Annotated in this window: 55 protein-coding genes and 1 riboswitch (2 of these 56 running past the window's edge); of the genes, 28 read left to right on the forward strand and 27 right to left on the reverse strand. The window is 55.5% G+C overall.

Features of this window, described 5'->3' with window-relative positions:
• Nucleotides 1-979 carry the 3' end of a TIM-barrel domain-containing protein gene (locus tag F8561_RS13380; protein WP_151887577.1) on the forward strand. Its footprint begins 1,385 nt before the window's first position, so the window shows 979 of its 2,364 coding nt (coding positions 1,386-2,364); the start codon falls outside the window, past its left edge; the stop codon is at nt 977-979.
• Between the two features lie 76 nt (nt 980-1,055).
• Here the strand turns inward: F8561_RS13380 and F8561_RS13385 are convergent, their stop codons facing one another.
• Complete coding sequence (locus F8561_RS13385) at nt 1,056-2,651, reverse strand: ABC-F family ATPase (protein WP_020884901.1); 1,596 nt, start codon at nt 2,649-2,651, stop codon at nt 1,056-1,058.
• 221 nt (nt 2,652-2,872) lie between these two features.
• On the opposite strand from F8561_RS13385, the gene ldtB reads away from it, so the two are divergent.
• A complete protein-coding gene (ldtB, locus tag F8561_RS13390; RefSeq protein WP_032677740.1) occupies nt 2,873-3,793 on the forward strand; it encodes a L,D-transpeptidase in 921 nt (306 codons plus the stop codon).
• A gap of 69 nt (nt 3,794-3,862) precedes the next feature.
• Here ldtB and F8561_RS13395 read toward each other — a convergent pair whose 3' ends face one another.
• The 9 genes from F8561_RS13395 to mntR all read right to left on the reverse strand — a co-directional run bounded on the left by F8561_RS13395 (nt 3,863) and on the right by mntR (nt 14,502).
• The gene (locus tag F8561_RS13395) at nt 3,863-4,579 is read right to left on the reverse strand and encodes a GntR family transcriptional regulator (protein ID WP_032677739.1); all 717 of its coding nucleotides are present in this window, start codon (nt 4,577-4,579) and stop codon (nt 3,863-3,865) included.
• Nucleotides 4,580-4,594: 15 nt separating this feature from the next.
• Nucleotides 4,595-5,917: a PTS sugar transporter subunit IIC gene (locus F8561_RS13400; RefSeq protein ID WP_032677738.1), complete on the reverse strand. Its 1,323-nt coding sequence runs from the start codon at nt 5,915-5,917 to the stop codon at nt 4,595-4,597.
• A gap of 51 nt (nt 5,918-5,968) precedes the next feature.
• The gene (locus F8561_RS13405; protein WP_032681380.1) at nt 5,969-7,345 is read right to left on the reverse strand and encodes a glycoside hydrolase family 1 protein; all 1,377 of its coding nucleotides are present in this window, start codon (nt 7,343-7,345) and stop codon (nt 5,969-5,971) included.
• A 146-nt stretch (nt 7,346-7,491) separates the two neighbouring features.
• Nucleotides 7,492-8,532, reverse strand: a complete 1,041-nt coding sequence (locus F8561_RS13410) for an aldo/keto reductase (protein ID WP_151887578.1) — start codon at nt 8,530-8,532, stop codon at nt 7,492-7,494.
• 106 nt (nt 8,533-8,638) lie between these two features.
• Nucleotides 8,639-10,159: an efflux transporter outer membrane subunit gene (locus F8561_RS13415; protein ID WP_151887579.1), complete on the reverse strand. Its 1,521-nt coding sequence runs from the start codon at nt 10,157-10,159 to the stop codon at nt 8,639-8,641.
• The gene (locus tag F8561_RS13420; RefSeq protein WP_032677735.1) at nt 10,159-11,730 is read right to left on the reverse strand and encodes a DHA2 family efflux MFS transporter permease subunit; all 1,572 of its coding nucleotides are present in this window, start codon (nt 11,728-11,730) and stop codon (nt 10,159-10,161) included. Before F8561_RS13420 ends, F8561_RS13415 begins: the two co-directional genes overlap by 1 nt.
• On the reverse strand, nt 11,727-12,821 hold the full coding sequence (locus F8561_RS13425; protein ID WP_020884906.1) for an HlyD family secretion protein: 1,095 nt from the start codon (nt 12,819-12,821) through the stop codon (nt 11,727-11,729). The genes F8561_RS13420 and F8561_RS13425 overlap by 4 nt, the downstream gene beginning before the upstream one ends.
• Nucleotides 12,822-12,922: 101 nt before the next feature.
• A complete protein-coding gene (locus F8561_RS13430; protein ID WP_073395797.1) occupies nt 12,923-14,032 on the reverse strand; it encodes an anion transporter in 1,110 nt (369 codons plus the stop codon).
• Nucleotides 14,029-14,502, reverse strand: a complete 474-nt coding sequence (mntR, locus tag F8561_RS13435) for a manganese-binding transcriptional regulator MntR (RefSeq protein ID WP_014169260.1) — start codon at nt 14,500-14,502, stop codon at nt 14,029-14,031. Before mntR ends, F8561_RS13430 begins: the two co-directional genes overlap by 4 nt.
• A gap of 183 nt (nt 14,503-14,685) precedes the next feature.
• Here mntR and mntS point away from each other — a divergent pair, with 183 nt between their 5' ends.
• Both mntS and F8561_RS13445 read left to right on the forward strand, forming a co-directional pair.
• Complete coding sequence (gene mntS / locus F8561_RS13440; RefSeq protein ID WP_044858958.1) at nt 14,686-14,817, forward strand: manganase accumulation protein MntS; 132 nt, start codon at nt 14,686-14,688, stop codon at nt 14,815-14,817.
• A 283-nt stretch (nt 14,818-15,100) separates the two neighbouring features.
• The gene (locus F8561_RS13445) at nt 15,101-16,684 is read left to right on the forward strand and encodes a phosphoethanolamine transferase (RefSeq protein ID WP_025204621.1); all 1,584 of its coding nucleotides are present in this window, start codon (nt 15,101-15,103) and stop codon (nt 16,682-16,684) included.
• A 96-nt stretch (nt 16,685-16,780) separates the two neighbouring features.
• On the opposite strand, the gene ompX is transcribed toward F8561_RS13445, so the two are convergent.
• Nucleotides 16,781-17,299: an outer membrane protein OmpX gene (gene ompX, locus F8561_RS13450; protein WP_020884910.1), complete on the reverse strand. Its 519-nt coding sequence runs from the start codon at nt 17,297-17,299 to the stop codon at nt 16,781-16,783.
• 354 nt (nt 17,300-17,653) lie between these two features.
• Between ompX and rhtA the strand changes: the two genes are divergently transcribed.
• From rhtA to ybiO, 6 genes are all read left to right on the forward strand, one after another.
• Complete coding sequence (gene rhtA / locus F8561_RS13455; protein WP_086463042.1) at nt 17,654-18,541, forward strand: threonine/homoserine exporter RhtA; 888 nt, start codon at nt 17,654-17,656, stop codon at nt 18,539-18,541.
• Between the two features lie 299 nt (nt 18,542-18,840).
• Nucleotides 18,841-19,344 carry a DNA starvation/stationary phase protection protein Dps gene (gene dps, locus F8561_RS13460; RefSeq protein ID WP_010428924.1) on the forward strand — a complete coding sequence of 168 codons (504 nt, stop codon included), beginning with the start codon at nt 18,841-18,843 and terminating at the stop codon, nt 19,342-19,344.
• 362 nt (nt 19,345-19,706) lie between these two features.
• Nucleotides 19,707-20,450, forward strand: coding sequence for a glutamine ABC transporter substrate-binding protein GlnH (gene glnH, locus F8561_RS13470; RefSeq protein ID WP_014883108.1), 744 nt, complete (start codon nt 19,707-19,709; stop codon nt 20,448-20,450).
• An 84-nt stretch (nt 20,451-20,534) separates the two neighbouring features.
• Nucleotides 20,535-21,194, forward strand: a complete 660-nt coding sequence (glnP, locus tag F8561_RS13475) for a glutamine ABC transporter permease GlnP (protein WP_014169254.1) — start codon at nt 20,535-20,537, stop codon at nt 21,192-21,194.
• A complete protein-coding gene (glnQ, locus tag F8561_RS13480) occupies nt 21,191-21,913 on the forward strand; it encodes a glutamine ABC transporter ATP-binding protein GlnQ (RefSeq protein WP_014169252.1) in 723 nt (240 codons plus the stop codon). The genes glnP and glnQ overlap by 4 nt, the downstream gene beginning before the upstream one ends.
• A gap of 131 nt (nt 21,914-22,044) precedes the next feature.
• On the forward strand, nt 22,045-24,255 hold the full coding sequence (gene ybiO / locus F8561_RS13485) for a mechanosensitive channel protein (protein ID WP_151887580.1): 2,211 nt from the start codon (nt 22,045-22,047) through the stop codon (nt 24,253-24,255).
• A gap of 46 nt (nt 24,256-24,301) precedes the next feature.
• On the opposite strand, the gene rlmF is transcribed toward ybiO, so the two are convergent.
• On the reverse strand, nt 24,302-25,213 hold the full coding sequence (gene rlmF / locus F8561_RS13490) for a 23S rRNA (adenine(1618)-N(6))-methyltransferase RlmF (protein WP_192938265.1): 912 nt from the start codon (nt 25,211-25,213) through the stop codon (nt 24,302-24,304).
• Nucleotides 25,214-25,455: 242 nt separating this feature from the next.
• Between rlmF and mcbA the strand changes: the two genes are divergently transcribed.
• From mcbA to ybiJ, 3 genes are all read left to right on the forward strand, one after another.
• Nucleotides 25,456-25,722: a DUF1471 family periplasmic protein McbA gene (gene mcbA, locus F8561_RS13495; RefSeq protein ID WP_032677729.1), complete on the forward strand. Its 267-nt coding sequence runs from the start codon at nt 25,456-25,458 to the stop codon at nt 25,720-25,722.
• A 117-nt stretch (nt 25,723-25,839) separates the two neighbouring features.
• Nucleotides 25,840-26,106 carry a DksA/TraR family C4-type zinc finger protein gene (locus tag F8561_RS13500; RefSeq protein WP_014169247.1) on the forward strand — a complete coding sequence of 89 codons (267 nt, stop codon included), beginning with the start codon at nt 25,840-25,842 and terminating at the stop codon, nt 26,104-26,106.
• A 285-nt stretch (nt 26,107-26,391) separates the two neighbouring features.
• The gene (ybiJ, locus tag F8561_RS13505; RefSeq protein ID WP_020884917.1) at nt 26,392-26,652 is read left to right on the forward strand and encodes a DUF1471 family protein YbiJ; all 261 of its coding nucleotides are present in this window, start codon (nt 26,392-26,394) and stop codon (nt 26,650-26,652) included.
• Between the two features lie 115 nt (nt 26,653-26,767).
• Here ybiJ and ybiB read toward each other — a convergent pair whose 3' ends face one another.
• The gene (gene ybiB / locus F8561_RS13510; protein ID WP_014169245.1) at nt 26,768-27,730 is read right to left on the reverse strand and encodes a DNA-binding protein YbiB; all 963 of its coding nucleotides are present in this window, start codon (nt 27,728-27,730) and stop codon (nt 26,768-26,770) included.
• A gap of 256 nt (nt 27,731-27,986) precedes the next feature.
• Here ybiB and F8561_RS13515 point away from each other — a divergent pair, with 256 nt between their 5' ends.
• From F8561_RS13515 to F8561_RS13535, 5 genes are all read left to right on the forward strand, one after another.
• Entirely contained in the window at nt 27,987-28,523 is a 537-nt protein-coding gene (locus tag F8561_RS13515; protein WP_014169244.1) for a fimbrial protein, read from the forward strand.
• A gap of 68 nt (nt 28,524-28,591) precedes the next feature.
• Nucleotides 28,592-29,266: a molecular chaperone gene (locus F8561_RS13520; protein WP_068795083.1), complete on the forward strand. Its 675-nt coding sequence runs from the start codon at nt 28,592-28,594 to the stop codon at nt 29,264-29,266.
• Between the two features lie 26 nt (nt 29,267-29,292).
• Complete coding sequence (locus tag F8561_RS13525; protein WP_151887582.1) at nt 29,293-31,836, forward strand: fimbria/pilus outer membrane usher protein; 2,544 nt, start codon at nt 29,293-29,295, stop codon at nt 31,834-31,836.
• A gap of 22 nt (nt 31,837-31,858) precedes the next feature.
• Entirely contained in the window at nt 31,859-32,848 is a 990-nt protein-coding gene (locus F8561_RS13530) for a fimbrial protein (protein WP_020884921.1), read from the forward strand.
• Nucleotides 32,849-32,853: 5 nt separating this feature from the next.
• Nucleotides 32,854-33,357, forward strand: coding sequence for a fimbrial protein (locus F8561_RS13535; protein WP_047366379.1), 504 nt, complete (start codon nt 32,854-32,856; stop codon nt 33,355-33,357).
• Here the strand turns inward: F8561_RS13535 and dinG are convergent.
• The gene (gene dinG / locus F8561_RS13540) at nt 33,344-35,521 is read right to left on the reverse strand and encodes an ATP-dependent DNA helicase DinG (RefSeq protein ID WP_151887583.1); all 2,178 of its coding nucleotides are present in this window, start codon (nt 35,519-35,521) and stop codon (nt 33,344-33,346) included. The two genes, F8561_RS13535 and dinG, sit on opposite strands and share 14 nt — an antisense overlap.
• A gap of 96 nt (nt 35,522-35,617) precedes the next feature.
• A complete protein-coding gene (gene rhlE, locus F8561_RS13545) occupies nt 35,618-37,006 on the reverse strand; it encodes an ATP-dependent RNA helicase RhlE (protein ID WP_020884924.1) in 1,389 nt (462 codons plus the stop codon).
• Between the two features lie 237 nt (nt 37,007-37,243).
• On the opposite strand from rhlE, the gene cecR reads away from it, so the two are divergent.
• From cecR to F8561_RS13570, 5 genes are read left to right on the forward strand one after another with little or no spacing between them, the layout of a single operon-like run.
• Entirely contained in the window at nt 37,244-37,921 is a 678-nt protein-coding gene (gene cecR, locus F8561_RS13550; RefSeq protein WP_014169235.1) for a transcriptional regulator CecR, read from the forward strand.
• Entirely contained in the window at nt 37,918-38,913 is a 996-nt protein-coding gene (gene hlyD, locus F8561_RS13555; protein ID WP_151887584.1) for a secretion protein HlyD, read from the forward strand. Before cecR ends, hlyD begins: the two co-directional genes overlap by 4 nt.
• On the forward strand, nt 38,906-40,645 hold the full coding sequence (locus F8561_RS13560) for an ATP-binding cassette domain-containing protein (RefSeq protein ID WP_151887585.1): 1,740 nt from the start codon (nt 38,906-38,908) through the stop codon (nt 40,643-40,645). The genes hlyD and F8561_RS13560 overlap by 8 nt, the downstream gene beginning before the upstream one ends.
• The gene (locus F8561_RS13565) at nt 40,635-41,768 is read left to right on the forward strand and encodes an ABC transporter permease (protein WP_148576498.1); all 1,134 of its coding nucleotides are present in this window, start codon (nt 40,635-40,637) and stop codon (nt 41,766-41,768) included. The genes F8561_RS13560 and F8561_RS13565 overlap by 11 nt, the downstream gene beginning before the upstream one ends.
• A gap of 9 nt (nt 41,769-41,777) precedes the next feature.
• Complete coding sequence (locus F8561_RS13570; RefSeq protein ID WP_014169231.1) at nt 41,778-42,884, forward strand: ABC transporter permease; 1,107 nt, start codon at nt 41,778-41,780, stop codon at nt 42,882-42,884.
• On the opposite strand, the gene F8561_RS13575 is transcribed toward F8561_RS13570, so the two are convergent.
• Nucleotides 42,846-43,256, reverse strand: a complete 411-nt coding sequence (locus F8561_RS13575; RefSeq protein ID WP_014169230.1) for a YbhQ family protein — start codon at nt 43,254-43,256, stop codon at nt 42,846-42,848. The two genes, F8561_RS13570 and F8561_RS13575, sit on opposite strands and share 39 nt — an antisense overlap.
• Before the next feature lie 133 nt (nt 43,257-43,389).
• On the opposite strand from F8561_RS13575, the gene F8561_RS13580 reads away from it, so the two are divergent.
• Genes F8561_RS13580 through F8561_RS13590 form a run of 3 tightly spaced genes read left to right on the forward strand, consistent with a single transcriptional unit; the run spans nt 43,390 to nt 46,351 of the window.
• Nucleotides 43,390-44,151 carry an endonuclease/exonuclease/phosphatase family protein gene (locus F8561_RS13580; RefSeq protein ID WP_151887586.1) on the forward strand — a complete coding sequence of 254 codons (762 nt, stop codon included), beginning with the start codon at nt 43,390-43,392 and terminating at the stop codon, nt 44,149-44,151.
• Complete coding sequence (gene clsB / locus F8561_RS13585) at nt 44,148-45,389, forward strand: cardiolipin synthase ClsB (RefSeq protein ID WP_014169228.1); 1,242 nt, start codon at nt 44,148-44,150, stop codon at nt 45,387-45,389. Before F8561_RS13580 ends, clsB begins: the two co-directional genes overlap by 4 nt.
• A complete protein-coding gene (locus tag F8561_RS13590) occupies nt 45,389-46,351 on the forward strand; it encodes a lysylphosphatidylglycerol synthase transmembrane domain-containing protein (RefSeq protein WP_151887587.1) in 963 nt (320 codons plus the stop codon). Before clsB ends, F8561_RS13590 begins: the two co-directional genes overlap by 1 nt.
• 58 nt (nt 46,352-46,409) lie before the next feature.
• Here F8561_RS13590 and F8561_RS13595 read toward each other — a convergent pair whose 3' ends face one another.
• The 6 genes from F8561_RS13595 to moaA all read right to left on the reverse strand — a co-directional run bounded on the left by F8561_RS13595 (nt 46,410) and on the right by moaA (nt 49,883).
• On the reverse strand, nt 46,410-47,117 hold the full coding sequence (locus tag F8561_RS13595) for a Bax inhibitor-1 family protein (protein ID WP_014169226.1): 708 nt from the start codon (nt 47,115-47,117) through the stop codon (nt 46,410-46,412).
• 58 nt (nt 47,118-47,175) lie between these two features.
• A complete protein-coding gene (gene moaE, locus F8561_RS13600) occupies nt 47,176-47,628 on the reverse strand; it encodes a molybdopterin synthase catalytic subunit MoaE (RefSeq protein WP_014169225.1) in 453 nt (150 codons plus the stop codon).
• Nucleotide 47,629: 1 nt separating this feature from the next.
• Nucleotides 47,630-47,875, reverse strand: a complete 246-nt coding sequence (gene moaD / locus F8561_RS13605; RefSeq protein WP_020884929.1) for a molybdopterin synthase sulfur carrier subunit — start codon at nt 47,873-47,875, stop codon at nt 47,630-47,632.
• Nucleotides 47,868-48,353 (reverse strand): cyclic pyranopterin monophosphate synthase MoaC, encoded by a 486-nt coding sequence (gene moaC, locus F8561_RS13610; RefSeq protein ID WP_151887588.1) that lies wholly within the window; start codon nt 48,351-48,353, stop codon nt 47,868-47,870. Before moaC ends, moaD begins: the two co-directional genes overlap by 8 nt.
• 3 nt (nt 48,354-48,356) lie before the next feature.
• Entirely contained in the window at nt 48,357-48,869 is a 513-nt protein-coding gene (gene moaB, locus F8561_RS13615; RefSeq protein WP_020884931.1) for a molybdenum cofactor biosynthesis protein B, read from the reverse strand.
• Nucleotides 48,870-48,893: 24 nt separating this feature from the next.
• On the reverse strand, nt 48,894-49,883 hold the full coding sequence (gene moaA / locus F8561_RS13620) for a GTP 3',8-cyclase MoaA (RefSeq protein WP_032677720.1): 990 nt from the start codon (nt 49,881-49,883) through the stop codon (nt 48,894-48,896).
• A riboswitch (molybdenum cofactor riboswitch) is annotated at nt 49,871-50,005 on the reverse strand. It overlaps the preceding gene by 13 nt.
• A 226-nt stretch (nt 50,006-50,231) precedes the next feature.
• On the opposite strand from moaA, the gene yvcK reads away from it, so the two are divergent.
• Complete coding sequence (yvcK, locus tag F8561_RS13630; protein WP_020884933.1) at nt 50,232-51,140, forward strand: uridine diphosphate-N-acetylglucosamine-binding protein YvcK; 909 nt, start codon at nt 50,232-50,234, stop codon at nt 51,138-51,140.
• Between the two features lie 86 nt (nt 51,141-51,226).
• On the opposite strand, the gene uvrB is transcribed toward yvcK, so the two are convergent.
• Nucleotides 51,227-53,242: an excinuclease ABC subunit UvrB gene (uvrB, locus tag F8561_RS13635; RefSeq protein ID WP_020884934.1), complete on the reverse strand. Its 2,016-nt coding sequence runs from the start codon at nt 53,240-53,242 to the stop codon at nt 51,227-51,229.
• Between the two features lie 751 nt (nt 53,243-53,993).
• Here uvrB and F8561_RS13640 point away from each other — a divergent pair.
• The gene (locus F8561_RS13640) at nt 53,994-54,716 is read left to right on the forward strand and encodes an ABC transporter ATP-binding protein (protein ID WP_014169219.1); all 723 of its coding nucleotides are present in this window, start codon (nt 53,994-53,996) and stop codon (nt 54,714-54,716) included.
• Here the strand turns inward: F8561_RS13640 and bioD are convergent.
• The 4 genes in view from bioD to bioB are tightly spaced (each overlapping or abutting the next) and all read right to left on the reverse strand, a layout consistent with a single transcriptional unit that may run on beyond the window.
• A complete protein-coding gene (gene bioD / locus F8561_RS13645) occupies nt 54,679-55,380 on the reverse strand; it encodes a dethiobiotin synthase (RefSeq protein ID WP_040016971.1) in 702 nt (233 codons plus the stop codon). The two genes, F8561_RS13640 and bioD, sit on opposite strands and share 38 nt — an antisense overlap.
• On the reverse strand, nt 55,373-56,128 hold the full coding sequence (bioC, locus tag F8561_RS13650; protein ID WP_121340078.1) for a malonyl-ACP O-methyltransferase BioC: 756 nt from the start codon (nt 56,126-56,128) through the stop codon (nt 55,373-55,375). The genes bioD and bioC overlap by 8 nt, the downstream gene beginning before the upstream one ends.
• Nucleotides 56,112-57,269, reverse strand: coding sequence for an 8-amino-7-oxononanoate synthase (gene bioF, locus F8561_RS13655; RefSeq protein WP_047743866.1), 1,158 nt, complete (start codon nt 57,267-57,269; stop codon nt 56,112-56,114). Before bioF ends, bioC begins: the two co-directional genes overlap by 17 nt.
• A protein-coding gene (bioB, locus tag F8561_RS13660; protein ID WP_014169215.1) for a biotin synthase BioB crosses the window boundary here: on the reverse strand, nt 57,266-57,671 show its end. Its footprint extends 635 nt past the window's final position; the window shows 406 of its 1,041 coding nt (coding positions 636-1,041); the start codon falls outside the window, past its right edge; its stop codon occupies nt 57,266-57,268. Before bioB ends, bioF begins: the two co-directional genes overlap by 4 nt.

A 57,671-nucleotide genomic window follows, 5' to 3' on the forward strand; every position in this document is an offset into this window, starting at 1 on the left:
TTTTGCCCCGGAAAAACGTCCGTATCTCATTTCCCGCTCCGGCTGCGCGGGCATGCAGCGTTACGTCCAGACCTGGAGCGGCGATAACCGTACCAGCTGGGACACCCTGCGCTATAACACCCGCATGGGTCTGGGAATGAGCCTGTCCGGGCTGTTTAATGTGGGGCATGATGTCGGTGGTTTCTCCGGCGACAAACCCGACGCGGAACTGTTCGTACGCTGGGTGCAAAACGGCGTGATGCATCCGCGCTTTACCATTCACTCATGGAATGATGACCACACCGTTAACGAGCCGTGGATGTATCCGGGCGTGACGCCGGCTATTCGTGGTGCCATTGAATTACGCTATCGTCTGCTGCCGTACCTTTATACCCTGCTCTGGCAGGCGCATGCCGACGACGAACCGATGCTACGCCCGACCTTCCTTGACCACGAACATGATGCGCAGACGTTTGAGGAGAACGATGATTTCCTGCTGGGTCGCGACCTGCTGGTGGCCAGCGTGGTGGAGGCCGGGCAGCGCGAGCGCCGCGTCTGGCTGCCGGATAACGAAACGGGCTGGTACGATTTTTACACCCACGAGTGGTTCGCTGGCGGGCAGTGGATCGTACGTGATGCGCCGCTGGAGAAATTGCCGCTGCTGGTACGTGCCGGTGCGGGTCTGCCGCTCAGCGAACGCATTACGCATGTCAGCGCGGAAAAAGACACTACCCGTGAGCTGAAACTGTTCCCGGTGAAAGGCGTCGGTTCAACCGCGGGCCTGCTGTTTGAAGACGATGGTGAAAGCTGGGGCTATCAGAACGGCAATGCGCTGTGGGTGGAATGGGACATGGCATGCGACGGTGCCACCATCAACCTGAAGGTCAGTGCGCGGGGAGATTATCGTCCGGCGTGGAAAGCGCTGAAGATATCGTTACCGGCCGGGGAAAAACGCACGCTGCTGGTGAATGGTATTGAAGGGAATGAATGGGTGGTCTAGTACGGCCTGATGCCCGCTCCCACAGGGAGAGGGCATCAAACACAGGCCCGGTAGGCGTAGCGCCACCGGACTTTTTTTAACCCTCGATACCTTTACTGCGCAGGTAATCTTCGTAGTTACCGGTGAAGTCCACCACGCGCTCAGGCGTAATTTCGATCACGCGGGTCGCCAGCGAGCTGACGAATTCACGGTCGTGAGAGACGAAGATCAGGGTCCCCTGATACATCTCCAGCGCCATGTTCAGCGATTCGATAGATTCCATATCCAGGTGGTTAGTCGGTTCATCCATCACCAGGATATTGGGTTTTTCCATCATCAGCTTACCGAACAGCATGCGCCCTTTTTCACCACCGGAAAGCACTTTAGCGGGCTTCTTGATGTCGTCCTGGCTGAACAGCAGACGACCCAGAATGCTGCGCACTGCCTGCTCGTCGTCGCCTTCCTGCTTCCACTGGCTCATCCAGTCGAAGACGGTCAGGTCGTTTTCGAACTCGTATTCATGGTCCTGTGCGTAGTAACCAATCTGCGCGTTTTCAGACCACTTCACGGTACCGTTATCCGGCTGCAGTTCGCCGACCAGGGTTTTCAGCAGGGTGGATTTACCCACGCCGTTGGCACCTAGAATGGCGATCTTCTCGCCCACTTCCAGCAGCAGGTTAAAGTTTTTAAACAGCGGACCGTTTTCAAAACCTTTAGCCAGGGCTTCCACTTCCAGCGCATTACGGAACAGTTTCTTGTCCTGCTCAAAGCGGATGAATGGGTTCTGACGGCTGGACGCTTTCACTTCATCAAGCTTGATCTTGTCAATCTGACGCGCACGAGAGGTCGCCTGGCGAGATTTAGAGGCGTTCGCGCTGAAGCGGCTGACGAAAGACTGCAGATCAGCAATCTGGGCTTTCTTCTTGGCGTTATCCGCCAGCAGACGTTCACGCGCCTGCGTGGCTGCCGTCATGTACTCGTCGTAGTTGCCCGGATAAACGCGCAGCTCGCCGTAGTCCAGGTCCGCCATGTGTGTACACACCATGTTCAGGAAGTGACGGTCGTGCGAGATGATGATCATGGTGCTGTCGCGATCGTTCAGCGTCTGCTCCAGCCAGCGGATGGTGTCGATATCCAGGTTGTTCGTTGGTTCGTCGAGCAGCAGGATATCCGGATTGGAGAACAGTGCCTGCGCCAGCAGAACACGCAGTTTCCAGCCTGGCGCGACTTCGCTCATCGGGCCGTAATGTTGTTCTACCGGAATACCCACACCCAGCAGCAGCTCGCCCGCACGCGCTTCCGCAGAGTAGCCATCCATTTCGCCGTACAGCACTTCGAGATCGGCCACTTTGTAGCCATCTTCTTCGCTCATCTCCGCCAGAGCGTAGATGCGATCGCGCTCCTGCTTCACTTCCCACAGCTCCGCGTGTCCCATGATAACGGTGTCAAGCACGGTGAACTCTTCAAAGGCGAACTGATCCTGACGCAGCTTACCGATGCGCTCGTTTGGATCGAGCGAAACGTTGCCCAGCGTCGGCTCTAAATCACCGCCGAGGATTTTCATAAAAGTAGATTTACCGCTACCGTTGGCGCCAATCAGGCCGTAACGGTTGCCGCCGCCAAATTTGACGGAAATGTTTTCGAACAGCGGCTTACTGCCAAACTGCATAGTGACGTTGCTGGTAACTAACACGGGGAGATTCCTGCGAAAAGTGTGATAAACACGGCATTATGCCACAATTCCGAATTGAGATCCCGCGTTGCGGCAATCCGCTAAACTTTAACAAAATCGAAAAAAATGTGATTTCGTACACATCTGAATTCCCTGTTAGCGGGAATGCACATATAATGCGCTCCCATCAAGATTCAGACTTATCAACTCATCGCCGGAATGGCTTAGATACCTCGCACAACATGAACATGAAATTAACAACGCTTTTTGCGGCGGCGTTAGCCGTAGTAGGTTTTTGCAAAACCGCTTCTGCGGTGACTTATCCGCTGCCGACAGACGGTAGCCGTCTGGTTGGTCAAAACCAGGTGGTCACGGTGCCTGAAGGTAACGCTCAGCCACTGGAATATTTCGCGGCGCAGTACCAGTTGGGCCTGTCTAACATGCTGGAAGCGAATCCGGGTGTTGACCCGTATCTGCCTAAAGCCGGTACCGTGCTGAACATTCCTCAGCAGCTGATCCTGCCGGATACCGTCCATGAAGGTATCGTCATCAACAGCGCGGAAATGCGTCTGTATTACTACCCGAAAGGCACCAACACGGTTATCGTGCTGCCAATCGGTATCGGCCAGCTGGGTAAAGACACCCCAATGAACTGGACGACCAAAGTTGAGCGTAAGAAAGCAGGCCCAACCTGGACGCCAACCGCCAAAATGCACGCAGAGTACATCGCTGCGGGTGAACCCCTGCCAGCTGTTGTACCGGCAGGCCCGGATAACCCAATGGGTCTGTACGCGCTGTACATTGGCCGTCTGTACGCGATTCACGGGACCAATGCCAACTTCGGTATCGGCCTGCGCGTAAGCCACGGCTGCGTACGACTGCGTAACGAAGACATCAAATTCCTGTTCGAAAATGTGCCGGTCGGTACCCGCGTCCAGTTCATCAACGAACCGGTTAAAGCGACGTCTGAGCCGGATGGCAGCCGTTACATTGAAGTACATAACCCGCTGTCCACCAGCGAAGACCAGATCAACAACAACGAAGTCGTTCCGGTTACGCTGAACAGCGCGGTGCAGTCCGTGACCTCTCAGCCGGATGTAGAGACTGCGATTGTTGACCAGGCCGTTCAGAACCGTTCTGGTATGCCAGTGCGTCTGAACTGACCCTCTGCCCGGTGGCGCTTTGCTGACCGGGTCTGAGAATAAAAAAGCGGGCTCTGATGCCCGCTTTTTTTATCCGTTATTGACGATAACTATCCCACCGTGGTCGTAACGGTAATGACAGTGGGCATACTCAAGCGGTGTGCCATCCTCCAGATAGATAACCTGCTCCACCTCCAGCACCGGATCGGTCTGCTCGCAGATAAGGTGTTGCATATCCAGCGCGTTCGGTTTTAGCGCCCGCACCACCCGGTACGACCCCATAATTTTCAGCCCCAGCGTCTCCTGCACGTAGCGGAACACGGAGCCTTCAAGATGGCTTTTATTCAGACCGGGCACCAGATTAAGCGGCATTACGGTGGAGTCCAGCGACATCGGCTCACCGTTGAGCAGACGCAGACGAACAAAGTCATAGACAGGCGCATCGGCGTTAATCATCAGCGAGGCCTGCTCCTTCTCGTTCGGAAAGCGCAACTCGAAATGGACCACGACGCTGGAAACGGTGCCCAGATGCTCCCAGGTTTTTGTTGCGCCGAAGTAGTCGCTGCCGGAAAGATCCCACTGCGAGAGTTGCAGGAAATTTTTGCGGATAAACGTCCCCTGCCCCTGACGGGTATAGATCAGCCCTTCCACGATTAACTGGCGTATGGCCTGCTGTATGGTCATCCGGCTGGTGCTGAACTCCGCCGCCAGGGCAAACTGGTCCGGGAGCGGTTCGTTGGCGGCGTATTGCGAGCTAATAATGCGTTTCTTAATTTCCCGCGCTATGGTGATGTACTTCGCCGCCATCGTCCTTCCTTTCTGTTAGTTTTCTGTCCCGCTGTTTTTTAATGCCACTCTCTCGGCAATTTTGAGGAAAGGCAGGTAGAAGAATACACCAAATACAATGATTGCCAACTGCACGACCACGGCGCGCCAGTCCCCTGCCGTTGCCAGCCAGGCGCTCAGAATGGGCGGAGTTGTCCACGGGATCATAACCACACAGCGCGACATTAACCCCAGGGTAGTACAGAACCACGCAAACCAGATACCTATGGCAGGTAGCAGCACAAAGGGGATCATCAGCGGCAGGTTGAACACAATCGGCAGGCCAAAAATGACCGGCTCGTTGATGTTAAACAGACCCGGCGCCAGCGACAAACGGGCCACCTGTTTCGCCGATTTTTGCCGTGAGAAGACGAAAATGGCAATCAACAGGGAAATCGTGCTGCCGGTGCCCCCCACCATACCAAAGGTCGGTACAAAGATATTATTGATGATATGTGGGACAGGCTGACCGTTGGCAAAGGCCAGCATATTCTCGTTGGTGTTGATCAGCAGAAACGGCTCCAGCACCACGCTGTTAACCACCGACTGATGGATCCCAAGCGTGAACAGGAAGTTACCAAAGCTATAGATAAAAATCGTGCCCGGCAGGCTGGTGTTGATCAGGCGCAGCGGCTGCTGAATAAAAGTGGTGATCAGATGGATGAGATCCGTGTGCAACACGTTTGCCAGAAGCGCGGCCAGTATGGCAAACAGGGAAAGCGTCAGGATCGTCGGGATCAGCGCGGTAAACGATTTACTGACCGCCGGCGGTACATTTTCACCTAAAGAAATGTGCAGCGCTTTCAGACGAGAAATGGCGATAAACAGTTCCGTTGAGAGCAGACCAATCAGCACCCCGGCAAAAATGCCGGTTGAGCCAATATTGGAGAACGTCAGCACCTGCGTGACGTTCACCGTGGCGTCGCTGCCGACGGGCGTGAGCTGTAAGCGCATCGGCATCATAATGATAAAACTGCTGATGGCGATAACCACTGCCGAGACCGGGTTGTCGAAGTCTTTGTTGCGTGCCAGCGACCAGGCAATCATCGGTGCCAGCAACAGCGCGGCGATATTCAGCGTACCGTTAATAATCGCCTCGCCCCACACCTTAAAATGCGCCAGCGTGTCGCCTTCAAAAATCCATGGGAATACCACGTTATTCACCAGCACCGCCAGCCCGGCAAGGATGAAAATGGGCATGACCGTGGCGAAGGCATCGCGCAGGGAACGCAGGTGCACCTGGTTTGCCAGGCGCGCCGAGAACTCAACAAATCTGTCGACAAAAGACTGCATATGCGGTGTTATTTTTGTTTCAGACATAGCGGATATTTTCCTTCAATCAGTCACAAAAACGGCCCGGCAGCGTACGGCTTACATCTCGCGTCCGTTGGTATGGATAACCTGTTTCAACCATGCGTAGCTCTTCTTCGGTACGCGCTTTAAGTCTTTCAGGTCGTGGTTTTCACGGTTCACATAGACCACGCCGTAACGCTTACGCATGTCTCCCTGTGAACTCAGAATGTCGATTAAGCCCCAGCCGAGGTATCCGATCACCTCTGCGCCATCCTCAAACATGGCTTGTTTCATCGCCTCGATATGCGCCCGGTGGTAGTCAATACGGTAGGTATCTTCAATCGGATTCACACCGTCCCAGGACTCGATCACCCCAATACCGTTTTCAATCGGGAATACCGGCATACGCCAGTCGTTGTAATAGCGGGTGATGATGGTGCGAAAGCCCAGCGGATCAATCTGCCAGTTCCATTCGGTCGCTTTCAGGTACGGGTTATTTTTATCACCGTGCAGAAGGTAATCGTTGACCGGCGTTCCTTCTGGGATCGCATCGCTGTCGAGGGTTTTACTGGCGTAGTAGCTGAAGGCCATATAGTCGTTTTTGGTACGCGCCAGCAGCGCAAGATCCTCAGCGCGGTAGATATCCGCAAAACCTTGCTGTTCCACGACGGCCATCACCGCCGGGCTGTAACCCTGGCCGGCAAAGACGCGCAGCAGGTTCTGGTTGAGGAATTCGTCATACTGCTGGGCGCAGAAGATATCACGCGGTTTACAGGTCGCCGGATAGACCAGCTGGTGCGCCAGCATACCGCCCATCAGCTGGCCCGGACGGGTCTGGTGCAGGTATTCGGTCAGGGTCATATGCGCGACCATGGTGTGGTGCTGCAGTTCATACAGCTCGCGCAGGGTTTTCTCGCCTTTCATATAGCCCGAGATCCGGAAGGCTTCCGGCATGTGGAAGATGTTCTGCTCGTTAAACGTCAGCCAGTACTTCACCCGGTCGCCGTAACAGTCGATCATCTTTTTGCCGTAGCGGATAAACGCGTCCATCACACGGCGATCGTTAAAGCCGTTGTACTCCTGCGCCAGCGCCAGCGGCATATCGAAGTGGTAGAGGCAGATCATCGGCTCAATGCCGCGGGCAATTAAATCGTTAATAAAGCGGTCATAAAAGGCGATACCTTCGTCGTTGAAGTCACCGTCGCCCTGTGGACATACGCGGCTCCAGGCGATCTGAAAGCGGTAGCAGTTCATGCCCAGATCCTGCATCAGGTCGAAATCTTCCCGATAGCGGTGGTAGGAATCGGTCGCGACTTTCCAGTCAGAAACGTTCTCCCCGGCTTCGCGAATGTCATATACCGACATTCCCTTTCCTCCCTCATTCCAGGCCCCTTCCGTCTGCATACTGGATACGGAATTGCCCCATAAAAAATTGGCTGGCAGAAATTGATTCATGATCGCTCCCTATATGACTAGTCATTTAAAATTTCATGACTAGTCATATAGGCGAAGACGAAAAATCAATCAAAGAGGAGGATCGTTTTTTGTGAGCAAGGCGGGAAAAAAACCCGGTCAGCGAAGCGAGACCGGGGGAAGGACGGTTATTGTTGTGCGAGCTGATGACGGCGATATTCACCCTGCCGCTCCAGCATCCAGCCCGGGTACTCGCGCGGCAGCGCGCTGACGGCATCAAGCTGTTTAAGCTCGTCTTCGCTTAAACGGATCCCGGTGGCGGCAATGTTGTCGTCCAGCTGGTCGACACGTTTGGCACCAATAATGACGCTGGTTACGGCCTTCTGATGCAGCAACCACGCCAGCGCAATTTGCGCCACAGAGACACCCTTGCGCTCGGCCAGAGTGCGCATCACATCCACGCAATCGAAAGCACGCTCTTTATTCACCGGCGGGAAGTCAAATTCCAGGCGGCGACCGCCAGATTCACTCTGCCCGTCACGGCCATATTTTCCGCTAAGCAGACCACCTGCCAGTGGGCTCCAGACCATCAACCCGACGCCTTCACTCTGCATCATCGGTATCAGTTCACGCTCAAGATCGCGCCCGGCGATGGTGTAATACGCCTGCAGCGAAGCAAAACGCGCCAGTCCAAGGCGTTCGGAAATGCCCAGCGCTTTGGCAATCTGCCACGCCGCCCAGTTAGAGACGCCGATATAACGCACGTGCCCATGCTGCACCAGGTTATCCAGCGCGTAGAGCATCTCTTCGACAGGGGTTGCCGGGTCAAAACCGTGGATCTGATACAGATCGATATGATCGAGCTGCAGACGGCGCAGGCTCTCTTTGACGCTACTGATGATGTGATAGCGCGAACTGCCGCGGGAGTTCACCCCGGCCGTGCCCGTTTCGCCAAACACTTTGGTGGCAACCACCACATTTTCGCGCGGAATTTTCAGGTTTTTCAGCGCCTGGCCGGTGATCTCCTCCGAGCGCCCTTCCGAATACACATCCGCGGTATCGATGAAATTAATTCCGGCATCCAGTGCACGGCCCACCAGCTGCTCGGCTTCACTTTGCTGCAGCTGACCAATCTTGCCCCACATGCCGCCTTCTCCGCCGAAGGTCATGGTGCCAAGGCACAGTTCAGACACAAACAGACCGGTATTGCCCAGTTTTTGATAACGCATAAGATAATCCTCGCATGTCGTTCGATGGGTACCCGATAGTTATACCCGCCCCATAGCCATCGCGAATGTGGTGTTCCTGTCCGTTTCTTGCCCAATCCTCTGAATCTTATCCGCGCGGAGCCTCACCAAAGACCTTGTAATCCGGTAATTGCACCTGCTGATACGGCTCCCAGCCGCCGCCCAGCGCTTTGTAGAGCGCAACCAGATCGAGAGCGCTCTGCACCTGCGCCTGCGCGCGTTGCTGCTGCGCCTGCGCCAGCTGCCGCTGGGCATCCAGCACGTCAATAAAGCTGGCGATCCCCTGCCGGTAGCTGTCGCTTGCCAAATCGAACGCGTTTTGCAACGCATCGATGGTTTTAGCAAGGCCGGCTTCACGCTGCTGATCGGTGCGGTAGCTCACCAGCGCATTCTCTACGTCCCCGAGCGCGGTGAGCACCGTCTGGCGGTAGTCGAGCACTGCCGCGCCCTGCTGCGCACGCGCCACCTTCACGCTCGAGACCAGTCTTCCGCCCTGGAAAATCGGTATCGAGACCTGCGGGCCGAAGCTGTAGAAGTGGCTGCTCCAGTCCGTCAGCCAGTTGGTTTCGCTGTTTCGCAGACCAAACTGCCCGGAGAGGGTAAAGCTCGGGAACAGCTGCGCCACGGAAACGCCAATTTGCGCCGTGGCGGCGTGGAGGTTGGCTTCCGCCTCGCGCACGTCAGGACGACGACGGGCCAGCGTAGAGGGGATACCCGTTTGTACGATATCCGGCAGGGCGGGCATCGGCTGCGCCGACTGCAGCTCCGCATCCAGCGCCCCCGGCGGCTTGCCGAGTAAAATCGCGAGGCCATTCATTGCCTGCCGTGCCTGGGCCTGATACTGAGGAAGCTGCGCTTCGAGGTTCCCCAACTGGGCACGCGCGTTTTCAACGTCCATCTGCGGTGACAGCCCGCCCCGCTGGCGGCTTTCGGTGAGTTCCAGGGTTTGTTGCGCGCTCTTAATCTGGGTGTTCAGCGTGGCAATGATGCTCTGCGCACCCCGCAGCTGCAGCCATGCGCGCGCCACTTCCGCCTCCAGCGACACCAGCGCGTCGTTACGCTGCTCTATCGCCGCTTTCTGCTGCGCTTCGGCAGCCTCTACCTGTCGGCGCACCTTGCCCCACAGGTCGATTTCCCACTGTGCGTCGAAACTCCCCTGGTAAAGATTGATCGGCTGCGTCAGCGGTCCTAGCGCGCCCCTGAGTTCAGGATCCACGTTATCAAGCTGGTCGTACACGCCGTGGGATTTCAGCTCTCCCTCCAGCCCAAGCTGCTGGCGCGTGGCCTGCAGATTACCGTTTACGGAAGGGTAAAACGCCCCACCCGCCTGGTTAATCTGTTCGCGCGCCCCGGCAATACGCAATACCGTCTGCTGCAGGGATAAATTTCCCGCGATCGCGCGTTCAATCAGGCTGTCCAGCTGCGATGAACCGAAGGTTTTCCACCAGCGTGGGTTGGTTGCCGTCGAGGCCGTTTTTGACTTCACGCCGCTGTCACCCGGATCGTTCCAGTGTGTCGGGGTCTGCGACGCCGGCGGCTGGTAATCCGGCCCCACGGCACAGCCTGCCAGCAGCATGATCATCAGGGGGGTTAAACGTCTGTGTATCATCAATGTGCTCCTGCACTCCCCTCGCTCTTAACCGGCGAGAGCAACAAACAAAACGGAATCAGTAACATGGCTACCACACTCAGAATGGTGAACACGTCGATATACGCCAGGAAGCGCGACTGCTCGATCATGGTCTGGTACATGCGCCCGGTGGCGATACCGGTAGGGTCCCCGACCTGAGTGGTGAAGTTCTGGATTGCCTGTGCGCTTTCGCGTATCGCCAGCTGGAACTGTTCATTAAACGGTGACGCGTGATAGGCCAGATGCGCGCTGTGCGCCTGGGAACGTTCGGTAATGGCCGCCGTAGAAAGCGAGATGCCAATTGAGCCCGCCACGTTGCGGAACATGGTAAACAGCGCCGCCGCATCGGCGTTCAGCCGCCTCGGTATCGAAATAAAAGCAATGGTGGTGAGAGGCACAAACAGGAACCCAAGCCCTATCGACTGGGCGCTGCGGAACAACACCAGCGTTTCGAAATCGATATCCGGGGTCAGCGTACATGACCAGAAGAACGACACCGCCAGGCAGGTAAAACCGAAAGCGATAATCCAGCGCGTCTGCACCACCGGCATCAGCTTCAGCACCAGCGGGATAGTCAATACGATCAACACGGCGCCCGGCGAAAGCACCAGCCCGGACCAGGTGGCGGTGTAGCCCAGATCCTGCTGTGCAAGCTGCGGAATCACCACCGAACTGCCGTACAGAATCATCGCCATGCCCGCCATCAACAGGCTGGAGATGGCGAAGTTGCGATCTTTCATGCAGTGCAGATCTACCACCGGTTTTTTGGCATACACCAGCCAGTAAATCGCTCCAATAATGCCGATGAGCGTCAGCACGGCGAAGGTGCGAATAAAGTTCGAATAAAACCAGTCCTCATCTTCTCCCCGGTCGAGCATCACCTGCAGGCAGCCCAGCCCCAGCGCGATCAGGCCAATCCCCGTCCAGTCGATAGACAGCTTCTCTTTCGATTTGCTTTCCCATGGCGGGTCTTCCAGCAGCTGGTAGATCGCCAGCACCGTTACAATCCCCACCGGAATGTTGATGAAGAAAACCCAGCGCCAGGAGTAGTTATCGGTGATCCAGCCGCCCAGCGTCGGGCCAAGTACCGGCGCAACGATAATGGCGATTGACGACAGGCCAAACGCTTTACCTCGGTCCTCGGGTTTAAAGTAGTCGAGCAGCACCGACTGCTGCGTGGGCTGCAGCCCCCCGCCGAAAAAGCCCTGCATTACGCGAAAGAGAATGATTTGCCACAGCTCGGTGGCGATCCCGCACAGGAACGAACAGACGGTGAACATCACGATGCAGATGAGGAAGAACTGCTTGCGGCCAAAAACCCGGCTCAGGAAAGCCGATATCGGCAGCACTATGCCGTTTGCCACCAGGTAGCTGGTCAATACCCAGGTGGATTCGTCGTAGCTGGACGAGAGCGACCCGGCCACATGCGGGAGTGCCACGTTAACGATAGTGGTGTCGAGGATCTCCATAAACACCGCCAGCGTGACCACAATCGCCACCGCCCACGGATTACTGGCGGGTCGCCAGTTGTCGTGGCTGTGATCCGTCATTCCACTGTCACCTTCGGTGCAACCGACAGCCCAAGCGGCAGCGGTTTGTTGGGATCCAGCCCTTTATCAATCACGATCTTCACCGGCACGCGCTGAACGATTTTGACAAAGTTACCGGTAGCGTTTTCCGACGGGAAGGCGGAGAAGCGCGAGCCGCTGCCCTGTTGAATACTGTCAACATGGCCTTCGAGCGCCATATCCGGCCAGGCATCTACGGACACCTCGACCTTATCGCCCGGCTTCATGCGTTCGAGCTGCGACTCTTTAAAGTTCGCCACCACCCATACATTCGGCGAGACCAGTGAAAACAGCGCGGTACCCGCCTGCACCAGGGTGCCGGGCTGGACGTTGCGTTTAGTGACAAAACCGTCAAACGGGGCGCGGACTTCGGTGTAAGAGAGGTTCAGCGTCGCGGTTTCCAGCTGCGCTTTGGCCTGATCGACCTGGCGCTGACGCGCTTCCACATTGGTTTCCTGCTGGCGGATCTGCAGCTGTACCTGCTCCGCCACTTCAAGCTGCGCCTGCGCACTTGCCAGGCCCGCCTGGGCACTGCGCAGCTGGGCATTGGCGGTATCAATACTTTGCTGGGTGGTCGCTCGCGGATCAACGCCTCGCTGGCGGCGATACTCCGCCTGCGCATTGGCCAGATCGGCCTGCGCTTTAATCACCTGCGCTTTGGCTTCATCACGCTGAGCGGGATACTGGACTTTTGACAGCGCCAGCTGCGCCTGAGCCTGATGCAGCTGGGCTATCGCCAGCCCAAGCTGGGCCTGCGCCTGATCGCGCTGGGCGGTGGTATCACGCGGATCGATAACCACCAGCAGGTCGCCCTTTTTCACCCGCTGGTTATCGCGCACGCGCAGCTCGGTGACATAGCCTGCCGTTTTCGGGGCAATCGTCACCACATCACCGTCGGTAAAGGCGTCGTCAGTGGTCTCTTCGTTACGGGTTAAAAACCACCAGACCAGCGCCACGATAACCATCACCACCACGACAATGCCAAGGATGATTAACGGTTTTTTGCCCGGGCGCTTACGCTGTTTAGTGTTGTTTTCCTGCTCGTCAGCAGGCAGGTTTTGATCTTCAGCCATAGGTCAGCAACAGTCCTGTCAGTGAGCGGCATCACACTATGCCGTTCACTAAAGCTAGGACGTTGCTATACGTTTGCCAGGAAAAACTGACAAATTGCGCACTATATGAGAAGGAAAATTCCGAAACCGATCGCCGCGGCCCAAATCAGCATCGGGATCGACCAGACATGGAAACGCCACCAGATACGACGATCGTTAGCCATACGCAGGGCAATCAGGTTAGCAAGCGAACCGGGCAGCAGCCCAAACCCGCCGATATTCACCGCCCACGCCAGCAGCGTGTCAGGGGGAACGTAGTTGAGGAGTAAAATGGTGGAAGGCACGTTGCTGATGAACTGTGACAGACCAATCGCCGTGAGCCACAATCCCGGCTGCGACAGGCCACTGACGCTGTGCAAAACGTGTTGCAGTACCGGAAGCTGGATAAGCAGATGCACATCAATAAACATCACCATAAAGACCAGCAATAACGTCCAGTCCACGCTGACCAGCACGCGCCGCGCCAGGAATAAAAAACCGGCGGCGACGAGCAGTACGCCCGCCAGTTCATACTTCAGTTCCAGCGCGAACAGGAAAACGATGTACAGCGCCAGACAACTCCACACCAGACGCGGCTGCCACTGCGGGCCCGTGGTACCGCTGTGGTACTGCAGTTTTTTGACCGGGAACGCGAACCAGCAGACCGCCAGCAGCGACACCATCATCATCAGCGCCAGCGGAGCCATCTGCCAGGTAAAAGCGGCAAACGACAGCCCGGAGCGTCCCCACAGGAGAATATTTTGTGGGTTGCCGATAGGGGTCAGAAGCGAACCGGCGTTAACGGCCAGTGCCTCGAAGATGATCAGCCGGCTAACCGGGATCTCGCAGAGCTTACGCAACGTGAGCGTGAGTGGCACGATGATAAACAGCGCCACGTCGTTGGTCAGAAACGTCGACAGCACCGCAGCAGAGAACACCATAAACAGCGCCAGGCGGCGTTCAGTGGCAAAGCGGCGCACCATTTTACGTCCCAGGACGTCAAAATAGCCACTCAACTCTACCCCTTTGGTGAGCATCATCAGGCCACTGAGGGTAATGATGGTGCGCCAGTCAATCACCGCAGGCCAGGTGTGTGGCGCAAACGGCACAAAGATGCTCAGTACAGCGCCAATGATGAATAAGAGATGGAAGAAACGATCGCGTGCCAGGGCCTGCAGTCCGGGGATGTTCATTCAGCGGAGGGACCATATTTAAGGGTAAATTCGCGAAACTTAACCAGCGTCTCTTCGCTGACGTGGTGTTCCATTCCTTCCGCGTCCCGGCGGGCAATTTCCGGGCTTACGCCCAGCACCAGTAAGAAGTTTTCGACGAGCTGGTGGCGCTCGCGACTCTCCTGGGCGAGTTTCTCCCCTTCCGGCGTCAGAAAGACGCCGCGCCAGGGGATCATTTCAATCAGGCCCACGGAGGCCAGACGTTTTAACATTTTTGCCACTGTTGGTTGGGAAACGCCCAGCCGTGCAGCCATATCCACCTGGCGCGCCTCCCCGACCTCGCGAATCAAATCGGAAATCAGTTCAACATAGTCATCAATCAGCTCACGACGGTGCGCTTCACGTACCTGGCGAAAACCTTCGACATGTTCTTCAACATTCACCAGTTGCGTCGTTTTTCTGATTGTTGGCTTACCTGCGCGACGGTTCATTGTACTTCCTCAGTGGGGTGACGCTTCCAGCGCCCGGTATCGAGAGCGCACATTGTAAACCATCCCTCTACAAGCACAAAAAATTAACGAAATAGCCATAGCTATACAATATAGCCTGTGCTATATCTGTATGTAATGCAGTCACCCTTCACGGATCGAAGGGATCAAAAATCAGGAGGTCTCATGAACGAATTCAAGAGGTGTATGAACGTGTTTACCCACTCTCCCTTTAAAGTACGCCTGATGCTGTTGAACATGCTGTGCGATATGTTTAACAACAACCCCCCGCATCAGGACGACAAACCTTCCCACTAAGCGGCGTTGCGGTACGCCGCTTCATTTTTCCGTCACAAACTCTCTGTACACTGGCTTTCAGCCGCCCTATTCCCGATCTTTTTTACGGATTTGCAATCCCCTTCGCAAAACATCTGCTTAGCAACTGTTGCTATTATTTAGCGCTCGCACTATCTTCTTGCAGCCCTGCACAATTTGCGGCTCGCTGAAGCGGACCCTCATTCCCTCTCCACGCACTGTCAGGCAGGTTATGACCCTTGACGCCAGGGTGAGCACATGGCGTTTTTATCCATGATAGTGACCTATGAATTTAACCCTGATAGACACCGTTGTTACCCGTAGCCGGGCCTTAAGCCCGTGGACGGGATTTTACTTTTTGCAGTCATTACTGATTAACTTTGCGCTTGGCTATCCCTTTAGCCTGCTCTATGCCGTGGCCTTTACCTGCATATTGCATGTGCTGTGGCGAACGGCTCCGCGCGCGCAAAAAACGTTAGTCGGAATCTGTTCTCTGGTCGCTGCACTCTATTTCCCGTTTGGTCAGGCTTACGGCTCGCCGAACTTTAATACCCTGCTGGCGCTGCACTCGACCAATATGGAAGAGTCGACAGAGATCCTGACGATCTTCCCCTGGTACAGCTACGTGGTCGGCCTCTTTATCTTTGCCCTTGGCGTGATAGCGGTTCGCCGTAAAGCGGAAGAGAAAAAAACGTGGGGAAAAATTGAGCACCTGTGCCTGGCGTTCAGCGTGGTGGCATTCTTTGTCGCACCAGTACAAAACCTGGCCTGGGGTGGGGTTTTCAAGCTGAAGGATACCGGCTATCCGGTGTTCCGTTTTGTGAAAGACGTCGTCGTTAATAATAAAGAGGTGCTCGACGAACAGGCACGTATGGCTGAGCTTTCAAATATGAAAGACACCTGGAACGTGCTGGCCGTGAAGCCCAAATATCACACCTATGTGGTGGTGATTGGTGAAAGTGCACGTCGCGACGCCATGGGAGCCTTTGGCGGACACTGGGACAACACGCCGTTCGCCAGTTCGGTCAAAGGCACCCTGTTTACCGATTATGTTGCGGCCAGCGGCTCAACGCAGAAATCTCTCGGCCTGACGCTGAACCGGGTGGTCGATGACAAACCCCAGTTTCAGGATAACTTTGTTACCCTGGCGAACCGCGCAGGTTTCCAGACCTGGTGGTTCTCTAATCAGGGGCAAATTGGCGAATACGATACGGCCATTGCCAGTATCGCCAGACGCGCCGACGAAGTGCAGTTCCTGAAGAACGGTGATTTTGAAGCGGACAAGAATACGAAAGATGAAGCGTTGCTGAAAATGACGGCGCAGGTCTTTGCCTCTCCGCGTACCCAGCCGCAGCTGATTGTTCTGCACCTGATGGGGTCTCACCCGCAGGCCTGCGATCGGACCGGCGGTAAATACGCAGAGTTTGTGCAGTCCAAGGAGACCTCATGCTATCTCTACACCATGACGCAAACCGACGACCTGCTGAGCAAACTGTACGATCAGTTACGCAATACGGGTGACAGTTTCTCGATGGTCTACTTCTCGGATCACGGGCTGGCGTTTAAAGAGCGCGGAAAAGAGGTGCAGTATCTGGCGCACGACGACAAGTTCCAGCAGAACTTCCAGGTACCGTTTATGGTTGTGTCGAGTGATGATAAAACGCATCGCATTATTAAAGCGCGGCGTTCGGCCAATGATTTCCTGACCTTCTTCTCGCAGTGGACGGGGATTTCGGCACAGCAGATAAAAAATGCGTACCCGTTTGTCTCTAACAAGAAGGCTCCCCCAGTTTACATTACCAACTTCAAGTTACAGAAAGTTGACTATAACCATCTGGGAACCGATATCTTCGATATTAAGAGTAAATAATACGGGCAATCTGCTACCCTCTCCTGCAAGGCGAGGGATTAACGTAAAAAAAAATCCGCCACATTGGGCGGATTTTTTACTGGCTCACCGAAGTGATTAGAAGCGGTAACCTACGCCCGCGATCCAGGTGCCAACGTCAACGTTGCGGATACGGCTCTGCTCATAAGAGAAGTCCAGAGCGACGTCCTGGATTGGGTTGAACTGCAGACCCGCGCCATAGGAGAAGCCGTAGTCGCTGTTGCTTGCAGTGCGGTTCAGACCCTGGTTTTCGGTCTGCTGGAATTTACCGTAGCCAACACCTACAACACCGTAGATGCTTGCCCAGTCGTTCAGACGGTAAGCTGGACCAGCGGTGATGCCGTAGTACTGGCCTTTGTTGTATGCGCCGTTTTCAGAACGATCTTTCTCGGTGTAGGTGAAAGAACCGATCACGCCCAGTGGGTTGTTATCCTGCTCGTAACGATACTTCAGGTTGAAACCGTTAGCTTTGTTCATCACGCCCTGCATATCGCTCTGAGCGTAACCACCAGTTACAGTAGAAGTAGCAGCTACAGCGGTACCTGCGGAAACAGCCAGTACAGCGGCCAGTGCTGAAAGACATGCAATTTTTTTCATAACCACCTCAAATGTGCTTCAAGTAAGTCCGTAAGTTTTAAATATATCAAAAAAATTTGCGAAACTCTTTGTGATTCGTGATGTCTAACTGAACCTTTCCTGTAACAGAACGTTTCCAGCGTCAGCTATCTCATTCAAATCACATACAATTTTCGCTATAAAACGCTCATACTGCGCGCCTGCGCCGTTACATTCATCCAGATTATTCCTAATCTGACAGGCGATAAATCCACCAGCGCTTAACCATTTTACGGAATTTACACGTTTTTTTTTCAACGGTCTCTCAACCGTTGCAGCTTATTTCCTTTACACTGCAACCTTTACTTCATTTGACATAAGTTGACAGGAGAAAGGATGCCTGGGTTATCCCGCTCGTCGTCGGTCTGGTTGCCGGTTGTCGTCATACTCATCGCCATGTTGTCCATTCAAAGCGGTGCCTCGCTGGCCAAATCCCTCTTTCCGCTGGTCGGTGCGCCTGGGGTCACGGCCCTGCGTATTGCCCTCGGAACCGCGATCCTGGTGGTGATTTTCAAACCCTGGCGTTTACGCTTTAAAAAAGAACAACGCTTACCGCTGCTTTTTTACGGGCTGTCCCTGGGAGCGATGAACTACATGTTCTATCTCTCCATCCAGACAATTCCGTTGGGGATTGCCGTGGCACTGGAGTTTACTGGCCCGCTGGCGGTAGCGCTTTTCTCGTCCCGTCGTCCCGTTGACTTTATCTGGGTAATTCTAGCCGTTCTTGGCCTGTGGTTCCTGCTGCCGCTGGGCCAGAGCGTCTCAGAGATCGATCTTACGGGCGCGGCGCTGGCTTTGGGGGCGGGTGCCTGCTGGGCTATCTATATATTGACCGGACAGCGCGCCGGGGAAGAGCATGGCCCGGCGACGGTGGCAATCGGTTCATTGATTGCCGCTATCATCTTTGTGCCGGTGGGTATGGCTCAGGCCACCGAGTCCATCTGGCAATGGTCAGTCATGCCCATCGGGCTGGCGGTCGCCATTCTTTCCACAGCACTCCCCTACTCTTTAGAGATGATAGCCCTTACGCGCCTGCCGACGCGCATTTTCGGCACGCTGATGAGCATGGAGCCCGCGCTCGCCGCCCTGTCAGGGATGGTTTTCCTCGGGGAAACCCTGACCTTCACCCAGACGCTGGCCCTGTGTTCGATTATCGCCGCCTCAATGGGCTCAACGCTGACGATGCGCCCGGAACCTAAAGTTGAGAAAATTGACCTCAATTAGCGCTCTATATTCTGCGTGGCTTTATAGCCATGCAGAATAAAGGCCAGTTTCCCGTTTAAAATATTTTTTTACATACTTTGCACTCTTCGTGAAATATTTCCCCGCTGTCGATAACGTTTTCCTGAATTAGGATTGATCTGCATCAATTTTAAATAATCCCTTTAATTTCATACCATTGAAAACACAACGTCCTTCTCGCTATTAAACTGATAGGCAGAGCCTCCCCGCAGGGAAAAAATCCGGTGCTATACTTAATCCCGCAATTACCTGGGACACAAACATCAAGAGGATATGAGATTATGAGTACCGCTAAACTGGTGAAAACGAAAGCGTCTAATCTGCTTTATACCCGTAACGATGTATCGGATAGCGACAAAAAAGCGACCATTGAGTTGCTGAATCGCCAGGTGATCCAGTTCATCGATCTTTCGCTGATCACCAAACAGGCCCACTGGAATATGCGCGGTGCAAACTTTATTGCCGTTCATGAAATGCTGGATGGCTTCCGCACAGCACTGGTTACCCACCTCGATACCATGGCCGAACGTGCCGTACAGTTAGGCGGTGTGGCACTGGGTACCACGCAGGTGATTAACAGCAAGACGCCACTGAAAAGTTATCCGCTGGATATCCATACCGTTCAGGATCACCTGAAAGAGCTGGCAGACCGCTACGCGATAGTGGCTAATGATGTGCGTAAAGCTATCGGCGAAGCGAAAGACGAAGATACAGCCGATATCTTCACCGCCGCTTCCCGCGACCTGGACCAGTTCCTGTGGTTCATTGAGTCCAACATCGAATAATTCATAAGAATTTCCTATACAACCCTCGCCCTCCGGTGAGGGTTTTGCACATCTATGGTGCACGTTTTTGGCCTGAGACGCTGCAAAAGTGAAAAAATTGTAATAATCACCTCACACAACCGTTAACGGAAGATTGTTTTTTCGTCAGAATTTACGCTAAATAACGCTTCGTCTGTTGAGCCAAATGACGCGCACCAAAACGGTGCTCCACTTTGGTGCAATAAAAGTTCATTGCCCCGTTTTCTGTGCAATGCATGACATCATCCCCTTTGTAAAACAACAGCTTGTAAAGTTGGCACGATTTTTTCATTGTGCCACTCGTTCTCGCAGGGGATCGCCCCGTGGATATAAAAGGAAATGCTATGAAGTCTGTATTAAAAGTTTCACTGGCTGCACTTACCCTGGCTTTTGCGGTCTCTTCCCAGGCTGCCGACAAACTGGTTGTGGCGACCGACACGGCGTTCGTTCCGTTTGAATTCAAACAGGGTGATAAGTACGTTGGCTTTGATGTTGATCTGTGGGCTGCTATCGCAAAAGAACTCAAACTGGATTACACCCTGAAGCCAATGGACTTCAGCGGCATCATCCCGGCACTGCAAACGAAAAACGTTGATCTGGCCCTGGCCGGTATCACCATTACTGAAGAACGTAAAAAAGCGATCGACTTCTCTGACGGCTACTACAAAAGCGGCCTGCTGGTGATGGTGAAAGCCGATAATAACGACGTAAAAAGCGTGAAAGACCTCGACGGTAAAGTCGTCGCGGTGAAAGGCGGTACCGGTTCTGTTGATTACGCGAAAGCAAACATCAAAACCAAAGACCTGCGTCAGTTCCCGAACATCGATAACGCCTACATGGAGCTGGGTACCAACCGTGCTGACGCGGTGCTGCACGATACCCCTAACATCCTGTACTTCATCAAAACGGCGGGCAACGGCAAGTTCAAAGCCGTCGGTGATTCTCTGGAAGCTCAGCAGTACGGTATTGCGTTCCCGAAAGGCAGCGACGACCTGCGTACGAAAGTTAACGGCGCGCTGAAAACCCTGAAAGAGAACGGCACCTACAACGAAATCTATAAAAAATGGTTCGGTACCGAGCCTAAATAATAATTCTTAAAAATGACGTTCACTCGGGGGCGACCTTTCGCCCCTGCTATTTTAGAAACACGGTAACAGTAACAGGAAACTATCATGCAGTTTGACTGGAGCGCCATCTGGCCTGCCATTCCTATCTTGCTTGAAGGCGCTAAAATGACCCTGTGGATTTCGGTCCTCGGTCTGGTTGGTGGGTTGATTATCGGTCTTGTCGCCGGTTTCGCCCGCACCTACGGCGGCTGGATTGCAAACCACATCGCACTGGTTTTCATCGAAGTGATCCGCGGCACCCCAATTGTCGTTCAGGTCATGTTCATCTACTTCGCCCTGCCAATGGCTTTCACCGACCTGCGCATTGACCCGTTCAGCGCCGCTGTCGTGACCATTATGATCAACTCAGGTGCCTATATCGCGGAAATTACCCGTGGTGCGGTCCTGTCGATTCATAAAGGTTTCAGTGAAGCGGGTCTGGCGTTAGGCCTTTCTCGTCGCGAAACGATCCGCCACGTCATTCTGCCGTTGGCCCTGCGCCGCATGCTGCCACCGCTCGGGAACCAGTGGATCATCAGTATTAAGGATACGTCGCTGTTCATCGTTATCGGCGTTGCTGAGCTGACCCGTCAGGGCCAGGAGATCATTGCGGGCAACTTCCGTGCGCTGGAAATCTGGAGTGCGGTAGCCGTTGTCTACCTGATCATCACTCTGGTTCTGAGTTTCGTTCTGCGTCGTCTTGAAAGAAGGATGAAAATCCTGTGATTGAATTTAAAAACGTTTCCAAGCACTTTGGCCCAACCCAGGTGCTGCACAATATCGATCTGAACATCAAACAGGGTGAAGTGGTGGTCATTATCGGGCCATCCGGTTCCGGTAAATCGACCCTGCTGCGCTGCATCAACAAGCTGGAAGAGATCACCAGCGGCGATCTGATTGTCGATGGCCTGAAGGTGAATGACCCGAAAGTCGACGACCGTCTGATTCGTCAGGAAGCCGGTATGGTGTTCCAGCAGTTCTACCTGTTCCCGCACCTGACGGCGCTGGAAAACGTAATGTTTGGTCCACTGCGCGTACGTGGCGCCAGCAAAGCGGCGGCGGAAACGCTGGCTAAAGATCTGCTGGCTAAAGTCGGCCTCGCGGAACGTGCTCATCACTACCCATCTGAGTTGTCCGGTGGACAGCAGCAGCGTGTGGCTATCGCCCGCGCACTGGCGGTAAAACCGAAGATGATGCTGTTCGATGAGCCAACCTCGGCGCTTGACCCGGAACTGCGTCACGAAGTGCTGAAAGTCATGCAGGATCTGGCTGAAGAAGGGATGACGATGGTTATCGTGACCCACGAAATCGGCTTTGCTGAGAAAGTGGCTTCCCGCCTGATCTTTATTGATAAGGGCCGTATCGCTGAAGACGGTAACCCACAAGCACTGATCGCCAATCCACCGAGCCAGCGTCTGCAGGAGTTCCTGCAGCACGTCTCCTGATAGCGCTTCAGCTACGCCATTCTGAGCCGGGCATGCCCGGCTTTTTTACGCCAGATTGTTCCCAAAAATCCTCCCGCGCGCCTCGCCCTCTATACTTATCTTTTTGTTCATTATTTTCACCGGAGGATGCCGTGCCGTGGATCTTGCTGTTGCTTAGCCTGTTTTGTGCGCCATCGTTCGCCGTTTCCATCCCCGGCGTCACCACCGGCACGACCGCCACACAGCAAACGACACCGCCCCCAGAGCCGGATGTTGAACAGAAAAAAGCCGCCTACAGTGCCCTTGCCGATGTGCTTGAAAACGATACTTCCCGGCAGGAGTTAATCGGACAGTTGCGAAAAGTCGCCGCCACGCCGCCGCAGGAGCCGGTGCCGACAATTACCCCTCCGCAAGTGGAAGAACAAAAAACGGTGCTGGAAAATGTCACCGACGTGAGCCGTCACTATGGAAGCGAGCTCTCCTCGCGCTTTGCCCAGCTCTATCGCAACCTGATTGGTTCGCCCAATAAACCGTTTAATCCCCATACGTTTACGACAGCCGCCACGCAGTTTTTGATGCTGGCGGGCGCTGTATTTCTGTTTTACTGGCTGGTACGCCTGTGCGCATGGCCGCTCTACCGTAAGATGGGGCAATGGGGGCGCAAGAAGAACCAGCAGAAAAGCAGCTGGTTACACCTGCCGCTGATGATAGCGTCGGCGTTTATCATCGATTTACTGCTGCTGGCGCTGACGCTGTTTATGGGCCAGGTCCTGGCCGACAGGCTTAACGCCGGCAATAAAACCATCGCTTTCCAGCAGGCGCTCTTCCTTAACGCCTTTGCGCTGATTGAGTTCTTTAAGGCGCTGCTGCGTTTGATATTTTGTCCGCACGTACCGGATCTTCGTCCCTTCTCAATTCGGGATGAGAGTGCCAGATACTGGGCGCTGCGCCTCAGCGTGCTCAGTGGATTGATTGGTTACGGTCTGCTGGTTGCCGTGCCGATCATCTCCAACCAGGTCAACGTGCAGTTTGGCGCCCTGGCGAATGTGCTGATTATGATCTGCATTACCGTCTGGGCGTTGTACCTTATCTTCCATAACAAAAAGACCATTACCCAAAGCTTGCTGCATCTGGCCGATCGTTCCCTGTCGTTTTTCAGTCTCTTTATCCGCGCCTTCGCGCTGGTGTGGCACTGGCTGGCGAGCGCCTACTTTATCGTGTTGTGCTTCTTCTCGCTGTTCGACCCGGGTAACAGCCTGAAATTTATGATGGGGGCGACGTTCAAGAGCCTGGCCATCATTGGCATTGCGGCATTTGTCTCTGGCCTGCTGTCGCGCTGGCTATCGAAAACCTTCACCCTCTCGCCACAGGTGCAGCGCAGTTATCCGGAACTGCAAAAAAGGGTCAACGGCTGGATCTCGGTATCACTGAAAGTGGCGCGCATTCTCACCGTCTGCGTGGCGATTATGCTGTTGCTTAACGCATGGGGATTGTTTGACTTCTGGAACTGGCTGCACAACGGCGCGGGCGAAAAGACCGTCGATATTTTAATTCGCATCGCGCTGATCCTCTTCTTCTCTGCGGTTGGCTGGACGTTGCTGGCGAGCCTTATCGAGAACCGTCTGGTCTCCGACATTCACGGCCGCCCCCTGCCCAGCGCCCGTGCCCGCACCCTGCTGACGCTGTTTCGCAATGCGCTGGCGGTTATTATCAGCACCATTACCATCATGATTGTGCTCTCGGAAATCGGCGTGAACATCGCGCCGCTGCTGGCAGGTGCTGGCGCGCTGGGGCTGGCTATCTCCTTTGGTTCACAAACCCTGGTGAAGGATATAATCACCGGCGTCTTTATCCAGTTTGAGAACGGGATGAACACCGGGGATCTGGTCACGATTGGGCCGTTAACCGGCACGGTAGAGCGCATGTCCATTCGTTCCGTCGGCGTGCGCCAGGACACCGGGGCGTACCACATAATTCCATGGTCATCGATAACCACCTTCGCTAACTTTGTCCGAGGCATTGGCTCGGTTGTGGCCAACTACGACGTTGACCGTCATGAAGATGCAGATAAAGCGAAACAGGCGCTACGGGACGCCGTGGAAGAGATGATGGCGATGGAGGATATTCGCGGGCTGGTGATTGGAGAGCCGTCGTTTGCCGGTATTGTCGGCCTGACGAACACGGCATTTACCCTGCGCGTGTCGTTCACCACGCAGCCACTGAAGCAGTGGACGGTGCGCTTTGCGCTCGACAGTATGGTGAAAAAACACTTTGACCTGGCCGCGGTGCGGATGCCGGTGCAGACCTATCAGGTATTACCCTCACCGGCGTCCCCCACACCGCCACAGGAGCCCACCTTATAGCGTGGGGACCGGGTAACGGCGTCGCCTTACCCGGCCTGCCTGTGGGTTATTTACTGCGCTTGTTAGCGTCCATAAATGACCAGGCGATAAAGCGGCTCTGCTTCTGGCCTTGCGCCATCTCTTTTTTCACCACGTTAACGGCACCCACATCGGTCAGTGCACGGTAGAGGGGTGGCAGGTTATCCCCACGGGATACCAGCGTCGTGAACCATTTAACCTGACGGCCAAATACTTTACTTTCCTCAATCATTCGCAGGATGAATGCCACTTCTCCCCCCTCGCACCACAGTTCCTGTTGCTGCCCCCCAAAGTTCAGCGCGGCATCTTCCGCCTGACCGAGATTGCGGCGTTTGCGCTCACTGCCCGCACGGGCGGTGGCCGCGGAGTCATGGAACGGTGGGTTACACAGGGTGGCATCGTAGCTTTCGTTCTTGTGGATAATCCCGTTGAAGATCGATGCGGCATCTTTCTGCCGACGCAAGCGGACAGACCGGCTTAACCCAGGGTTGGCGTTGATAATCGCCTGTGCGCTGGAAAACGCCTCATTACCGATTTCACTGCCGGTAAAGCGCCAGTGATATTCATAAACGCCAATCAACGGATAAATCAGGTTCGCCCCGGTACCGATATCAAGCACGGATGCTTGCTCAGGGATGACACCGTTGCGATCGTCAGCGAGAAGATCGGCAAGATGGTGGAGATAATCGGCCCGCCCCGGCACGGGTGGGCAGAGAAAGCCTTCCGGAATATCCCAGTGCGCCACACCGTAATAGTGTGCCAGCAGGGCTTTATTGAGCATTTTAACCGCCTGCGGATCGGCAAAGTTGACCGAAGGTTCACCGGCAGGTGTCTGCACAATGTAGTCCTGCAGCGAAGGACAGCTCTGACACAACGCATTCATGTCATAGCGGTTACGATGGCGATTTCGTGGGTGCAATCCCGGCTTTTGGGAAGTCATGGCTTTCTCCTTTAAACAGCGGCGTAAGATACCCTTTGCAGGCTCAACGGTAAATATTTCTCTGCGACGCTCAAAAACCCGTCATAAATCAAACACCTTTATGTCTATGATCTGTCAGTAAAACGTCAATTTTATCGTTCAAAAAATAAGCAGATCATCATCAAATTTTTGCGCTAAATCACACTCGCCAGGCTTCTAAACTTAAAGGGAATCACCTGTTGTTTCCTCATGAGGATGTGATTATGAAAAAATACCTGACCCTTGTTGTTCTCGCGGGTGCACTGGCTACCGCGTCATTCTCTGCCATGGCGGTACAGTCATTGACCGACAATACAGATACCAGCCAGCTTAAGCCTGCGGGCACCGTCTCGGTAAGCCGTGCAAGTAACCTTGACGATCTCCAGAATAAACTCGCCGAAAAAGCCCGCCAGGAAGGGGCTAAAGGTTTCGTGGTTAACGCCGCGGGCGGGGATAACCATATGTATGGCACGGCGACCATTTATAAATAAGGTCTCTTTCTATAAACAAACTGCATCTGCCTGACAGATGCAGTTCCTCTCTGCCTTGACTGCACGTTTTTTCACCCCATAGTAAAAACAGGGCTTAACAGATCCCAGGAGTAAACCATGGCTTCAGGTTGGGCGAATGATGACGCCGTTAACGAACAAATCAACAGTACAATTGAAGATGCGGTAGCGCGCGCTCGCGGTGAAATTCCGCGCGGTGAAAGTCTCTATGAATGTGAAGAGTGTGGAGAAGTGATCCCAGAAGCGCGGCGCAAAGCCATACCGGGCGTACGGTTATGCATCGCCTGTCAGCAGGAGAAAGATTCGAAAAATAGCGCGCACTCAGGATATAATCGCAGAGGATCGAAAGACAGCCAGCTACGTTGACTTTCCTTTACCGAAGTTAACGGCGCAAGCGGTTACCTTTACGCTCACGGTTTTTTGCGAACCGCGTAGCAAAATGTGCCCTTCTCGTCGCGTCTGTAAAGCGCAGCTACAAGAAGTGTAAAGTCGTCCTCTGAATTTATTAATATTCAATAAGTTATTTGTCATTCAATTTTTTTGAGCAACCACGTCAATTCTCTTCGATTTTCTCTCGCATAAAAAAACGTGATACTTATCACATCGACGGAACATCGTCCCCTTAACAGAATCACCTGCGAGAGATTAATTATGAAAACCATCAAATATGCTGTTGCTGCTGTTGCCCTGTCCGCTCTGTCTTTCGGCGCTTTTGCTGCAGAACCTGTGTCTCCATCTCAGGCGCAGAGCATGAACAAACTCGGTGTGGTAAGTGCTGAAGGCGCGACCACTCTGGACGGTCTGGAAGCGAAACTGGCTGAGAAAGCTGCTGCTGCCGGTGCAAGCGGATACACCATCACCTCCGCGAACACCAATAACAAACTGAGCGGTACTGCGGTTATCTATAAGTAATTGACTGAATGCTCCACCCTCGCCATACCCTCTGGTGAGCTGCTCCAACCCTCATTGACCCTGTTGTTGTTACCCTTGCTTGCCCGTCCGCCACTGGACGGGCTTTTTTTTGGGCTTAAAACGTCTTCCCGACGCGTTCCATCCCTGCCTCCACGGATTCAACTTCACCGGTCGCCAGCAGGCAACAGGCCATCTGCAATTTGATCGCGTGCGGTACCGGAACCTTTCCGGCCAGGCACTGCTCAATCCAGTGGGCGGTGGTATGCGGATCTTTTGCGTCAGGCAGGATCGCGTCGGAACGCTCTTCCCCTCGCTCGAGAATGGCGCGCGTGCCAGCGAAATCAATCAGCATCATCTGTGGGCAGCGCTGCGGGTTAGCATACACCTCGCCTTCCGTGCCGTGCATCAACAAGGCCCTGCCGCCTATGTCTTCAAAGAATTTCCCCACGCGCGTCACGTACTCCGGGTGAGAGACGCTGGAAAGACGCAGCGCCGCGTCTTCGCCAAACGGCGTAGCCAGTTTCGCCAGCGTATGCGCGCTGTTACGCACGCCCATGCGCCAGCGCATATCAAGCTGCTTCTCCAGCGGGGGGCAGAGTGCTCCGACAGGGATATAAACCGGCTGATGGCCATCAAGCTTCGCCTGTGCCTGGCCGGCATGCCGTGTGGGTTCGATACCCAGCATGCCGAAAATCGTTTCGGTCAGCACGCGGGTTGGATCTTCGCTTACGCCATGCACCACCACCGGGAAGCCCAGCTTGTGCAATAAAATAGCGAGCAGCGGCGTCAGGTTGGCCTGCTTGCGTGCCCCGTTGTAGCTCGGGATCACAATCGGCATCGGTTTTGCCACTGGCGCGTTTAAGCGCAGGGTCTGCGCCTGCATTGCTTCGTAGAAGCCACGCATCTCCGCTTCGCCTTCTCCTTTGATACGCAGCGCTATCAGGATACCGCCCATTTCAAGGTCGGGTACGTCACCGTTGAGCATATGCGTATAGAGCGCACGAGCGGTTTCATGGTCCAGATCGCGGGCATGATTTTTCCCTCGTCCTACCTCTTTGATAATTTTGCGATAATCCACGACATCTCTCCTGACAGCTTCATCTTGTTAACAATATAGCCCTGAAGAACGTCTGGCCGTTAGTGTTTTTGAACCGGATCATCCTTCTGTTTTTATGATGAAAAAAGAAACTCAAGCACTATTTCAATTATTTGTGATTGCCGTTGAAGATTCTTACCCCACCCGTTTCTGATTAAATAACCAACGGAAAATCATTTAAGGTCAACGGTGAAAACGTCCAGGCAACGTTCTCACCAGAAACATACCAGGATTTGTTATGAACAAGGTTGCTATAGGTTTATTTATCGCCGCAACGGCAGGATGTTCTGCATCCGCATTTGCGGCAACAAACGGTGAAGGTCAGATTAACTTCACCGGTGAAATTATTGATTCTGCTTGTCAGGTAGTGAACGGGTTAAGTAATCCATTAAATGTTCAGTTAGGCAAAGTGTCTAAAACGGTATTTACCGGGGCTGGATCTACCAGCACATTAACCAAGTTTGATATTCAATTAAAGAATTGCCCGGAGACCGTGACATCTGCCGCCATTAACTTCGGCGGCACGCCGGATCCGGATAACAACACTACGCTTGCATTAACGCCGGATGTAGATGCTGCAACAGGTGTCGCTATTCAACTGGTGGACGCATCTGAGCAACCGGTGAGTCTGTATACGCCCTCTCAGCAATATCCGTTAGCCTCCGGTACGGCGGTCAATAACCTGGAATTTGGAGCCCGTTATATTCAGACCCAGGCTGCAATCACCGCAGGCCTGGCAAACGCCGTGTCGACCTTCACCGTTATTTATAACTGATATTATCCATCCTGAGATATTAGCTCTGTTCTGAGAGTTAATATCTCTTCTTTTATTGAGATACCTTTATGCGCCACGGTTATTTACTGAGTGCTCTTTTACTGGTAGCCGCCACTTCCCATGCCGGTGTCGTTATTAATGGCACACGCCTGGTCTATCAGGGCGACAAAAAGGAGTCGTCTCTGGGTCTTTCAAACCCAGATGCCACGGATTATCTGGTACAGTCCTGGGTTGATTCTGGCGGTAAAAACCCGGCTAAAGCCCCCTTCCTGATCACCCCACCGCTGTTTCGTCTCGATGCAAAAGAGGATAATGTCCTGCGTGTCGTGCGCACCGGCGGAAATTTGCCCGAGGATCGTGAGTCTCTCTACTGGCTTAATATCAAAGCTATTCCCTCGTCAAAGCACGTCGAAGGGGTAAATACCCTGCAGATTGCCATTAATACACGCATTAAATTGTTGTATCGCCCGTCAGCAATAACTGGCAAACCCGAGGCTGTGGCGGACAAGCTTCAGTGGCATCGTGAAGGTCACGACCTGGTTGTGAATAACCCGACGCCTTTCTATATGAATTTCCAGACGGTGATGTTTAACGGCCATAAAGTGGATAAAGCCACCTGGGCAGTCCCCAAAACGGAAACGCACTTTGCCTTACCCGATAATGCCAGCGGGTCGACCGTCACTTACTCCATTATTACTGATTACGGCAGCATCAGTCAGACCTGGTCGGCATCCGTTCATTAACACCCACTCAGGCTATTAATATCATCATGTACAGCCATAAAAAGCCGTTCATCCATCGCCTTTCTTCAATGCTGGTCATTTTATGTGGCCTGGCACTGGCGATCTTTGCGCAGCAGGTTATGGCTGATGATTATTTCAACCCGGCATTACTGGATATTGATAATCCTCAACAGGGGAAAACCGACCTGTCTGTTTATGAAAAAGGACCGGGACAAGCCCCCGGGAAATATCAGGTCAATATTTTCATCAACAATAATAAAATTGATACCCGTGATGTCACGTTCAAATTAATAAAAGACGCTCAGGGCAATCATTCTCTTCAACCCTGCTTTAGCCTGGATGAGCTAAAAAACCTTGGGATCAAAACCCGGCAGTATCCCGCGCTGATGGCTAAAGGCCAGTGCGCCGATATAAACGCCATTCCCGCGGCATTCGCAACGTTTCAGGTTCGTCATCAGCAACTGTTGCTCAGTATTCCACAAACGGCACTGGGCCAGGTCCCACGCGGGTATATCGACCCGAAAACGTTCGACGAAGGGATCACCGCAGGTCTGCTGAACTACAGCGCCACCGCCAGCCAGAGCCATGCCCGTGTACAGGGAGAGCAGGATAACAGCAGCCAGTACGTTAACCTGCGCCCGGGCCTCAATGTGGGCGCCTGGCGCATACGCAATTATTCCACGTGGAATCGCAGCACAACGGGCAACGACGAAGAGCACAGGTTCTCCTCCGTCTACACCTATGCTCAACGCGATATCGTGGCGATGAAAAGCGATATGACCGTCGGGCAAAGCACCTCCCCGTCGGACGTTTTCGACAGCGTGCCCTATACCGGGGTTGAGCTGAAATCCGATACCGACATGCTCCCGGACAGTGAAAAAGGCTATGCGCCGATTATTCGCGGCACTGCCCACAGCAATGCGCTGGTGATGGTTCGTCAGAACGGTTACGTCATTTATCAGAACACGGTCGCACCCGGTGCGTTTGAAATTAACGATCTCTATCCCACCGGCAGCAGCGGCGATCTGCAGGTCACCGTGAAAGAGACCGACGGCAGCGAAAGTCACTTTGTCGTGCCTTACGCCTCGGTCCCGGTCCTGCAGCGTGAAAAGAATTTCCGCTACAGCGTGACCGCCGGGCGTTACCGGTCTTACGACAAGGACGTCGAACAAACCCCGTTTGCCGAGGGCAGCGCCATCTACGGCATGCCATTGGGTTTCACCGCCTACGGTGGTGCGCAGCAGAGTCGCCATTATCAGTCCCGGGCGCTGGGCGTCGGGAAAAACCTGGGCGATTTGGGTGCTTTCTCCCTTGATGTCACCCGCGCCAAAGCGCTGCTGAAAAAGCAGCAGGCCAGCAAAGGCCGCTCTTGGCGCGTTCGCTACAGCAAAGATTTTGTCGCCTCGGGCACTCACTTCTCCCTGGCGGGCTATCGCTACAACAGCAAAGGGTTTTACACCCTGGAAGACACGATGGAGTCTTACACCCGTTCAGACAACGGGTCTGCGCCGCAGCAGCGACGTGCCCGAACGGAAGCCACCGTCGACCAGACGCTGCCCGCGGGCTGGGGCTCTGTCACCCTGAGCCTGGTCAAAGAGACCTACTGGAGCCAGAGCCAGGATATGACCTCCATGAGCGTCAGCTACAACAACAGCTGGCACGGCGTCAGCTACAGCCTGAGCTACAGCATGAACAAAAACACCCAGGACAGCGATACGAACGGTGAGGATGTGATGAACGACAACCAGTTCTCGTTAAACGTCTCCGTTCCACTGGATCGCTGGATGCATAACACCTGGTCCACCTACAACCTCAACAACACCAAATACGGTACGACGCAGAACATCGGCCTTAACGGTACCGCGCTGAAGGGAGACAACCTGAACTGGAATATTCAGGAGGGGCTGAGCAGCACCGGTAGCGGAAACTCCACCAGCATGAACGCCGATTATAAAGCGACCTATGGCGAAGTGAGCGGCGGGGTAAGCCAGGATAAATATCAGCAAACCGTAAACGTCGGGCTGCAGGGTGGCGCGATCGTGCACGCCAACGGGATAACCCTGAGCCAGCCGCTCGGAGAGACCATTGCGCTGGTGAAAGCACCGGGAACACACGGTACGCATATCGCCAATCAGACGGGCGTTGAGACCGACTTCCGCGGCTATACCGTCGTGCCGTTTGTTACCCCTTATCGCCACAATACCATTGCGCTGGATACCGAAACCCTGCCCGACGAGGCCGACGTGACGCACGCAGCGTACGTTGTTACCCCGACACGCGGGGCCGTGGTGCGCGCCAGCTTTAATACCCGCGTGGGCAGCCGGGTCCTGATGACGCTGACGCACAACGGTAAACCGCTGCCCTTCGGTGCGACGGTAACAACGGAGGATAAGGACAGCGAATTTATTGTCGCCAATGACGGCCAGACCTATCTCTCCGGCCTGCCAAAGCAAGGGCATCTCGCCGTCACCTGGGGACAGGATGCGAGCGAGCACTGCGAGGCCGACTACGTCCTTACGGATGAGACAGAGAAAACCAACATCCTTAACGCTGCTGCGCAGTGCCACTGATTCACCGTTCAGGCAAACCATTATGCAAATGATTAAACAGTGCTTTTTCTTCCTGGTCCTGGGAACCGCCGCGTTATTTATGCCACATGCTAACGCGCTCTGTACCTCATCCGACCTACCAAAACAGATTAATGTGGCCTCCGTATCCGTCTCGAGCACGTTGCCGGTAGGTGCCACCATTCCGGGTACCGAGCAGACCGTTCACGTGGCGGGCAACTGCTATAACCCTTCTGACTTCGGGCTTCCGATTGTTGCGTGCTATTACGGCGCAGGTCTGGAGATCCCCGGTCTTTCTGGGGTGTATGAATCAGGGCTGGAAGGAATTGGCGTAGCGCTGATGAATGACAAAGGCCAGCGAATTACCGGCGCCGGGGGAATTTACTGTAACTCAAGCGGCACGCCGCTGGGCTATGTCTCCAACGACATTTCTGAGTCCTTTAACTTTAATGTCACGCTGGAACTGGTGAAAACGAGCAATACGGTCAAATCAGGTTCGCTTTCTCAGGCGGAGTCTAAATTTGGCGTCGGGGTTTATCAGCATGAAGGCATCAGCGATCCCAATACGATTTCCTATGCGGGCAATGTGAACCTCGAAACGGTTACCTGCTCTGTCCTGCCCAAAAATCTCACCGTGAACCTGGGCGATTTTCCCGTCAGTGATTTTATCAGTATTGGGTTGCTATCCAGCCCTGCACAAAACTTTGACGTCACGATTAATTGCGACAGCACCGTCCAGCCTGAGCTAAAGGTGACCAGCGCAAACGGCTACGAAACGGCATTCGAAGGGGTGATCAAATTGACTCAGCAGAACGGCATGGCAACCGGCGTGGGCGTGAGAATGCTCTTTGATGACCATCTCGCCACCTTTGACACCTATGTCAGCACCCGAAGCCAGGCCATCGCCAACGAAACCCTGCGAATACCGTTCGAGGTTCGTTACGAACAGGTCAGCAACGTGGTGACACCGGGGCCGGCCAATACCGTGGCGACGATCACTCTGGCTTATAAGTGACCAACATGAAAAAGACACTTGCGATCCTGATTCTCGGCTTGATTGTCCGGGCACAGGCGGACGATATTCAGATCCAGATGACAGGCAATATTTACGCCAACACCTGCATTATTGACAGCGCCAGCCGCAACCTGACGGTGGATTTAGGCCAGGCGGTAACAGGGGATTTTAAAAATGTGGGCGATACCGGCGCGTGGAAAGACTTTACGCTCTCGGTCTCACATTGCCCTCCCACACTTGCGCTGGCGACCGCCTTTTTCTATGGTCAGGCCGACAGTACGCACCCGACAAAATTCGCCAATATCGGCAGTGCGAAAGGGTTGGCTCTGGAACTGGCAGACCGCCAGGACAATATACTCATTGCCCCGCAGGCAGCCTTTAACGTTCCGGTTAACTCAGTGGACCACACGGCAACGTTTCCTCTGGCTGCCCGCTATTATGCCAGCGCATTGCCCGTCACCGCCGGAACGTTTAACAGCGTGGTCCAGGTGACCTTTACTTACCAGTAGGCCCGCGCCCCTTCGTACGGATGCTTTTACGCCGCCCGGCGGCAGGTTTTGCCGGACGTTTTTTAACGTCGGGCACGTCCGGCTGTTCAATCGGAAAAACAGGCAGAGCGTTGAGTAACCGCTGGCCGTAGTTTTTGGTGAGCAGACGTTTGTCATAAATCACCACCTCTCCCCAGCAGCTGTGGCTACGGATGAGACGCCCCACCTGCTGAATCAGATTAAACGATGCCGCGGGTAAGCTTTGGACCTCGAACGGATAGCGATTGAGGCTTTTGAGCCATTCACCTTCGGTGATGACGACCGGGCTGTCGATGGGCGGGAAGGCGATTTTATGGATATGCACCTGCGTCAGGTAATCCCCCTTCAGATCCAGCCCCTCCGCGAATGACTGCAGCCCGATCAGTACGCTACGTTCCCCGTTATCAATGCGTTTGCGGTGCAGCTCTACCAGCCGGTAGCGGGGCTGATCGCCCTGCACCAGCAACAGCAATCGCAGGTTGGTAACGTGCTCCAGAAAACGCTGCATCGCCCTTCCACTGGCAAACAGGACCAGCATGCCGGGATATTTTTCACTCTCCAGCTGCTCGCGGAAATACGCTGCCATTTCGGCAATGTGCTGTTCTTCGTTGTCGATAAGCGGCTCATACTTCATGCGCGGAATGACCAGCTTGCCCTGTTCACAGTGGTTAAACGGCGAATCCAGCGCCACAAAACGGTCGCCGGCTTTCTCTTTCAGCCCGCTCATCTCCTGTAAACGGGAGAAACTGTTCAGGGAACGCAACGTCGCGGAAGTCACTACCACGTGCGGCACGCTGCGCCAGATAAGCTTTTCCAGCTGATCGGCAACACGAATCCCCACGCAGTGGAAAAACAGGTGCGCCTGTCCGTCTTTCACGTCACGGGTTGCCCATTTGGTGACCGGCGCTCCGGACGCCTGCGCCATCGAGGCCAGACGCCAGAGCTTGCTCTGGGCTTCGAACATGCCCAACGCACGGTTCATCTGCAGCAGAATGCGGTGCAAACGCACCACGTCGTGGGTACCGGTTTTCTCACTGAGATCGTTTAAGAACATCTCCGCCAGCCCGCGCAGCTTTTCAAGGTGCTTCGCCAGCTGCTGGCAGATCTCCATCACCTCGTCGGGCAGCTCTCCCATCGCAAAGCGATGCTCTGCTTCCTGGGTCGCCGGGAGATAAAGATTGAGGATGTTATTCAGGGAAGCAATAAGGCTGTAGACCGCTTCGCAATGTTCGCTCAGCCGCTCGGGCACCGCCAGCGGCGGCGTGGTTTTCGGGCGGAACTGCTCCATGCAGGTCGCCACCAGCTTGCAGAACAGATCCAGCTGCAGGCGGAACCACGGCGCGGTGATTTCGGCGCTCATCTCCAGCGCATCCCGCGCCACATCCGGCAAATGGTGGCCTTCATCGAGCACCAGCAGCAGGTTTTTGGGCTCCGGCAGGACGGCCTCACTCTCCAGCGCGGCCATGACCAGCGCGTGGTTAGCGACAACCACCTCCGCTTCCTGAATCTCCCGCCGTGCGACAAAGAACGGGCACTCGCGGTAGTAGTGGCAGTTGCGGTTAAGGCAACTGGCTTTATCGGTGCTGAGCCTGCGCCACAAATCATCGCTGATGGCATGGCTGGTGTGATCGCGAAGGCCGTCCCACTTGTAGCTGTCGAGCTCGGTTTTTAGCTTCGCGCACTGCTCCTGTTCCGCTTTGTTGTTCGGCGTCAGTTCATCATCCAGGAAGGCCAGCAGATCCTGCTGAGAGGGCTCACTGCTGGCGAGAGCCGCGAGATTGCGCGGACACACATAACGCCCACGGCCAAAGGCGGCTGTAAATCGCAGTTCAGGGATGATTTTGCGCAGCAGCGGCAGGTCTTTGCTGAAGATTTGATCCTGCAGGGCCACGTTAGCGGTGCTGACCACCAGCGTTTTTTGCTCTTCCCGCGCAATGGCAATGCCCGGGATTAAATACGAAAGGGTTTTCCCGACACCCGTCGGGGCTTCAATCGCCAGATGTCGTCCGTCGTCCCCGGAGAGCGTTTTTGCCACATCAGCAATCATCTGCCGCTGAGGCGCTCGGGGGATAAAATCGGGGATCTGCTGTTGTAGCGCCTTATACCAGGCGCCAATTTGCGCTTTGAGCGCCGCGGTTAAAGCCATCGGAGGACCTGAAATACTGTATAAACAGCCACTATTGTGGCACTTTCTTTCCGCTGCCGCAAAAGAAAAGCCCGGCTTTACGACCGGGCTTCCAGATTACTGCGGGTTAGCAGGTTTACGCGGGCGGCGTCGGCGCTGCCCTTCCCCTGCCGGTTTCCCCTCGCCGCTACGCCATGGGCTTTCACCGCCTGGCTTAGCCTCTGTATTACGACGCGGAGGTTTGCCCGCGGCTTTCGGTGCACCGCCTTCAGAACGACGCGGCTGCTGACTGCGCCCCCCGCCACCCTGACCACGACCACCGCCGCCGCCCTGACGGCCATTCTGAATAGGCTCCGCCTTGATGGACGGGTCCACGTCATAGCCCGGGGTTTCGATGCGCGGGATCTCTTTTCTCAGCAGACGTTCGATATCACGCAGCAGTTTGTGTTCATCCACACACACCAGCGAAAGCGCTTCACCGGTTGCCGCCGCACGACCGGTACGACCGATACGGTGAACATAGTCTTCCGGTACGTTTGGCAGCTCGTAGTTTACGACGTGCGGCAGCTCTTCAATATCCAGACCACGGGCAGCAATGTCGGTGGCAACCAGGACGCGAATGTCACCGGATTTAAATTCAGCCAGCGCGCGGGTACGTGCCCCCTGGCTTTTGTTGCCGTGGATCGCCGCGCTGCGGATACCGTCTTTATTCAGCTGTTCCGCCAGATGGTTAGCGCCGTGCTTGGTACGGGTAAAGACCAGCACCTGCTGCCAGTTGCCCTGACCAATCATATGGGAGAGCAGTTCCCGCTTACGCTTTTTATCAACGAAGTGCACGTGCTGGGTAATTTGCTCAGAGGCGGTGTTACGGCGCGCCACTTCCACTTCCAGCGGGTTATGCAGCAGTTTTTCCGCCAGCGCCTTGATCTCATCAGAGAAGGTGGCAGAGAACAGCAGGTTCTGACGACGCGGCGGCAGCTTAGCCAGCACGCGACGAATGTCGTGGATAAAGCCCATATCCAGCATGCGGTCAGCTTCGTCCAGCACCAGGATTTCGATGCTATCAAGCTTCAGGGCATTCTGGTGCTCAAGATCCAACAGACGACCCGGCGTTGCCACCAGCACGTCCACGCCACCGCGCAGCTTCATCATCTGCGGGTTAATGCTTACTCCACCGAAAACCACCAGCGAGCGAATGTTGAGATAGCGGCTGTACTCACGCACGTTCTCACCAATCTGGGCCGCCAGCTCACGCGTTGGGGTGAGGATCAGGGCACGCACCGGACGACGTCCTTTGGCGTGCGGCTGATTTTTTACCAGCAACTCTAACAGCGGCAGGGTAAAACCCGCGGTCTTACCGGTACCGGTCTGGGCGCTGGCCATCAGGTCGCGGCCCTGCAGAACGGCCGGAATAGCCTGCTGCTGGATTGGGGTTGGCTCGACGTAGCCCTGCTCTGCGATAGCGCGCAAAATTTCAGGGTTCAGGCCAAGGGAATCAAAAGACATAAAAACTCCGAACCGCCCCGACCATCACAGGTGTAGTTTTCAGGGAGATATAACGAATAGGGAAGGACAAAAACCACAATGTCGTGAAGCAGCGGAGTGTAGCAGGTTTTGTGACGTGGCGCATAAAATATCCCGCGGCGCTGCGTTGACGAAAGATTTCCCGCCGTGTGGTCACTGGACAAAAAGGGCAACCGGGCATAATGTTAATCAATCGATTGATTAATTTTTAAAACCGCCATGAATACGACCCCAACGACATCGAAAGGTGAACAGGCCAAAAACCAGCTTATTGCCGCCGCGCTGGCGCAGTTTGGCGAATATGGTCTGCATGCCACCACGCGGGACATCGCAGCGCAGGCCGGGCAAAACATTGCGGCCATTACCTACTATTTTGGCTCAAAAGAGGATTTGTACCTCGCCTGTGCCCAGTGGATCGCCGACTTTATCGGTAACCATTTTCGGCCACACGTTGAAGAGGCCAGCGGGCTATTGAGCCAGCCGTCGCCGGATCGCGCCGCCATCAGGCAGCTGATTATCAGCGCCTGCGACAATATGATTCGCCTGCTGACCCACGACGAGACGCTGAGCCTGAGTAAGTTCATCTCCCGTGAGCAGCTCTCCCCTACGGCGGCTTACCAGCGAGTGCACGATCAGGTGATTGCCCCGATGCATACGCACCTGACCCGGCTGATCGCGGCCTATACCGGACGAGACGCCGACGATACCGAGACTATTTTGCATACCCACGCCCTGCTGGGTGAAATTCTCGCCTTCCGTCTTGGGCGCGAAACGATCCTGTTACGCACCGGCTGGACACAATTTGATGAGGATAAAGCCGCGCAGATTAGCCAGGTCATCACCTGTCATCTCGATCTGATCCTGCAAGGCTTAACGCAAAGGAGCCTGAAGTCATGAAAAAACCTGTCGCCATCATTCTGGTGGTCGTTGTTCTGCTTGCCGCAGGTATCGGCGGCTGGCTGTGGTATCAAAGTCACCAGGACAGAGGCCTGACGCTGTACGGTAACGTCGATATTCGCACCGTGAATATGAGTTTCCGCGTCGGGGGGCGCCTGGCCTCCCTCACCGTTGATGAGGGCGATACCATCAAAACCGGTCAGATGCTGGGGATGCTCGACAAGGCCCCGTACGAGAACGCGCTGATGCAGGCGAAAGCAGGCGTTTCCGTGGCGCAGGCGCAATATGACCTGATGCTGGCCGGCTACCGTGACGAAGAGATTGCTCAGGCCGCCGCCGCGGTAAAACAGGCGCAGGCCGCCTATGACTACGCGCAAAACTTCTATGCCCGTCAGCAGGGACTGTGGAAAAGCCGCACCATTTCCGCCAACGACCTGGAAAACGCCCGCTCCTCCCGCGACCAGGCCCAGGCGACGCTGAAATCCGCCCAGGATAAATTAAGCCAGTACCACACCGGTAACCGCCCGCAGGACATCGCGCAGGCAAAAGCCAGCCTGGAACAGGCGCAGGCGCAGCTGGCGCAGGCGGAACTGGATCTGCACGACACCACGCTCATTGCCCCGTCTGACGGCACGCTGATGACCCGCGCCGTGGAGCCGGGCAGCATGTTAAGCGCGGGGAGCACCGTCCTGACGCTTTCTCTGACGCGTCCGGTATGGGTGCGCGCCTACATTGATGAACCTAATCTCGGCCAGATGCAGCCGGGACGCGAGCTGCTGCTCTACACCGACAGTCGGCCGGATAAACCGTATCATGGCAAAGTTGGCTTTGTGTCACCGACGGCTGAATTCACCCCCAAAACGGTTGAAACGCCGGATCTGCGTACCGACCTGGTTTATCGCCTGCGCATCATCGTGACCGATGCCGACGACGCGCTGCGTCAGGGCATGCCTGTCACCGTAAAAGTCAGCGACGGGGAACGACATGAATGACGCGATTATTCAGCTCAACAATCTGGTCAAACGCTTCGCGGGGATGGAAAAACCTGCCGTCGCCCCGCTGAACTGTACCATTCAGAAAGGCTATGTGACCGGGCTGGTTGGCCCGGACGGCGCAGGCAAAACAACGCTGATGCGGATGCTGGCGGGTTTGTTAAAGCCCGATGAAGGAACCGCCAGCGTGCTCGGACTCGACCCGATTAAAGACGATGGCGCGCTCCATGCCATGCTGGGCTATATGCCGCAGAAGTTTGGTCTGTATGAAGACCTGACGGTGATGGAAAACCTTAATCTGTATGCTGACCTGCGCAGCGTCACTGGCGAAGCCCGTCAGAAGACCTTTGCCCGTTTGCTGGAATTTACCTCGCTTGGCCCCTTCACCGACCGGCTGGCGGGCAAGCTCTCCGGCGGGATGAAACAGAAGCTGGGGCTGGCCTGTACGCTGGTGGGCGAGCCGAAGGTTCTCTTGCTCGATGAACCTGGCGTGGGCGTCGACCCGATTTCGCGCCGCGAGCTGTGGCAGATGGTGCATGAGTTAGCCGGCGATGGGATGCTGATCCTCTGGAGCACCTCGTACCTTGATGAAGCGGAACAGTGCCGTGACGTTGTGCTGATGAACGAAGGTGAACTGCTTTATCAGGGAGAGCCGACCACGCTGACGCAGAGCATGGCTGGACGCAGCTTCCTGCTGCACAGCGCCCAGGCCTCCAACCGTCAGCTGCTGCAGCGGGTGCTAAAGCTACCTCAGGTCAGCGATGGAATGATTCAGGGCCGTTCGGTGCGCGTGATCCTCACGAAAGAGGCGACCGCGGACGATATACGCCGTGCACCGGGTATGCCTGAAATTGAGATGGAGGAGACCGCGCCACGCTTTGAAGATGCGTTTATCGATCTGCTCGGCGGCGCAGGGACATCAGAATCCCCCCTCGCCGCGATCCTGCACACGGTTGAAGGTACGCCGGGTGAAACGGTGATTGAAGCCAAATCCCTCACCAAAAAGTTTGGGGATTTCGCCGCCACCGATAACGTCAATTTCGCGGTGAAACGCGGTGAGATTTTTGGCCTGCTCGGGCCAAACGGCGCCGGGAAATCGACCACTTTTAAGATGATGTGCGGCCTGCTGGTACCGACCTCGGGGAAAGCGCTGGTGCTCGACATGGACCTGAAGGTCAGCTCCGGCAAGGCGCGTCAGCATCTGGGCTATATGGCGCAGAAATTCTCGCTGTATGGCAACCTGACGGTCGAGCAGAACCTGCGCTTTTTCTCCGGCGTGTACGGCCTGCGGGGACGCGCGCAGAACGAGAAAATCCACCGCATGAGCGAGGCCTTTGGCCTGACGGGCATTGCTTCCCATGCCACCGACGAACTGCCGCTCGGCTTCAAGCAGCGGCTGGCGCTGGCCTGCTCATTAATGCATGAGCCCGATATCCTGTTTCTCGATGAGCCGACCTCCGGCGTTGACCCCCTCACCCGCCGCGAGTTCTGGCTGCATATTAACAGCATGGTGGAGAAAGGGGTCACGGTCATGGTAACCACCCACTTTATGGATGAGGCGGAATACTGCGACCGCATCGGGCTGGTGTATCGCGGCAAGCTGATTGCCCACGGTACGCCGGACGACCTGAAAGAACAGGCCGCCGATGACGAGGTCCCGGACCCGACCATGGAACAGGCGTTTATTACCCTCATCCACGACTGGGATAAGGAGAATGCCCATGCGCAATAACGCCATTTCATGGCGCAGGGTGCGTGCGTTGTGTATCAAAGAGACGCGCCAGATCGTGCGTGACCCCAGCAGCTGGCTGATCGCTGTGGTGATCCCCCTGCTGCTGCTCTTTATCTTTGGCTACGGGATCAACCTCGACTCCAGCAAACTGCGGGTCGGGATTTTGCTGGAGCAGCAGAGCGAAGAGGCGCTTGATTTCACCCACACCATGACCGGCTCCCCTTACATCGACGCCACCATCAGTGACAACCGGCAGGCGCTAATCCAGATGATGCAGGCCGGGAAAATACGCGGGATGGTGGTGATCCCGGTGGATTTTGCCGCCAACATGGCGCGCACCGATGCCAGTGCGCCGGTGCAGGTGATCACTGACGGCAGCGAGCCAAACACCGCGAACTTTGTACAAGGCTATGTGGAGGGCATCTGGCAGCTGTGGCAAATGCAGCGCGCCGAAGATCGCGGGGAAACCTTCGAACCGCTGATCGACGTGCAGACGCGCTACTGGTTTAACCCTGCGGCCATTAGCCAGCATTTTATTATCCCGGGTGCGGTGACCATCATCATGACGGTTATTGGCGCCATTTTGACCTCGCTGGTGATTGCCCGCGAGTGGGAACGCGGCACCATGGAAGCGCTGCTGTCTACCGAGGTCACACGGGTTGAACTGCTGCTCTGTAAGCTTATCCCCTACTACTTCCTCGGCATGCTGGCGATGCTGCTCTGCATGCTGGTCTCGGTGTTTATCCTCGGCGTGCCGTACCGCGGATCGCTGGTGGTGCTCTTCTTTATCACCAGTCTGTTTTTACTGAGCACCCTCGGGATGGGGCTGCTTATCTCCACCATCACCCGTAACCAGTTCAACGCCGCGCAGGTGGCCCTGAACGCCGCCTTTTTACCGTCGATTATGCTGTCCGGGTTTATTTTCCAGATAGACAGCATGCCCGCCGTGATCCGTGCCGTGACCTACATTATTCCGGCGCGCTACTTCGTGAGTACGCTGCAAAGCCTGTTCCTGGCGGGGAATATTCCGGTGGTGCTGATCATCAACACGCTGTTTTTGCTGGCATCGGCAACGATGTTTATTGGGCTGACGTGGATAAAGACCAAACGGCGTCTGGATTAAGGAGCAAACATGTTTCACCGTTTATGGACATTGATACGCAAAGAGCTGCAGTCGCTGCTGCGCGAGCCGCAGACGCGCGCCATTCTGGTATTACCGGTGTTGCTTCAGGTGTTGCTCTTCCCGTTTGCCGCCACGCTGGAGGTGACTAACGCCACCATTGCTATCTATAACGAAGATAACGGCAAACATTCCGTCGAATTGACGCAGCGTTTCGCCCGCGCGAAGGCTTTTACCCACATCCTGCTGCTGAAAAGCCCGCAGGAGATCCAGCCCACCATCGATACGCAAAAAGCGTTATTGCTGGTGCGTTTCCCGGCCGATTTTTCCCGCAACCTGGATACCTTCCAGACGGCACCAATGCAGTTAATCCTCGACGGGCGCAACTCCAACAGCGCCCAGATTGCAGCCAACTATCTTCAGCAGGTGGTGAAAGATTACCAACAGGAGTTGATGGACGGGAAACCGAAACCCAACAACAGCGAGCTGGTGGTGCGCAACTGGTATAACCCGAATCTGGATTACAAATGGTTCGTGGTGCCATCGCTGATCGCCATGATCACCACCATCGGAGTGATGATCGTAACATCGCTCTCCGTCGCCCGTGAGCGCGAACAGGGGACGCTCGATCAGCTGCTGGTTTCCCCGCTCGCAACATGGCAAATTTTCGTCGGCAAAGCGGTTCCGGCGCTGATTGTCGCGACCTTCCAGGCCACCATCGTGCTGGGCGTGGGAATATGGGCCTATCAGATCCCGTTCGCCGGTTCGCTGGCGCTGTTCTACTTCACGATGGTGATTTACGGGCTGTCGCTGGTCGGGTTTGGACTGCTGATTTCCGCGCTCTGCTCTACCCAGCAGCAGGCATTTATTGGCGTGTTCGTCTTTATGATGCCGGCGATTTTGCTTTCGGGCTACGTCTCACCCGTCGAGAACATGCCGGTATGGTTACAGGATTTGACGTGGATAAACCCGATTCGGCACTTCACGGATATCACCAAGCAGATCTATCTGAAGGATGCGAGTCTGGACATTGTCTGGGGAAGTTTGTGGCCGCTACTGATCATAGCGGCCACGACGGGCTCAGTGGCGTACGTGATGTTTAGACGAAACATCGCGTAGCTTTTTCTCTTTGGTCAGTAACGAGACCACGGCAGGCCCTGCGAGGATTGCCAGACCGGCCAGGGCCAGCAGCAGGTTGTTTTGCAGCACACGCGACAGCAACCAAAGCACAATCATCGCCGCACCAAAGTACCAGGTGGTGGTGAGCTCTTCGAGCACATCACCCACCTCACGCCAGCGTGCTTCGTGGTGGCGCTGTAAAAACAGCATCGACAGTACGGTGACGCCATAGAGGACGCATAGCCCTAAGCCGACCCGCACCAGCGTGCCGCTCATCCAGCCCATCACCAGTACGGCCACGACCAGTAAATGCAACATTATCTGCCAGCAACTCAGGCCAGTTGCGACACGAACGCGTTGTTGCCACTTCATGGCTTCTCTCCTGAAGGATTTTTCTCTGCTTAATCAGACTACCGCACTTTACGGAAAATTCCGTAACACCGCATCTTTTTGTGACGCCTACTACACTTTATTTTCATCGGGATAGTCACCCTGGAAGGAACGTATGACCAAAAAAATGCAGCATTTCTCGCTTAAAGTGCTGACGATAAACATTCATAAAGGCTTCACAGCATTTAACCGCCGCTTCATTTTACCGGAGCTGCGCGACGCGGTACGCACCGTCAGCGCGGACATTGTCTGCCTTCAGGAAGTCATGGGCGCGCACGAAGTGCATCCGCTTCACTTTGAAAACTGGCCAGACACCCCGCACTACGAATTCCTGGCCGACACCATGTGGAGTGATTACGCCTACGGGCGCAACGCGGTGTACCCGGAAGGGCATCACGGTAATGCGGTGCTGTCACGTTTTCCCATCGAACATTACGAGAACCGCGACGTCTCTGTCGGTGAAAGTGAAAAACGCGGACTGCTTTACTGCCGTATCGCCCCGCCGGATCTGGCGTTCCCGGTGCACGTGGGCTGTGTTCATCTGGACCTGCGCGAAGCCCATCGCCAGGCACAGCTAAAGATGCTGGCCGAATGGACCAATGCCCTGCCCGAAGGTGAACCCGTGGTCGTGGCCGGTGATTTCAACGACTGGCGGCAGCGGGCTAACCATCCGTTGAAGGTTGATGCGGGGCTTGAGGAGATTTTCACCCGTGCAAACGGCAGGCCTGCACGCACCTTTCCGGTACGGTTCCCGTTTTTGCGACTCGACAGAATCTACGTGAAAAACGCCCATGCCAGCAGCCCGACTGCACTGGCGTTACTTAACTGGCGACATCTTTCCGACCATGCGCCGCTCAGCGCGGAGATCCACTTATGAAATGTTCATGGCAGGAAGGCAACCGGATCACGCTGCTGGTCAACGGGGATGAATATTACCCCGCGGTGTTTGACGCGATTGACCACGCAAAGCAGAAAGTGATCCTTGAAACGTTTATCTGGTTCGAAGACGACGTCGGTAAGCAGTTGCACAGCGTGCTGCTGCGTGCCGCCCTGCGTGGCGTCAAAATCGAAGTACTGCTGGATGGCTATGGCTCACCGGACCTCAGTGATGCGTTCGTCAATGAGCTCACCTCGGCAGGCGTCGTGTTCCGTTATTACGATCCTGGCCCTCGCCTTTTCGGCATGCGTACCAATCTTTTCCGCCGGATGCACCGCAAAATTGTGGTGGTGGATGAGACGGTAGCGTTTGTTGGCGGCATTAACTACTCCGCTGAACATATGTCCGATTACGGCCCGGAAGCCAAGCAGGATTACGCGATTCGCATTGAAGGACCGGTGGTGCAGGATATCCTGCTCTTTGAGCTGGAAAACCTGCCCGGTAAAGAGGCTGCCCGGCGCTGGTGGCAGCGCCGCCATCATCGCCCGGAAGAGAACCGTCACCCCGGTGAAGCGCAGGCGCTGTTTGTCTGGCGGGATAACGGTGAGCACCGGGACGACATTGAGCGGCATTACCTGAAGATGCTGGCGAATGCGAAGCGCGAAGTGATTATCGCCAACGCCTACTTTTTTCCGGGCTATCGCCTGCTGCATGCCATGCGCAATGCGGCCCGACGCGGCGTGCGGGTGAAGCTCATCGTTCAGGGCGAGCCGGACATGCAGATTGTCAAAATCGGTGCCCGGTTGCTGTACAACTATCTGGTGAAAGGTGGCGTACAAATTTACGAATATCGCCGCCGGCCGCTGCACGGCAAAGTTGCCCTGATGGACGATCACTGGGCCACCGTGGGCTCCAGCAATCTCGACCCGCTGAGTTTGTCACTGAATCTTGAAGCTAACCTGATCATCCACGATCGCCAGTTCAACCAGACTCTCAGGGATAACCTGCAGGCGTTGATCGTGAACGACTGCGTGCGCGTGGACGAATCCATGGTGCCCAAACGCACCTGGTGGAATCTGGGCATTAGCGTGGTGGTGTTCCACTTCCTGCGTCATTTCCCGGCGATGGTGGGCTGGCTGCCGGCGCACACGCCAAAACTTGCGCTGGTGGATCCGCCTGTCCAGCCCGAAATGGAAACCCAGGACCGCGTTGAAGCGGAAGATGGAGGGAAAACCTGATGTCGAAATCACATCCACGCTGGCGGCTGGCTAAAAAGATCCTCACCTGGCTGTTTTTCATCGCCGTCGCGGTTCTGCTGGTGGTTTACGCCCAGAAAGTTGACTGGGAAGAGGTGTGGAAAGTTATCCGCAACTACAACCGGCTGGTGCTGCTGGGCGCGGTGGGGCTGGTGATTGTGAGCTACCTCATGTACGGCTGCTATGACCTGCTGGGCCGCGCCTACTGCGGCCATAAGCTTGCGAAGCGCCAGGTCATGCTGGTGTCGTTTATCTGTTACGCCTTTAACCTGACATTGAGTACCTGGGTGGGCGGGATCGGCATGCGCTATCGCCTTTACTCGCGCCTCGGCCTGCCGGGTGGGACCATTACGCGCATTTTTTCCCTCAGCATCACCACCAACTGGCTGGGTTACATTCTGCTCGGCGGAGTGATTTTCACCATCGGCGTGGTGCAATTGCCTGCGCACTGGTACATCGATGAAACCACGCTGCGGATTTTAGGCTTTGCATTACTGCTCATCATTGCGCTCTATCTTTGGGCCTGCGCCTTTGCCAAACGCCGACACATGACCATCAAGGGGCAAAAACTGGTGCTGCCTTCGTGGAAATTCGCGGTCCTGCAGATGGCCGTGTCCAGCGCCAACTGGATGGCGATGGGGGCGATTATCTGGATGCTCATTGGTGAAGATGTGAATTACTTCTTTGTGCTGGGCGTGCTGCTGGTCAGCAGCATTGCCGGCGTGATCGTGCATATTCCGGCGGGGATTGGGGTGCTGGAGGCGGTATTTATCGCCCTGCTCGCCGGAGAGCATGTTTCACAGGGTACGATTATTGCCGCCCTGCTGGCCTACCGTATGCTCTATTACTTCCTGCCGCTGGCGCTGGCAACGGTATGTTATCTGGTGCTGGAGAGTCGGGCGAAGCAACTGCGGGCGAAGAATGAGAAAGCGTTAGCGAAGTGAGGTCTGGCGGGGGAACTTACCCGGCCTGCGCAACGCAGGTCGGGTAAGGGAAATACACTTAACGACGGTTGCCTAAAATACGCAGCAACATCAGGAACAGGTTGATAAAGTCCAGATACAGCGTCAGGGCGCCCAGAATCGCGTATTTGCGCAGGTTTGAGCTGTCGCGTACGTCAATCTGTTCGCCAATATTTTTCAGCTTCTGAGTGTCGTAGGCCGTCAAACCGACGAAGATCACCACCCCGATATAGGTCACCGCCCACATCAGCGCTTCACTCTTCAGCCACAGGTTCACCAGCGACGCCAGCACAATCCCAATCAGCCCCATAAACAGCATGCTGCCGAAACCGCTCAGGTCACGCTTCGTGGTGTAGCCGTAGAGGCTCATCGCACCAAACATCCCGCCAGCGACCACAAACGTGCTGGCGATGGAGGAATAGGTATACACGATGAAGATGCTGGAGAGCGTTAGCCCCGTCAGTGCCGAATAGAGCATAAACAGCGTGGTCGCCATTCCGGCGCTCAGCTTCTGCACCAGGCCGGAGAGAACAAAGACCAGCGCCAGTTGCGCGATGATCAGCCCAAAGAAGGTGATTTTGCTCGAGAAGATAAACATCATCAGCTCAGGCGTGTTGGCTGCATACCATGCGATAAAGGCGGTCAGCAGTAAACCGACCGTCATCCAGCCATAAACCTGAGCCATATACGTCTGCAGCCCGGTACGGGTCTGCTGTACTATTGAATCGGAACGCGGAAATCGGTCCATGATTCACTCCTGATTAAGTAGACACACACGTTAAGACTAACACATTCACGCAAACCGACTACCAACGACTGGCGGCTTCTTTGTCGCTGTCACGCGACTCAACCCACCTGTCGCCTTCCGGCGTCGCTTCACGTTTCCAGAATGGCGCTTTGGTTTTGAGGTAATCCATAATGAACTCCCCTGCTGCAAACGCGCTACTACGATGGGCACTGGTCACGCCGACAAAAACGATTTCCTCGCCAGGCCACATTTCACCAATACGGTGGATAACCGTCACTCGCCCGAGCGGCCAGCGGCCACGCGCCTGTTCAACGATCTCCGCGAGGGATTTCTCCGTCATGCCCGGATAGTGTTCCAGCGTCAGCGCCTTTACGCTGTCGCCGAGATTATGGTTACGCACTTTGCCGGTGAAGGTGACAACCGCACCGTCTTCGTCACGCTCTGCCAGCCAGTCATATTCTGTACCAACGCTGAAACGATCATGACCTACCAGAATTCGGGTTTCAGCCATCTTAGCCCCCTGTCACCGGCGGGAAGAAGGCCACTTCATCCCCGGCCGTCAGCGGATGGGTCAGCTCCACCAGCGTCTGGTTAACCGCGGCCAGCAGCTTACCTTCATCCAGCGCCAGCGCCCAGCGGTCGCTTTGCGCGGCAAGATGCGCACGCAGGTCGGCAACGGTGTCAAACGGGGCATCAAGCGTCAGGCTGTCGGTGCCCACCAGCTCGCGGACCTGAGCAAAAAAGAGCACCTTAATCATGGCTGTCCACCTTAAAATCACCGGATTTACCACCGCTTTTCGCCAGCAAACGAACCGGGCCAATCACCATATCTTTCTGCACCGCTTTGCACATGTCATAGATAGTTAACGCGGCGACAGAGGCCGCCGTCAGGGCTTCCATCTCAACCCCGGTTTTCCCGGTTAAGCGGCAGAGCGACTCGATGCGCACGCGGTTGTGCTCCGGCTGCGCCTGCAGGTTGACTTCCACCTTGCTCAGCATCAGCGGGTGGCAGAGCGGAATTAAGTCCCAGGTGCGTTTCGCAGCCTGGATCCCGGCGATGCGGGCGGTGGCAAAGACGTCGCCTTTGTGATGGCTGCCGTCAATAATCATCGCCAGGGTCTCTGGCAACATGGTCACGAAGGCTTCAGCACGCGCATCACGCACCGTTTCGGCTTTGGCGGAGACATCCACCATATGTGCTTCGCCAGCGGCGTTAATGTGGGTCAGTTGCGACATAACTTATTTCTTTAAATGGGGATGGAAATTACACGGACGGGTACGGGCATCCAGCTGCGGCGCAATAATATTTTCCCACGCGGTGCGACACGCTTTTGTCGAGCCGGGCATGGCAAAAATCAACGTGCCGTTCGCCACACCGGCCACCGCACGTGACTGCAGCGTGGAGGTGCCAATCTCTTCAAACGAGAGCATGCGGAACACTTCACCAAAGCCTTCCACTTCCCGGTCAAACAGCGGGACGAGTGCCTCGGGAGCCTGGTCGCCTGTGGTAAAGCCGGTGCCACCGGTGATCAGCACCACCTGCACCTCATCGCTGGCAATCCACTGAGAGACCCGGGCACGAATGGCGTAACGGTTCTCTTTCACGATCGCCTTATCAACAATACTGTGCCCGGCATCATGTGCCGCATCGCGCAGCCAGTGGCCGGAGGTGTCATCCTCTTCACCGCGGCGGTCGGAAACGGTAAGAATAGCAATGCGTGTCGGGATAAATTCCGCGCTGACCTGACTCATCTTCTGGTTCCTTCTTAAGCCTGATTACCCGCCAATGTAGGACAGGTTCTGAGTAATGCCGGTGTTGCCCTGATGCAGGAAGTGGGTCTGTTTTTTGTGCGTCAGAGCTTCAGAAATCCGCGCTTCAAGCGCGGCCTGTTGGGCGTCTTCCGCCAGCAGATCGCGAAGGTCGACACCGCCATCCCCGAACAGGCACAGATGCAGCTTACCAACGGAGGAGACGCGAAGACGGTTACAGCTGGCACAGAAGTCTTTCTCATACGGCATGATAAGCCCGATTTCCCCTTCGTAATCCGGGTGACAAAAAACCTGCGCCGGGCCGTCGCTGCGCTGACGGATCTGGTGGATCCAGCCGCGTTTCAGCAGCTCATCTCGCAACACCATCCCGGAGATGTGATGCCGACGGAACAGCTCACTGCCCTCGCCAGTTTCCATCAGCTCGATAAAACGCAACTGGATGGGGCGGGATTTGATCCACGCCAGGAAGGTATCAAGCTGGTGATGGTTGACGTCACGCATCAGCACCGTATTGACTTTGACCTTCTGGAACCCGGCACTGAACGCCGCGTCAATTCCATCCATCACCTGGCGGAATTTATCCTGGCCGGTAATGGCATGAAACTGGCGGGCATCGAGGCTGTCCACGCTGACGTTGATGGCGGTTAAGCCCGCGTCGCGCCAGGCCGCAACGTCGCGAGCCATGCGGTACCCGTTGGTGGTGACCGCAATCTGACGGATACGATCGTTCTCACGCACCGCAGCAATGATATCGGGGAAATCACGACGCAGAGAGGGTTCCCCTCCGGTCAGGCGGACCTTTTCCGTGCCGAGTTCAGAGAATGCGCGCGTGACGCGGCGCACTTCGTCCACGGAGAGAAAGCCGTTATTGGTGACGCTGCCCGGTTTGTAGCCATCGGGCAGGCAGTAGGTGCAACGGAAGTTGCACACATCGGTAATCGACAGACGTAAGTAAAAAAACTTACGCGCGAATGCATCAGTAAGTTGTGAAGCCATGTACACCTTTCCAGAGACGGGAGGCACAGTCATTTCTTTCTGTACCCTGGTGGCATATTCGCCACGGCCAGGACGCCATATCTTTCGACACAGGCGCCAGGGCTCGAGTGTATGTTTTCAAATTTGAAAACGTGGTTATGGCGATAGTAGCGCGGAAATCTTCCCTTCGCCATTATCACTTAACGCTATATAACCATATACATAACGACATAATCGTGTATTTTCGCTACAGAATACCTAAAAACAGCATATTCACATTGATATACGTCATTTTGCGCCGGGTGAGGCATCGTCTTTTAGGGGTAGTTAGGGTAGTGTTACGCAGATCGAACGTGATAAGGAATGTGTATGCGCAATCGCACTTTTGCGGATCTTGACCGTGTTGTCGCTCTTGGCGGAGGCCATGGTCTGGGGCGAGTGATGTCTTCTCTGTCTTCACTTGGCTCAAGGCTGACAGGGATAGTGACAACCACGGATAATGGCGGCTCCACCGGGCGTATTCGACGCGCGGAAGGGGGTATCGCCTGGGGCGATATGCGTAATTGTCTGAACCAGTTAATTACCGAGCCGAGCGTCGCTTCGGCGATGTTTGAGTACCGTTTTGGCGGTAACGGCGAACTTTCCGGGCATAACCTTGGAAATTTGATGCTTAAAGCGTTGGATCACCTGTCAGTGCGCCCGCTGGAAGCCATCAATTTGATCCGAAACCTGCTCAAGGTTGACGCGTTCCTGATCCCAATGTCCGAACAACCGGTCGATTTAATGGCGATCGATGCGGAAGGGCACGAGGTTTATGGCGAAGTGAACATCGACCAGCTTACCGTGCCGCCAAAAGAGCTGATGACCTACCCAAGCGTGCCCGCCACGCGTGAAGCCATTGAGGCCATCGGCGAAGCGGATTTGATTTTGATTGGGCCGGGCAGTTTTTACACCAGCCTGATGCCCATTTTACTGGTCAAAGAGCTGGCACAGGCTCTGCGCAGAACGCCCGCCCCCATGGTTTACATCGGCAATTTAGGCCGTGAGCTGAGCCCGGCGGCGGCCAGCCTGTCGCTGGCGGACAAACTGAATCTGATGGAGCAGTACGTCGGGAAGAAAATCATCGATGGCGTGGTGGTCGGCCCGAAAGTTGATGTATCAGGAATTGGCGATCGCGTGGTGGTGCAGGAGCCGCTGGAAGCGAGCGATATCAAATATCGCCACGACCGTCACCTGCTGCGTGAAGCGCTGGAGAAGGCGATTCAGGACCTGGGATAGAGATTATGCCTTCACCCAACCTCTCTCCCACGGGAGAGAGCAACCACTAAAAAAATGACAGCCTGCGGCTGTCATTTTGCTTTTACCTAGGAGGCGGCGATAAACAGATCGCGCAGCTGATGCAGCTGGTCGCGGATTTGCGCGGCCTCTTCGAATTCGAGGTTCTGCGCATGCTGCATCATCTGCCCTTCCAGTTCGTGGATTTTCTGCTGCAGCGCTTTTGGGGTCAACTCGACGGTATCCGGCTCAACCACTGAACGCGCTTTCCCGCGCCCTTTCGCTTTGGTCTTCGCAATGTTCTGACCCAGCGCCAGAATATCCACCACTTTCTTGTTCAGACCCTGCGGCGTAATACCGTGCTCTTCGTTGTAACGCTGCTGTTTCTCACGACGACGCTCCGTTTCGCCAATTGCTTTCGCCATTGACGGGGTAATTTTATCGCCGTAAAGGATCGCTTTACCGTTAACGTTACGCGCGGCACGGCCAATGGTCTGGATCAGGGAGCGTTCAGAACGCAGGAAGCCCTCTTTGTCGGCATCCAGAATCGCCACGAGCGAGACTTCTGGCATATCCAGGCCTTCTCGCAGCAGGTTGATACCCACCAGCACGTCAAACTCGCCCAGACGCAGGTCGCGGATGATCTCCATACGCTCGACGGTATCGATATCCGAGTGCAGATAACGCACCCGCTCACCGTGCTCCTCAAGATACTCGGTGAGATCTTCCGCCATACGCTTGGTCAACGTCGTTACCAGCACACGCTCGTTGATGGCCGCGCGGATACGGATTTCTGACAGCAGATCGTCAACCTGAGTGGCGACCGGACGCACCTCGATAATCGGATCCAGCAGCCCGGTCGGACGCACCACCTGGTCAACCACCTCATCGCCCGATTTTTCAAGCTCGTAGTTGCCCGGCGTAGCCGAGACGTAGATGGTTTGCGGTGCCAGCGCCTCAAATTCTTCAAACTTCATGGGACGGTTATCCAGCGCCGATGGCAGACGGAAACCATACTCCACCAGCGTCTCTTTACGCGCCCGGTCACCGCGATACATCCCGCCAATTTGCGGGATAGTCACGTGAGATTCGTCGATCACCAGCAGACCGTCTGCCGGCAGATAGTCAAACAGCGTCGGCGGTGGCTCGCCCGGACCACGCCCGGAGAGGAAACGTGAGTAGTTTTCGATACCGGAGCAGTAGCCCAGCTCGTTCATCATCTCCAGGTCAAACTGGGTGCGCTGGCTCAGGCGTTGCTCTTCCAGCAGCTTATTATTCGCCAGAAGCACCTTACGGCGGTCTGCCAGTTCAACTTTGATCTCTTCCATCGCCTGCACGATACGCTCGCGTGGCGTCACGTAGTGCGTTTTCGGGTAGATGGTATAGCGCTGAACAACCGACTCGACGTGGCCGGTCAGCGGGTCAAACAGCGACAGGCGTTCAACTTCTTCGTCAAACAGCTCAACGCGCAGGGCGATATCGTCCGACTCTGCCGGGAAGATATCAATCACCTCGCCGCGCACGCGGAAGGTACCGCGCTGGAACGCCTGATCGTTACGGGTGTACTGCAGCTCTGTCAGACGGCGTAAAATAGCGCGCTGATCGATGATCATCCCCTGGGTCAGGTGCAGCATCATCTTGAGATAGAGATCCGGATCGCCCAGACCGTAGATAGCCGACACTGACGCCACCACCACTACATCGCGACGCTCAAGGAGCGCCTTCGTCGCCGACAAACGCATCTGCTCAATGTGTTCGTTTACCGAGGCATCTTTCTCGATGAAGGTGTCAGAGCTCGGGACATACGCTTCAGGCTGGTAGTAATCGTAGTAGGAGACAAAATATTCCACGGCGTTATCCGGGAAGAACTCTTTCATCTCGCCGTAAAGCTGAGCGGCCAGGGTTTTGTTTGGGGCCAGCACCATCGTGGGGCGCTGCAGATCGGCGATAACGTTGGCAATGGTAAACGTTTTGCCCGAACCGGTTACCCCCAGCAGCGTCTGGTGCGCCAGCCCATCTTCCAGCCCCTCTTCGAGACGTCGGATCGCCTCAGGCTGATCGCCGGAAGGACGGAATGCAGAATTCAATTTGAACGGTTTACTCATGGGCGACAACCTGATGACGTTATAAGCGGCAGGTGAGTAATTTTACTCGTTGCTGCCAGGAATGCCAGTAAAAAACACTGGATGAAAAACCAGTAGCATGTCAGGATATTTAGAGTACCGGCAGGGTGATTAGCGCGATAGCGGTCAAAATTTGGACCGTGACAACATAAAACACCAGTCAGGACGGGTTATCCCCAGAACTTTTTCTTTTTTAACATTTGTCAAGCCAGGTAATGATAGTTTTATGGCAACAGGTGACACTTTCATTACGGCAATTGCTTTTATCTAACCAATTAAATATTAAGCGATATTTTCTAAAGCCGCGTTTCGCGCCAATTTGGTTGTAACCCGCGTCTTCTCTCGCTTATCGCGTGTTTTCTAACTCTAATGCACATGGTTATCCACAGGAATAGTGGATAACTGCTTCCAGCCCGTGCAGACCGCCGCTCAGCAAATTCCCGACTTTTCCCACGAAACGGCAGCAAAAATTTTTTATAGCTATTTTTTGCTGATAAACAGTTGTGTCATTCATAACCAACCGATGCGATCTTGCTCACATTTCCACCATTTTAACCCTGCACCACAACTCATCACGTCCGGCACCGCGGATGTGCAAAGGGGGTAATCACACACCGCTTATCCAGGACAAATTCCTAAAAAAGCCTCTTTTTTAATCAATTTAGGGTTTCTGGCAGGAGTTTTGCACATCCCACAATGAGCCTCATCCACACAGATTTTTAAGGAGAGAAAGATGTTGAGTCTGCGTGCAGTTAACCAGTTTTACGGAAGCCAACATACGCTATGGAACGTGGATTTAGATTTTCCCAAAGGCATGTGTACAGGCGTTGTTGGCCTGCCGGGGATGGGCAAAACGACCCTGATGAATTGCATCGCCGGGAAAGTGCCTGTCGACAGCGGCACCATCATCTGGCACGAAGCCGGTGCACCGCCGCGAGATTTGCTTAGCCAGACGCCAGAACCCTTCGCTGGCCCGGGAATAGGCTATGTCCCGCAGGACAGGCGGATTTTCTCCCAGTTAACCATTGATGAAAATCTGCATATCGCCATGCGCGCGACAGGGAAACCAGACCCTGAAGCGAAAAGTGACGTTTACGACCTCTTTCCGGAACTCTATGCGCTGCGACAAACCCGGGCCAACACGCTTTCGCCAGACGACCAGTATCAGCTGGCGCTGGCCAATGCGCTGGTCATCCGTCCGCGGATGTTGATTCTGGATGAACCGATGCATGGCGCGGGCCACAGCTTCGCCCAGAAGCTGAGCCAGCTGCTGGTACGGTTAAACCGGGAACTGGGAATGACGGTGTTGTTAGCTGAGCAGCAGCTGTCGTTTATCCGCCGGGTCGCGGAGCGCTTTTGCATGCTGTATCGCGGGCGTAACGTGGCCCAGGGCCACGTTAACGAGCTGGACGACGAGCTTATCGCACACTGGATGTCGCTGGAGGCAAGACGCTGAGATCGAGGTAATGCCCGGTTTCAGCGCACCCGGCAGTGTCAGCCAGCCACGGGATCTCCCCAAGAAACGGCGCAGGAATCACCCGCTTCAGCGTTGCCAGATACTCCTGATGTCGCCTGCCCGGCGCAACCACGTCGTTGGCTATCCAGCCGGCCAGGCGCAGCCCGGCCTGCTGAACGGCCTGGGCAGTCAGCATCGCATGGTTGATACAGCCGAGTTTGACCCCTACCACCAGAATTACCGACAGCTGCTCGATTTGCACCCAGTCAGCAAAGGTCTGGTCCGCCGAAAGTGGCGTAAACCAGCCACCGGCGCCCTCCACCAGTACCCAGTCAGCCTGGCGTTCAAGGGCGCGTAACCCGGCAGAAAGCACGGCAAAATCAATCGGGCGACCTTCATCGGCGCTGATAATATGCGGTGAGGTGGGCTCGGCAAAGGTGTACGGATTCACCGCTGAATAGGCAAGTTCAAGCGTGCTGTTGCGCTGGAGCGCCAGCGCGTCGGTATTGCGCAACCCGTGCGCCGTCATCTCGCTGCCGGAGGCGACAGGTTTATATCCGGCGGTGGTTTTTCCCTGCATGCGCGCCGCCTGCAGCAGCGCTGAGCTGGCAACCGTCTTGCCCACTTCGGTATCTGTTCCGGTGACAAAATAACGTTCAGTCACGTTCAATAATCCCATGAAAAAGTTGATATGAGAGCGGGAACTGCCCCCGCTGCTGCGGCCACGCCAGCTCCAGACGCTGCAACTGGCCGCGGGTAAGAGGCTTCTTTTCACGCCCCGCATGCAGATGGGTCGCGCCAATGCCCTTCAGGGAGCGCATGGCGCTGAAGGCATCGTCGAAATTCAGCGTAATGGTCTGCTCAGCACAGCGATAGCGCCATCCCGCCAGCGCGTGGATGACCTGCTCGTGCGACAAAAAACGGTTAGCGTGAGGTTGTTCATCCACCGCTTTCCACGCCTGATTGAGCTCCGGTAAAGAGCTTTCCAGCAGCGTGGTGAAGGCCACGCATCCACCCGGGCGCGCCACGCGATAAAGCTCGTTTAATGCCTGCGGGAGACTACTGCACCACTGTACCGCCAGATGGCTCCAGACCAGATCAAACCGCGCATCCGGCAGCGGAATGGACTCAATATCGGCAACCAGATAGTGGTGCGCGGCCTGCTGCTGACGGGCCTCCTCGAGCATATCGGGCGACAGATCGATAGCCGTCACCTCGCTGCCGGCCGCACGCCAGTGTCGGCTATTGGCACCCGGCCCACACCCGGCGTCCAGCACCAGAGGGAACCGGGTCTCGTTGAGTAAAGCAAGCAGACCCTGCGCGCTCTGACGCTGGAGTTCATCGTGCTGCGAATAGCTGCGTGCGGCCCGGCCAAATGCCGCCGCGATCGCCTGTTTATTCACGGGTGTCATGCAGCGCCTCCAGAAGTGCCTCGATATCCTCTGCTTCGTGCGCCGCCGTGAGCGTCAGACGCAGCCGGGCAGTGCCTGGCGGTACGGTTGGTGGACGAATAGCCGTCACCCATATCCCCCGCTCGCGAAGCGTCTGCGCCAGCGTGAGAGCCAGACCGTTTTCCCCCACCATCACCGGCTGGATTGCGCTCTGCGAATCGGTGCTCTGGAACGGGAGATGGCGTAACCCCTGGCGAAAACGCCGGATATGTTCCGCCAGACGCGCCCGTCGTTCCGCGCCTTCAGCGCTGCGGATCACCGCCAGTGATGCAGACAGCGCCACGGCCTGTGCGGGCGGCATACTGGTGCTGTAAATGAGATGACGGGCGAACTGCAGCAGATAGTCGGCGACAGACTCGCTGCACAACACAGCCGCCCCGCTCACGCCAAAACCTTTCCCGAAAGTCACCACCAGCAGTTCCGGCTTCACGTTTTGCTGATGGATGCTACCGCGCCCTTCCTCACCCATCACGCCAATACCATGCGCATCATCAACCAGCAGCCAGGCGTTTTGTCGCTGCGCCGTCTCATGCAGCGGACGCAGCGGTGCACTGTCGCCGTCCATGCTGAACACCCCTTCTGTGACCACCAGCTGCTGTCCGGTGCAGGGCTTATCGAGCAGGCCAGCAAGCTGAGCCGCATCGTTATGGGCAAAGCGGCGGAGCTGCGCAGGGCTTAAACTTGCCGCTTCCAGCAGCGAGGCGTGACTTAAGCGGTCGGCAACAATGCGGTCGTCCTTGCCCATTAGCGCGGTGATGACCGCCTGGTTGGCGGCAAAACCTGAAATGAACAGCAACGCACGCGGATACCCCAGCCAGTCGGCAAGGGCCTCCTCCAGCGCCTGATGCGCCGTGGTGTAGCCGCTGACATGCCCCGAACCGCCGCTGCCGACGCCAAACCGCTCCGCCCCCTGCTGCCAGGCGCGGACGATTGCCGGGTGCTGGCTCAGCCCGAGATAATCATTGCTGGAGAAATTGCAAAACTGCCGACCCTCGCGGGTGAGAAAACGGCCTGCGCCGTTTTCTACCACGTTGCGAACGCGAAAGGCATCTGCCGCCCGCCGTTCTTCAAGCGCGGAATGGATACGTGCCTGCCAGGTCATACGGTTGCCGCGTTGTAGAACTGGTCAGTATCGGCGTTGAAAATCTGCTGCTCCAGCTGCTGCTGTTGCTCGTTATCCCCCGTCAGGACGTCTGTCTGATGCGGGTTCAGCCCCAGCTTGCGGAACAACTGGACGTCTTTATCCTCTTCCGGGTTCGGGGTGGTCAGCAGTTTGCAGCCGTAGAAGATGGAGTTGGCCCCGGCCATAAAGCACATCGCCTGCGTCTGCTCGCTCATCTGCTCACGACCCGCCGAGAGGCGCACGTAGGAGGTCGGCATCATGATACGCGCCACCGCAATGGTGCGGATAAAATCAAATGCATCCACGTCTTCGTTATCCGCCAGTGGCGTACCTTTAACTTTCACCAGCATGTTGATCGGCACGCTTTCCGGCGGCGTGGGC

The organism is Enterobacter sp. 198 (genome assembly GCF_009025585.1).
Classification (GTDB): Bacteria; Pseudomonadota; Gammaproteobacteria; order Enterobacterales; family Enterobacteriaceae; genus Enterobacter; species Enterobacter ludwigii.

Coding starts and splice junctions, on each gene's coding strand:
- mntR (WP_014169260.1), bottom strand. CDS start 14,502: ATGAACCGTCGCGCAGGTAAGCCAACAATCAGAAAAACGACGCAACTG.
- glnP (WP_014169254.1), top strand. CDS start 20,535: ATGCAGTTTGACTGGAGCGCCATCTGGCCTGCCATTCCTATCTTGCTT.
- bioC (WP_121340078.1), bottom strand. CDS start 56,128: ATGACACCCGTGAATAAACAGGCGATCGCGGCGGCATTTGGCCGGGCC.
- F8561_RS13535 (WP_047366379.1), top strand. CDS start 32,854: ATGAAAAAGACACTTGCGATCCTGATTCTCGGCTTGATTGTCCGGGCA.
- cecR (WP_014169235.1), top strand. CDS start 37,244: ATGAATACGACCCCAACGACATCGAAAGGTGAACAGGCCAAAAACCAG.
- F8561_RS13500 (WP_014169247.1), top strand. CDS start 25,840: ATGGCTTCAGGTTGGGCGAATGATGACGCCGTTAACGAACAAATCAAC.
- yvcK (WP_020884933.1), top strand. CDS start 50,232: ATGCGCAATCGCACTTTTGCGGATCTTGACCGTGTTGTCGCTCTTGGC.
- F8561_RS13565 (WP_148576498.1), top strand. CDS start 40,635: ATGCGCAATAACGCCATTTCATGGCGCAGGGTGCGTGCGTTGTGTATC.
- F8561_RS13425 (WP_020884906.1), bottom strand. CDS start 12,821: ATGGCTGAAGATCAAAACCTGCCTGCTGACGAGCAGGAAAACAACACT.
- F8561_RS13520 (WP_068795083.1), top strand. CDS start 28,592: ATGCGCCACGGTTATTTACTGAGTGCTCTTTTACTGGTAGCCGCCACT.
- mcbA (WP_032677729.1), top strand. CDS start 25,456: ATGAAAAAATACCTGACCCTTGTTGTTCTCGCGGGTGCACTGGCTACC.
- F8561_RS13590 (WP_151887587.1), top strand. CDS start 45,389: ATGTCGAAATCACATCCACGCTGGCGGCTGGCTAAAAAGATCCTCACC.
- moaA (WP_032677720.1), bottom strand. CDS start 49,883: ATGGCTTCACAACTTACTGATGCATTCGCGCGTAAGTTTTTTTACTTA.
- F8561_RS13445 (WP_025204621.1), top strand. CDS start 15,101: ATGAATTTAACCCTGATAGACACCGTTGTTACCCGTAGCCGGGCCTTA.
- clsB (WP_014169228.1), top strand. CDS start 44,148: ATGAAATGTTCATGGCAGGAAGGCAACCGGATCACGCTGCTGGTCAAC.
- moaC (WP_151887588.1), bottom strand. CDS start 48,353: ATGTCGCAACTGACCCACATTAACGCCGCTGGCGAAGCACATATGGTG.
- ompX (WP_020884910.1), bottom strand. CDS start 17,299: ATGAAAAAAATTGCATGTCTTTCAGCACTGGCCGCTGTACTGGCTGTT.
- moaB (WP_020884931.1), bottom strand. CDS start 48,869: ATGAGTCAGGTCAGCGCGGAATTTATCCCGACACGCATTGCTATTCTT.
- F8561_RS13515 (WP_014169244.1), top strand. CDS start 27,987: ATGAACAAGGTTGCTATAGGTTTATTTATCGCCGCAACGGCAGGATGT.
- F8561_RS13530 (WP_020884921.1), top strand. CDS start 31,859: ATGCAAATGATTAAACAGTGCTTTTTCTTCCTGGTCCTGGGAACCGCC.
- dinG (WP_151887583.1), bottom strand. CDS start 35,521: ATGGCTTTAACCGCGGCGCTCAAAGCGCAAATTGGCGCCTGGTATAAG.
- rlmF (WP_192938265.1), bottom strand. CDS start 25,213: ATGACTTCCCAAAAGCCGGGATTGCACCCACGAAATCGCCATCGTAAC.
- F8561_RS13405 (WP_032681380.1), bottom strand. CDS start 7,345: ATGAATCAATTTCTGCCAGCCAATTTTTTATGGGGCAATTCCGTATCC.
- F8561_RS13575 (WP_014169230.1), bottom strand. CDS start 43,256: ATGAAGTGGCAACAACGCGTTCGTGTCGCAACTGGCCTGAGTTGCTGG.
- ybiJ (WP_020884917.1), top strand. CDS start 26,392: ATGAAAACCATCAAATATGCTGTTGCTGCTGTTGCCCTGTCCGCTCTG.
- hlyD (WP_151887584.1), top strand. CDS start 37,918: ATGAAAAAACCTGTCGCCATCATTCTGGTGGTCGTTGTTCTGCTTGCC.
- F8561_RS13560 (WP_151887585.1), top strand. CDS start 38,906: ATGAATGACGCGATTATTCAGCTCAACAATCTGGTCAAACGCTTCGCG.
- F8561_RS13415 (WP_151887579.1), bottom strand. CDS start 10,159: ATGATACACAGACGTTTAACCCCCCTGATGATCATGCTGCTGGCAGGC.
- F8561_RS13580 (WP_151887586.1), top strand. CDS start 43,390: ATGACCAAAAAAATGCAGCATTTCTCGCTTAAAGTGCTGACGATAAAC.
- rhtA (WP_086463042.1), top strand. CDS start 17,654: ATGCCTGGGTTATCCCGCTCGTCGTCGGTCTGGTTGCCGGTTGTCGTC.
- F8561_RS13595 (WP_014169226.1), bottom strand. CDS start 47,117: ATGGACCGATTTCCGCGTTCCGATTCAATAGTACAGCAGACCCGTACC.
- mntS (WP_044858958.1), top strand. CDS start 14,686: ATGAACGAATTCAAGAGGTGTATGAACGTGTTTACCCACTCTCCCTTT.
- dps (WP_010428924.1), top strand. CDS start 18,841: ATGAGTACCGCTAAACTGGTGAAAACGAAAGCGTCTAATCTGCTTTAT.
- F8561_RS13640 (WP_014169219.1), top strand. CDS start 53,994: ATGTTGAGTCTGCGTGCAGTTAACCAGTTTTACGGAAGCCAACATACG.
- bioF (WP_047743866.1), bottom strand. CDS start 57,269: ATGACCTGGCAGGCACGTATCCATTCCGCGCTTGAAGAACGGCGGGCG.
- rhlE (WP_020884924.1), bottom strand. CDS start 37,006: ATGTCTTTTGATTCCCTTGGCCTGAACCCTGAAATTTTGCGCGCTATC.
- F8561_RS13430 (WP_073395797.1), bottom strand. CDS start 14,032: ATGAACATCCCCGGACTGCAGGCCCTGGCACGCGATCGTTTCTTCCAT.
- F8561_RS13400 (WP_032677738.1), bottom strand. CDS start 5,917: ATGTCTGAAACAAAAATAACACCGCATATGCAGTCTTTTGTCGACAGA.
- F8561_RS13570 (WP_014169231.1), top strand. CDS start 41,778: ATGTTTCACCGTTTATGGACATTGATACGCAAAGAGCTGCAGTCGCTG.
- F8561_RS13420 (WP_032677735.1), bottom strand. CDS start 11,730: ATGACGGATCACAGCCACGACAACTGGCGACCCGCCAGTAATCCGTGG.
- uvrB (WP_020884934.1), bottom strand. CDS start 53,242: ATGAGTAAACCGTTCAAATTGAATTCTGCATTCCGTCCTTCCGGCGAT.
- moaE (WP_014169225.1), bottom strand. CDS start 47,628: ATGGCTGAAACCCGAATTCTGGTAGGTCATGATCGTTTCAGCGTTGGT.
- F8561_RS13395 (WP_032677739.1), bottom strand. CDS start 4,579: ATGGCGGCGAAGTACATCACCATAGCGCGGGAAATTAAGAAACGCATT.
- F8561_RS13525 (WP_151887582.1), top strand. CDS start 29,293: ATGTACAGCCATAAAAAGCCGTTCATCCATCGCCTTTCTTCAATGCTG.
- moaD (WP_020884929.1), bottom strand. CDS start 47,875: ATGATTAAGGTGCTCTTTTTTGCTCAGGTCCGCGAGCTGGTGGGCACC.
- ldtB (WP_032677740.1), top strand. CDS start 2,873: ATGAACATGAAATTAACAACGCTTTTTGCGGCGGCGTTAGCCGTAGTA.
- glnH (WP_014883108.1), top strand. CDS start 19,707: ATGAAGTCTGTATTAAAAGTTTCACTGGCTGCACTTACCCTGGCTTTT.
- F8561_RS13410 (WP_151887578.1), bottom strand. CDS start 8,532: ATGCGTTATCAAAAACTGGGCAATACCGGTCTGTTTGTGTCTGAACTG.